The following is a 57,671-nucleotide window of genomic DNA, read 5'->3' on the forward strand; positions in this document are numbered from 1 at the left end:
GGCCTGTGGCCGACCAGCCACGGGAGACGGAGGGCAACCAGGTTGAGCCCGCTGCGCAGGCTCAACCAGAGGGAACGTCGACTGATCAGACTACCGGCGTTGGCGTTGCCCCGCGCGACGCGTCCGAGCGCATGGTCTTTGGTGCCTGGGCGAAGTACGCTGGCGCGGCCGCTGCTGGTGTGACCTCACCGCTGCCAAAGATTGATGAGAAGGTGGCCGGTGAGATCGCCGCACACTTGACGGAGCGTTCTGGCATTGAGGTGACCGCGCAGCAGGTGTTGGACGCGGACACCCTGGAACCGCTGGCCAACGTGGTGCGTGAAGGTTTGGAAACTCCGGTGGAGGGCAATGTCCGCGTGCTGCGCGCACGTACGGATGAGACCACGCCGTCGGTGTTCCTCTTCCACCCGGCCGGTGGGTCGAATGTGGTGTACGAGCCGCTGACGCGCCGTCTGGCGGACAATGTTCCGGTTTACGGCCTGGAGCGCCTGGAGGGAGGCCTCGAGGAGCGTGCGGCGGCGTACATCGATGACATCGTGGAACTTGCCGAGGGTCAGCCGATCGTTCTGGCCGGCTGGTCTTTCGGCGGTGCCCTGGCCTATGAGGTGGCGCACCAGCTGCAGAACCGGACTGGCGCGGACACCCCGGACGTGAAGTTCATCGCGCTGCTGGACACCACGCAGCCGCGGAACCCGACGCCGAACACCCCGGAGAATGTCCGCGCACGCTGGGAGCGCTACGCCGCCTTTGCCAAGGAGACGTACGGCCTCGACTTCGAGGTGCCCTACGAGCTGCTGGACACTGCCGGTGAGGATGCGCTGCTGACCATGCTGGGTGAGTTCCTGGCCACCACGGATGCCTCCGCGCACGGCTTGTCCGCTGGCGTGCTGGAGCACCAGCGTGCCAGCTTCGTGGATAACCAGATTTTGGCCAAGGTGGATCTGACCAAGTGGGCTGACGTTGACGTGCCGGTGTTGCTCTTCCGTGCGGAAGGGATGCACGAGGGTGCGATTATGCTGGAGCCTGCTTACGCAGATATTGCACCGGACGGCGGTTGGGCCGCCATCGTGGAAGATTTGACCATCGTGCAGCTGCCGGGTGATCACTTGGCGGTTGTGGATGAGCCGGCGGTGGGGATCGTCGGTAAGCATATGCAGGAGTGGATTAATGGCAACGACCGCTGAAAAACTCGCTGAACTGCGTGAACGTCTGGAGCGTGCGCAGGACCCGGGCTCGGAGCGCGCGCGGAAGAAGCGTGATGATGCTGGGCAGACCACGCCGCGTCAACGCATCAATGCGCTTCTTGACGAAGGGTCGTTCGTCGAATCCGGTGCCCTTGCCCGCACTCCTGGCGACCCGGACGCTGTCTATTCCGACGGTGTGGTGACTGGTTATGGCCGCATCGATGGCCGTCCGGTGGCTATTTACGCCCACGATAAGACCGTGTACGGCGGCTCCGTCGGTGTCACCTTCGGCCGCAAGGTCGTGGACGTGATGGAGATGGCCATCAAGATTGGCTGCCCCGTCATCGGTATTCAGGATTCAGGTGGTGCGCGTATTCAGGATGCGGTGACCTCCCTGGCTATGTACTCGGAGATCGCCCGCCGTCAGTTGCCGCTGTCTGGCCGTTCCCCACAGATCTCGATCATGTTGGGTAAATCCGCTGGTGGTGCTGTGTATGCGCCGGTGACCACCGACTTCATCGTTGCCGTGGATGGTCAGGCGGAGATGTACGTTACCGGCCCAGCGGTGATCCGTGAGGTGACCGGTGAGGATATTTCCTCAGCTGAACTTGGTGGCGCTTTGCAGCAGGAACAGAACGGCAACGTGTCGGTGACCGTGCAATCCGAGGATGAGGCGTTCGATTTCGTTCGTGACTTGCTTGCGCACCTGCCCACCAGCGCCTTTGATGAGCCACCGGTGGCGTGGGCGCCCGCGGATGAGGACCTGGATGACTCTGCTTTGGATGAGTTCATGCCGGATGACACCAACGCTGGCTACGACATGATGGATCTGCTGGTTCAGCTGGGTGATGATGAGGAGATTTTGGAGATCCAGGAGAACTACGCCCCGAACCTCATCTGTGCCATTGGGCGTATCGACGGTCGCCCGGTCGGCTTCGTAGCCAACAACCCTATGCACTTCGCTGGGTGTATTGATGCGGATGCTGCCGATAAGGGCGCTCGGTTCATTCAGATCTGTGATGCCTATAACCTGCCACTTGTCTTCGTGGTGGATACACCGGGCTATCTGCCGGGCGTGGATCAGGAGAAGGTGGGTCTCATCCACCGCGGTGCCAAGCTGGCGTTTTCCGTGGTGGAGGCAACTGTGCCGAAGATCGCGCTCATTGTGCGCAAGGCTTATGGTGGCGCCTACGCCGTGATGGGGTCCAAGAACTTGACAGGTGACCTGAACTTCGCGTGGCCTACTGCGCAGATCGCCGTGATGGGTTCTGCTGCCGCGGCCGTAATGATTCAGGGCAAGCAGCTGGCGGCCATTGAGGATGAGAGTCAACGTGCGTACATGAAGAAGGTGTTCATGGACTTCTATGAGGAGAACATGACCTCCCCGTATGTGGCTACCGAGCGCGGGTATTTGGACGCGATGATCCAGCCGTCAGAGACCCGCCTGACTCTGCGCCGGGCTTTGCGTCAGCTATCCACTAAGTACGATCAGGATTTGCCGAAGAAGCACGCTATTCACCCGCTGTAAACAGTTGGCTGTAACGGGTGTAGCTTTAGCGGCGATACTCGAAGAGATAAAGGAAAACACTTCTACTTTTGGGAGGACTCAATGCTCAGCAGTGCACTGGACATCGGCGCAGAAATTATCAATTACATCGTCTGGGTCGTTCGGTCGATCGCTTCCGGCAAGTCGCCGTTTTAAAAGACGGCTAACTTACCGTTTGATCAGGCGCGCAATGCCGCGCCACCCCAACATCAGCAGCGCCGACATCACACTGGCCACGAGAATGAAAGACCAGTGCGGCAGCTGCTGATTTCTTATTGCCCAAATAATCAAACCGGTAGCGACGGTGATGAGCCAGATGACCCAACCTTTGGCTTCTTTCAGCGCGAATAGCGTGAACATCCATGCCAGCGCAACGCCGAGCAAGAACGGCCAGAGGGTGTCGAGCCAAGTGATGAAGTTCAGTGGTGTCTCTTCGGTCTGGTGTGCAATGCGCGCAAAAAAAGCGAACAGTGCGATAGCAACAGCGTCGAGCGTGATCGCGGTGGAGTTCTTCATAGCTCCAGAATAACCCCCAGTCTTTTCGTTAATGACATGCAATTCGACGTTGAAAGGAAGTTTTGGGGATCGAACCTGCACACCTTCGCCATTTATTGCAGTGAACCTGAATGCGGAGTAGTGTTATTCTGAACGCTTTTTAAGGTATTTCTCAGATCCTTTGGAGTTATTTGTATGAAGACATCACACCGGGTGAGCCCTCAGTGGTTGCTTGTCGCCATGGTCACAATTCTGGCGCTGGTTGCCAGCGTCCTCGTAGCAACGCCGCGGGCTGTTGCTGATCCAGGGCCGGTCCCAGCCGGCCACCCCATCGCAGAAAATCCGCCGCTTCCTGAGCGTTGCGGTGGCTTGAGTATGGCTCTTGTGTTTGACGTTTCGGGTTCCATTGGCCAGCGAGGCCTGGCTGACTCGAAGAACGCGGCCAAGGCTGTTGTTGAGGCGCTGAAGGATACTGACATCACGATCGGTATGTACAGCTTTGCTAGGCATGCTCCGGCGAAGGGGCAGCAGAACCTGGACAAAACCCCGGCTTCTGAGCAGGAGAAGCTGAACGCTCATATTGATAAGTTGGCCATCCCAAGTGGAAGGGACAACTACACCAACTGGCAGCAGGCTCTGACTCAAGTTGAGGGTATGGGCTACGACGTTGTGTACTTGATCACGGATGGTCAGCCGAATACCTATGGTGACGACGACGGTACGGTTGAGGGCCAACCACCACTGTTGAGTGTCCAGCATGCTGTGAAGGCTGCTAATGATCTCAAGCAGGCAGGCACTCGTGTTGTGCCACTGGCCGTTGGTGGTGGCGTTCAGTCGGATACTGAAGCGGCAACGTACCTGGGGTACATCTCAGGCGAGGATGATTGGATCCCTGTTGCTCAGTACGCCGAGTTGTCCGAGGCACTCGTCGAGCAGACCACGAAGGGCTGCCAGGGTGAAATCAACATCGAGAAGAACTTTGTGAACAAGCGCGGCAAGGTTGTTGAGCCCACTGCGCCGGCCACGAAGTCTGGGTGGAAGTTCTCCATCGCGGACACGAAGGCGAATGACGCGGATAAGAAGATCGTGGCACTCGATGAGGAAGACGTGGTCACCGATGAGAAGGGTGCAGCGACCCTGCGTTACCGCACGTCGAAGCCGGACACTGAAGGCACTGTGACGGTGGCTGAGGCAAACGGTGAACCGAAGAATGTTAAGTGCACCGATTCCAACGGCACTGATGTTGATGTGAAGCTGGAGGGCAATAAGTTCACTGTTCCGGCGAAGACCGGTTCGGAGCTGTCCTGCACCGTGTCCAACCTGGATGAAAACGCTCCTGGTTCTTCGGGTGGCGGTTCGAGTGATGATCCGATTACGGATCGTTGCTTGCCGGCTGTTGGTGGTGTTCTTGGTGCGTTGATTCTGGCGCTCCCGTTGATTGCGCTGGGTAATGCGAAGGCGCCGGGCATCATGGCTTTGCAGGAGAGCATCGGTAAGCAGATTCGGGAGTCGAACTCCAGGATTCAGCAGGGTACGGGGATTTACAACGAGGATTCTTCGCGGTTTGCTGCGCAGATCGATGATCAGCTGAAGGCTCTTGCTTACAACAACCAGGATGCGCTGAAGGTGTTGGGTAGTTTGGCTGCTCTTGCTGGTGCGGCTGGTTTGCTGTGGGCGTTCTGCGCCCCGGGTTCTGGTAGTTCTGGTAACAAGATCACGGTTGGTGAGGCTTTCGAGAACTTGGGTAGCTCGGAGAAGCCTTCCGAGGATACTGAGTCGGAAGGCAACTAGGCCACCAACGAGAAGCAGGTTGCTACAGCGGAGGCGTAGTGCGCTTCGCTCCTGTTAAAAACGAATAGTTCATGCTCGGTGGGCAGCGTTATTGCTGCCGGCCGAGCATGAATCCTTTTCCGGCATAGGCAATGAGATAAATCACCCAACCGATGACGGTGATAAGGGCGAAAGAGACAATGCGGTAGATCAGGGTGGTGGCGGTGGCGTCGACCAGCGTGAGGCCGGTGGCCACCAGCGATGCGGTGGCAACGGGCTCGACGGTGCCAATGCCTCCGGGGGTGATCTGGGCGGCACCAGCTAATTTGGTCATGATGAAGGCCAGGGTCACTCCTTGGATTGTGGTTGCGTCCAGGCTGGGGTGGAAGCCGGGGAGGGAGCCGGTGACGGCGGCGACGCAGAAGTAGAGGGTGGCTACGTCGATAAGCTGATTGAACAGTGAGAAGACTGTGGCGGCGATGAATCCGCGGGGTGACACGCGGATATCACCAAGTTGGGTGATTACGGGCAGGACGCGTTCACGCACGCGCGTGGGTAGATAGCGGGCCCAGCGTGCAAGCACGTTGGGGTTGTACACGGCCCAGAACAGGCCGGCGATGGCGGCGGTGGCCACGGCGAGAGAGCCGGCGAGCGCCCACATGGATAAGTTCGCGCCGAGGAAGATGGCGGCGACGATGCCTATGACTACCATCCACACGGTGGAAAGTGCGCCGGAGATGACAAAGAACCACCCGCACAGGCCAGCGGAAGCGCCCCAGGAGCGGTGGATGCGGTAGGTCAACCACGCTGAGAGGGCGGGGCCACCGGGGATGGTGGTGGACCAGGCGTTGCTGGCCAGGGTGACGGCGGTGCAATTCCCCATGTTCGCGTTCACGTCTTTGGAGGCGAGGAGGATGCGCATCACGGCGGCCATGGACACGATGGCCAGCACCGAGAAGAAAATCGCTGCCGCCACGTACTTGGGGGAGGCCTGGCCGAGTGCTGCGAAGGCCTGCCCGAGGAATGGCAGCTGGTCACGGAAGACCAGCGCCACAATAATGAGGACCGCGATGGGGGCCAGCCACCGCGCCCAAGAGCGAAGATCAGTCATTCAGTCGGCGCATGAGTTCATCGAAGGGAATGAGGTCACGGTTCTGTTCCACGCTCACACCACTGCGGGCGTGCTGCGCGGCCAGGACGGTGGCGCCGATGGGGATCTCACCGGCGCGGGGGTGGGCGGGTTCGGAGTGGCTGGCGGCGCTGGTAGAGCTGCCTTCTCCGAAGCTCTCGTAGGCGCGCTTGACCCAGCGTGGGGCCCACCAGTTGTCCTCGCGTAGTTCGCGCATGACTGCGGGCACGAGCAGCAGGCGGATGAGTGTGGCGTCGAGTGCGAGGGAGAAGATGAGGCCGAAGGAGATGTACTTCATCATCACAATCTCACTCATCGCAAACGCGCCCGCGACCACGATCATGATGAGGGCGGCCGCTGTAATAATCCCGCCAGTGTGCGCAGTGCCGTATTTGATTGCATTGCTTGTCGACGCACCCTTGTGCCGCGCCTCCACCATCCGGGAGACCAAGAACACTTCATAGTCCGTGGACAGGCCGTAGAGAATCGCAATGATGAGCACCAGCACTGGACTCATCAGCGGGCCTGGTGTGAAGCCGAACATGCCGGAGCCGACGCCGTCCACGAAGACGAGGGTGAGGAAGCCGAGCGTGGCGCCGATACCTAGGACGTTCATGATCACGGCCTTGACAGGCAAAATCATCGAACCGAAGAGCACAGCCATGAGCAGGAATGTCGCCACAACCATGTACACCGCCATCCACGGCAGGCGGCCCAGCAGCGCTTCGATGGATTCGACTTCCATGGCCGGTGTGCCGGCGATGTAGAGGTCCACGCCTTCTGGTGCCGCGATGGCACGCAGTTGGTCGATGACTTCCTTACCGCCGTTGCGGTCCGCCAGCGTGCCGGAGAGCACGGTCGTACCGTCCTTGGTGGCCTGCGAGGGCTCCATGGGGGAGGCGAGGCCGGTGACCTGGCGTGTTTGCAAAACTACGTCCACGAGCTGTTGATTGTCGGCGCCGGTAATTACCAACTTCACCGGGTCTGTGCGGAAGGCGGGGAAGGTCTCATTGAAATCGTCCTGTGCCTGACGGACGGTATTGGTGGGTGGCAGGTACGATTCGTTGATACCGCCGAAGGTGATGCCCACGATGGGGATGGTCAGCGCCAACAGTGCGCCGGTCACCCCCACGATGACGCCCTTGGAGTGTCGCATGGCCCACGCCGGGATCCGGAACCAAATCGTGTCCTCAATCCGCTTGGCTGTGCGGCTGGTGTGGCGAACGGACCACTTATCGATGTTGCGCCCCAACATCCCAAACAACGCTGGTAGTACCGCCACCGAGATCACAGCGGCGAAAAGCACCGCGCTGATCGCGCCGTACGCCACTGATTTCAGGAAAGCCTGCGGGAACATGAGCAGCCCGGACAAAGCTACGCCGATCAAGAGTGCAGAGAAAAAGACTGTCTTACCAGCCGTGGTGGTAGTTTCCGCCACGGCATCTTCGACTGTTCTGCCCTTATCCAGCTCCTCCCGGAAACGGGAGACCATGAACAGGCCATAGTCGATGGCCAGGCCCAGCCCCAGCAGCGTGATGATGGACTGGGAGAACACGTTGACCTGATGGAACTTCGCCAGAATCGCCAGGATGGACAGCGACCCGATGATGGAAAGCACACCCACGATCAGTGGCATCGCTGCCGCGATGACACCGCCGAAAACAAATAGCAAGATCACAGCCACAAAAACAAGGCCAATTTTTTCCGCGCGGGCAATGTCATCCGCCATGCCACGGTCCAATGCGTCAGCCACAGCGGTGGCGCCGGCGATTTGCACCTCCGCGCCGGGGATCTCAATGGCTTCGAGTTCTTCCTGCAGCTCCCGGAAATCCTTCAACGTTTGCTCGCCATCACCGGCCAGGCCGATCGCAGCAAAAGCCTTAGTTTTATCCGGGGAGATCAGCTGCGGGTTCGGGGTAGAAAAGTAGCTGGTCAGTTGGGCAACTTCGGGGCGATCTTTGAGTTTGGAGATCTGCCTGTCGGCGGAAGCCATCACCTCTGGGTCCGTAACATTGCCACTGACCAACAGGATCACGTCGCCGGCGTTGTCGCGGCCAAACGTGTCCTCCTCAATCACCGCAGCGGTGGTGGAATCCGCCCGCGGATCCTCCCAACCTTCCTGGGACAGGCGCTCACCGAGTTTGGAGCCCCAGAGCACCTGCATGAGGATGATCAGGGCAATGATCACCACAGGAATGATCTTGCGGTGCCGGTAGGCGGCATGGCCCCACCTATAGAACATGCGTCTCCTAGTTTTTGATCAATGCGCTCAGCGGGCGGAACGGCTGCAGCCACGCACCGCCGTCCGGCAGTTGGTCCAGGTTGACGCGCGGTAGCGGTTCGCGGAATACACCAGGGATGTCCTCTAAGTCTACGAATGTGATGTCCGGTGAGGTGACTGCCCAACTGGCGTGTTCGTGAAAACCTATGGCGGTGACGGGGATGCCATCATGCGCGAGCTCCGTGAGTAAGTCCTGGAAGTTCTGGCCATCGGCGGAAGCAACCACGACCCCGCGCAGCACGCCCTCATCTCGGCGGCGGTTGATGTGGGCAACCATGTCCGCATCCACATCAGATTCATCATCCGCCTTCGGTTTAGCAAAGACGGCGAAACCAACGTTGCGCAGCGCCTCCACCCAGGGCCGCACCACATCGGCGGAACCGGGGGTGACATTGGTAAACACGGTTGCTTCCGGCTCTACCTCACCCGGCATGTCCAGGGCGCGGTGCACAAGCCAGCGGCCAATAGCATCAAAGCGCGGCCGGTACGCGGCGGTGGGACGGCCACCCAGAATGGCGCCTAAGCCCATGTCCAGGTTGGGTGCATCCCACACCAGCAGCAGACTATCCGGGCCCGCATCCGCGCCGGGGGAGTAGGAATGGATCAGGCTATGTACATCTGTCATTTTTTCACCCAGAGATATTCAGAAATCACGTGCTGTTTATCCAGGCCTTTGCCTTCAAACTTGGTGATCACCTGGCGGTCTGTCAGGATGGGGGCATTCTCCCACGGCCAGCCCTTATATTCCAGCATCGGCTCGACCTCAACTAGCTCATTGATCCACTCGGCGTAGTCGGCGTGGTCCGTGGCCACGTGCAATACGCCACCTGGCTTCAGGCGCGTGGCAATGAGGTTGAGCGTTCCCGACTGGATGATCCGCCGCTTGTGGTGCCGGGCCTTCGGCCACGGATCGGGGAAGAAAATGCGCACGCCATCAAGGGATTCTGGTGGGAACATGCGAGCGAGCACCTCCACTCCGTCGCCCCGCACCATGCGGATGTTTTCAATCCCTCCGCGCACAACGGAACCCAGCAACTTGGCCAGCCCCGGCTTGTACAACTCCACGGCGATCACATTCGTGTCTTTTTCCAACGGCGCCATCGCAGCGGTGGACGTGCCTGTGCCTGAGCCAATCTCCACGATGGTTTTATGCCCGCTGCGTCCAAACCACTCATCAACATCAATGGTCTGATCCTCATCGGAGTGGGTGAGGATGCGGCCGAGGCGGGGCCACCATTCGTCGAAAAGCTGCTCCTGATTAGGCGTGAGCGTGCCACGACGAAAAGTGACGGAACCCAGGCGGGGGTAATCCAGGCCCGTGTCAAACTCAGTCTGCGGGGGGCGACCGTGCGGGAGTTCACCAAGAGAATCATTCACGCACGCCATTGTCGCAGCTTTTCGGGCTGTCCCCCGCATAGGGGCAATAAAGGCAAAAACATCCACGCATTATACCCGCAGAACTCACATACCGTCCGCTTGGCAGGTATTGCGGGGATCAAAGCTGCTTATCGACGTTTTATTCCCCGCACCCACCATTCTCCAATGACCCACATTCGGGGGTAGGGATAATGTGACATCGTCGCGCTATCGTGGAGACTTTCGAGCGACAGGCGGGTGACGGTAACACTTCGATATTCTAAAGGAGAAGAATTAACTGGGTAGTCGCCGATTATTGAGGAGAAAGTATGACCGCCGTAGTGAAGGGTCTTCAGGGGCAGGCCCCCACCGAAAACGAACAACTGATTGAGTGGATTAATGACGCTGTGGAGCTGTTTCAGCCGGAGCAGGTCGTTTTCGCCGACGGATCAGACGAAGAGTGGGACCGTCTCGCCGCTGAACTGGTAGAAAAGGGCACGCTGATCAAGCTCAACGAGGACAAGCGTCCGAACAGCTTCCTCGCTCGCTCCCACCCGTCCGACGTGGCGCGTGTGGAGTCCCGCACCTTCATCGCCAGCGAGAAGGAAGAGGATGCCGGCCCGACCAACAACTGGGTCGAGCCGAGCGCGCTCAAGGCTGAGATGACCGAGCACTTCCGTGGCTCCATGAAGGGCCGCACCATGTACGTCGTGCCGTTCTGCATGGGCCCGATTTCCGACCCGGAACCGAAGCTCGGCGTTCAGCTGACGGACTCCCCCTACGTGGTCATGTCTATGCGCATCATGACGCGCATGGGCCAGGAAGCCCTGGACAAGATTGGCAAGGACGGCGACTTTGTCCGCTGCCTCCACTCCATCGGCGCACCGCTTGAGCCAGGCCAGGAAGACGTGGCGTGGCCGTGCAATGACACCAAGTACATCTCCCAGTTCCCGGAGACCAAGGAAATCTGGTCCTACGGTTCCGGCTACGGCGGCAACGCCATCCTGGCTAAGAAGTGCTACGCCCTGCGCATCGCTTCCGTCATGGCCCGCGAAGAGGGCTGGATGGCGGAGCACATGCTCATCCTCAAACTCACCGACCCGAACGGCAAGGCCTACCACATCGCGGCAGCATTCCCGTCTGCCTGCGGTAAGACCAACCTGGCCATGATCACCCCGACCATTGAGGGCTGGACCGCCGAGGTCGTCGGCGATGACATCGCATGGCTGAAGCTGCGCGAGGACGGCCTCTACGCTGTCAACCCGGAGAACGGCTTCTTCGGCGTCGCTCCGGGCACCAACTACGACTCCAACCCGATTGCCATGCGCACCATGGAGCCAGGCAACACCCTGTTCACCAACGTCGCGCTGACTGATGACGGCGATGTCTGGTGGGAGGACATGGACGGCGAGGTGCCGGCGCACCTCATCGACTGGCAGGGCAACGACTGGACCCCTGAGTCCAGCACCCCGGCTGCTCACCCGAACTCCCGCTACTGCGTGGCCATCTCCCAGTGCCCGACCGCTGCACCGGAGTTCGACGACTGGAAGGGCGTCAAGCTCGACGCCATCCTCTTCGGAGGCCGCCGCCCGTCCACCATCCCGCTGGTCACCCAGGCCCGCGACTGGAACCACGGTGCCATGATCGGCTCCCTGCTGGCTTCCGGCCAGACCGCTGCTTCCCTTGAGGCCAAGGTCGGTTCCCTGCGCCACGACCCGTTCGCGATGCTCCCGTTCATCGGCTACAACGTCGGCGATTACATCCAGAACTGGATCGACCGTGGCGCCGAGGGCGGCGACCGCATGCCATCCATCTTCCTGGTTAACTGGTTCCGCCGCGGCGAGGACGGCCGCTTCCTGTGGCCCGGCTTCGGCGACAACTCCCGCGTACTCAAGTGGGTCATCGACCGTATCGAGGGCCGCGTCGACGCCGACGACACCGTCGCGGGTCTGGTAGCTCGCGCTGAGGACCTGGACCTCACCGGCCTGGACACCCCGCTCGAGGACGTCCGCGAAGCACTCACCGTCAACCCGGCCGAGTTCGAAGCCGAGTTCGCCGAGGGTGAGGAGTACCTCAAGACCCTGGGCGACCGCGTCCCGAAGGAAATCTTCGACGAGCTGGAGAAGTCCAAGGCGAAGATTTAAACGCTAGAAGGAGGGTCCCGGTGGTGCTTGTTCACTGCCGGGGTCTTCTTTTTGTTTGTTGAGCGCCCCGAACTCCCGGGAGTTGAGGGCAGTCCTGGGCTTTTAGAGGGGGTTGCGCACGATTCTTGGGAATCGTGCGGGCGAGGCCACGACGAAGTCCCCGGAGTTCGTAGTAAGTCCTGGGAAAACAGTGATTTTATGTAGCGTTTCGGGGAGTTCGTCGTGCGGGGGCGGCGCGGGGACCTGGCGGGGAAGCGGGGTGAGGGAAGCGCGGCCGGGGTTCTGCCCATAAGATCAGCGTATGGCTACTCAGGCTCTTCAGGCACGGGCGCTGACCTACAAGCGTCAGAAGGAACAGTCGGCGGCAGTGCGCCTCCTGCACGCCGACCACGCGCCTGTGGTCTTGGCCTTGATCGCTGATTACTTCCCGCGCGGCGCCGAGCCGAGGCCCGCCAGCGAAGTCTATGAGCGGATGGCCGCCGATTTTGCGCTGCTGCGCAACACCTTTGACCTGCCTAAAACCCCGCAGGCGTACTGCAATGATTGGGTGAAGGCGGGGTGGCTGGTCCGCAAATCGGGCACCCAGGTGACGGGGGAGACGCTGGAGCCAAGCGAGGACGGGCTGCTGGCGCTGCAGATGATGGACCGGGTTGGGGGTCCGTATTCGGCGGTGACGGCGAGTAGGGTGGCGTCGATAAGCAATGCTTTGCAGGACCTCGCGCGGGACACGGACCCGAATATTGCGACGCGTCTGGAACATCTGTATCGGCAGCGTGAGCGCGTGGATGAGCTGATCGCAAGCGTGGAGCGCGGCGAGTTTGAGCTGCCTTCGAATGCGAGCGTGCAGGAGCGGGTGGGCGATATTTTGGGCATGGCGTCGGCGATCCCGAGTGATTTTGCGCGTGTGCGGCATCAGTTGGAGGTGCTGAACCTGGATTTGCGTAGGCAGCTGCTGGATCCGGAGGGTAACCGGGGTGATGTGCTGGCGGAGATTTTCGCTGGGGTGGATGTCATTTCGGAGTCGGATGCGGGGCGCAGCTTTAACGGTTTCTACCGGATGGTTGTGGATGCGGAGCATGGCGCGTGGGTGGAGTCCTGGATTGCGGAGATCTTGGAGCGGGTGGACACTGATGTGATGGATCAGGAGACGCGTTCGCAGTTCAGGAATCTGTTCCGTCACCTGGAAGAAGCAGGTTATGAGGTCAATCGGATGATGACCAGGCTGGCGCGGAACCTGCGCAATTACGTGTCGAGCGAGCAGTTCGCGGAGGACCGCCGGATGATCGAGCTGCTGCGAGACACGCGCAAGCTTGCGGCGGATGCGGCGGAGGCTGAGGAGCTTTCGCCAACGAAGCGGATGGACACACCACTGCAGCGGATCGGCATGGCTGTGAATTCTGTCGCCCAGATCAAGTTGGCGGACCCGGGGGCGGAGGTGATCACGTCGGATGTGGAGCGCTTCGAGGCCTCGGAGGGTGATGCGGAGGCGTTGCTTGAGCTCGTGCGCGAGTCAGAGATCGACCTTGAGGAGCTTTCCGACGCAATCGCTGAGGCCGTCCACAAACAGGGCAAACCCTCTATCGCGGATGTGCTGACGCATCATCCCGCGACGCAGGGCCTGGCATCAGTGGTGGGTTTGGTCTACTTGGCTATGCGGTTCGGCGTTCAGCTGGACGGGCGTGAAACGGTTCGCTTTGAGGAGGAAGACGGGTCTGTGCGCGCGGCGGCGATCACGTTGTGGACCTTTGACACCACATCAGTAGAGGAGATGCGATGACGGAAGCGTTGTGGAGCGGCGACACGGGGACGTTGTCCTATGAATCGCGGCGGGCGTTGGTGGACCTGCTCAAAGGGCCGCTGATCAGTGCGGACCGGAAGAAGGACTCGTGGAACGCCATCTTGAGCGACAAGGAGGCGTTGCGCAGCTGGCTGCACGATGTGTTCTTGGAGTTGGTCATTGATGAGGAGGCCGGCATCGCGTTCACCCGGCACGTGCGCCCGGATAATGATGATGTGCACGTCCCGCCGGTGCTGCGCACGGATGCCCTGACGCACCTGCAAACAGCGATCCTTCTGCAGCTGCGCCATGAGCTGGGCATGAGTACGCCCGGTGAGCGCGTGGTGGTGGGTGAGGATGAGCTGTACACCGCGATTGGGTACGTCCGGGCGGTGGATAACCGCGATGAGGCTGGGTTTAAGCGCCGTTTTGATGCGGCGATCAACACGATCAAGAACAAGTACAGCCTGCTCACGGAGACAGAGACAGACGGCCGCTACGTGGTCTCACCGGTGCTACGCCATATTTTCGACGCGGACACTGTCTACGCGCTGCGCGAAGAGTACCTGCGCCTGGCTGGAGCAGAAGAGGCTGAGGGAGAAGATCAGTGACCGAGCAATTCAGGTTGGCCCGCGTACAGCTGGTGAACTGGGGGACGTTCCACGGGTACTTTGACATTCCCGTGGGCCAGAAGGGCTTCCTCATTACAGGTGCGTCGGGTTCGGGCAAGTCCACGCTTATCGACGCTTTCTCCACCATCCTCGTCCCCCAATCCAAAATCCGTTACAACGCTGCGGCGCAGCAGGATACGAACCGGGATAAGGGCCGCAGCCGCGTGTCCTACGTCCGTGGTGCCTGGCGCAGGAGCGAAGACCCGACCACGGGGGAGATCCGGAGCCAGTACCTGCGGGAAGGTGCTACCGCGACTGTTGTTGCGATGACGTATCGCAGCAAGAGCGAAACATACACGTTGGTGGCAATTTTCCGCCTGAATGCAGGACAGAACTCTGAAGCCCAGGTAAAAACGCTTTACGGGATTTTCCCAAACGAGGTGGACGTGGATACTTTCATGCCACACCTGGTGAACTCGCTGGATAAACGCAAGCTGGAGCAGCATTTCAAAACATCAAGCAACGGCGTGACGTTCACGGACCAATATTCGGTGTTTGCTAACCGTTTCCGCGCGCGCCTGGGCATTGATGGTGAGGATGCGCAGATGCTGCTACACCGCACCCAGTCCGCGAAGTCCTTGAGCAGCATGGATGAGCTGTTCCGGGACTACATGCTGGAGCGGCCGTCAACATTTGAATTAGCGGATGAGGCCGTGGCCACGCACGGTGATTTGCGGTATGCCTACGAGCGCCTGGAGGACCTCAACCGCCAGATTGAGGCCCTGGCCCCGCTTCCGGGTTTGCAGGCCACACTCGAGGGTGCACAAGTTGAGCGCGCCCACGCGGAGGCATTAGCGGCCGCGCTGCCCTCTGTACGCCGTGCGATTGAGGCCGCTGAGCTGCGCGATGCCATCACGGCATATAAGGCCCAACGAGAGGCCGTCAAGGTTGAGGAAAGTGCACTTACCCAGCGTAAAGAGGCGCAGCAGGAAGCGAAGCAACGGGCGTACGCGAAGCTTGGGGGCTTTCAAGGAGAGGGTGTCACGGCCCTCCGTGAACGCATCGACCGTGAGCAGGAGGTGCTTCAGGCGCGCACAACGAAGGCCACGCAGCTGCAGCAGATCCTTGGTGTTGATGAGCTGACCACAGACACGTTCGCGGAGCTGAAGGCGCAGGCGCGCCGCGAGGTTGAGGAAGCTCCTGCGGAGCGCGAAGTTTTAGACGCTGCGTGGTCGGATGCACGCGCCCACAAACAGCAGCTTGAACACCAGGAACACGTAATCGAGCAAGAGCTTATGGGCCTGGGGAAGCGTGAGAACAACATTGACCAAGGCTTCATTGATCTGCGCGCGCAGATGTGTCAAGACACGAACATCGCTGTCCACGAACTGCCCTTCGTGGGCGAATTGATTGATGTAGTGGCGCACGAGGCGGAATGGGAGTCCGTGATTCAGCGGCTGCTGTCCAACTTTGCCATCACACTGCTGGTGCCTGAGGAACATGAGCGGGCAGTGAACAGTTGGGTCAACAGCCGACGTTTGGGCCGCAGGTTGGAGTACCGCACGGTGCCGCCCGGTGCGACGCACCCAAGGCGGCCGAAGAACACCGCCAGTCTCTTCCACAAGATCACTGTGGTGGACGGTCCAATGCAGCCTTGGCTGGAGCAGGTCCTGGCCAGCACGTTTGATTACACGCTCGTTCGTACCGTCGAAGAGCTGGAGCAGCAAACCCAGCGCGCTGCCACCATCGACGGCTTGGAGCGCAACGTGCGCGACCGCACCATGTCCACGCGCTACATCAAGGATGATCGCCGCCCGCTCGGCCAGCGCCGTGATTACCGTCTGGGTTCCTCGAACCACGCCAAGGTGGAATCGCTACGCAGCTCGCTGAAGGAGGCCCACCAAGAAACAACAGCAGCTCAAAACCGAGTCCAGGAACTGCAGCGCAAGCGCGATAGCCTGCAGCATCGCCTCGAGCAGGTGAAACTGATTGCGGAGACGGAGTGGGGGGAGGTGGATAAGGGGAGCGTCGAGAAGCAATTAGTGCTGTTGCGTGAGGAGCTGGAGCTTCTCACATCCTCGCCCGAGGCGCGGCAGTTGAGCGAGGCCTACGAGCTTGCGCGTGCCACCTTGCAGGCCACCGAAGCGGAGCTGCAGGAGGTACAGCGCCAGATCACGGTTGCGGACACGAACATCGCTGTAGCTCAGGCGCGACTTGCGGAAGTTGAGCTCACTGACATCGAGGTCGACCCGGAACTTTTCCACGAGTTGGAGGACAAGCTGAAAAGCCGCAAGCGCCGACTCACACGCGAGAACATCAATTCGCTTTCCGACGAAGTCCAGGCCGAACTCGACTCCACCCTCAAACGCGCCGCCCAAGCCATAACCAGCGCGAACACCAAGATTGGCAATATCTTGACCAGCTACCTCGCCGGGTGGCCCTCCGAATCCGCTGAACTGCGCGCCGAACCGGAGTTTGCGGGCGAGGCCATCAACCGCCTTGAAGCGCTACGTGCAGACCGCCTGCCGGAATTCCGCGGCCGCTTCCTCGAGCTGCTCAACGGTCAGTCCGTCATGCACTTGAGCCACATATCCACCCAGCTAGCGCGGGCGAAGGGCGATATTGAAACGAACCTTGGCCCGATCAACGCGTCCTTGAAACGGTCCCCGTACACCCCCGAAAGCGGCGGCCGTTACCTGCAAATCGAGGTCCGCGATAACCGTGGGCCGGAAGTCCGCGAATTCCAGCAAGACCTACGCGACGCAACCGCCGGCAGTCTGAGCGCAGCGGATGAAAGCGAAGCGATCGAGCGCTACCACCGGCTGGCAAAGATCATGGACCGGCTCGCCTCCTCTGAACGCGCGGATACCCGCTGGCGCAACCTGGTTCTGGATACCCGCCGTCACGTGAAATTCGTGGGCAATGAAATCGATGCGGATGGTGAGGTGTACAACACCCACGTCGACTCCGCTTCTCTGTCCGGTGGGCAGGCACAGAAGCTCGTGTTTTTCTGCCTCGCGGCGGCCCTGCGCTACCGCCTCGCCGGTGTTGACGCTGATCTTCCCACCTACGCCACCGTCGTCCTCGACGAGGCCTTCGACCGCGCTGACCCCACTTTCACCCGCACCGCCATGGACGTGTTCACCAGCTTCGGGTTCCACATGATCCTGGCCACACCGATGAAGCTGATCAAGACCTTGTCGCCGTACGTCGACGGGACCATCGTGGTCAACTACGCCGAAACTCCACAGGCACGGTCCACCTTCGAGTTCATTGACACCCATGGTGGGTAGTGCCTTATGCGTTTACCTGATCAGCTTCCGTTGAGCCTTAACATTGAGCGTGCGCTGTTGGGTGTGGGCTTGCCCGGCTCGATCCCCCTGCATCCGCCGACCGCCAAGCGTGTGCTTGCGGATCCCGCTTCCGCCACCTCGTTTGTCCGCGCGTGGCAAGCCTACGAACCCCAAGCCGAAGTGGAATGGGCTACCCGCCGTTGGGCGCACCTGGGGCAGCAGCGGGTACCGGTTCGCGTGCATATTGGCAGTTGGGAGCGGGTGGCGGAGCTCACCGGGCAGGCTGCCACGTTGTCGCTGGCGGGGAGCGCTTTGCGGCACTCGTGGAGCTTTTCCCGTTTTCGCCGGGCTTGCCTGGTTTTCGGGGGGCCGCCGCACGCACCCACACCGCCTGGCTGCCCATGGATGATGCGGACTTCAACCGCCTGCTTAGTGTCCTGACCTGGCTCTACACCCACCCCGCCTCCGGTCTGCGCCCGCGCGCTGTGCCCGTCGAAGGCGTGGACACCAAATGGATCGACCGCCACCAGGGACTCCTCTTGCGCCTGCTCAAGCCACTCGGTTACGCCAGCTTGGGGCTTTCGCTTACCGACGCCACCCTCCGCCTCCGCTTCCTCGACCCCGCCCTCGCCCCTACCCCCGATCTCCTGGACATTGCCGTGCCGGTTAATGCTTTGCGGCTTCCTCAGGGTCTTACAGTTGTGATCGTGGAAAACAAGGAGACTTTCCTCGCACTGCCGCAGGCTCCTGATGGGTCCAACGCCGTCCTTGTTTTCGGGGCTGGCTACAACGGTACGCAGCTGGCGGAGCTTGACTGGATCCGCGCCGCCAACGTCCTGTACTGGGGTGATGCGGATGCGGACGGCTACGCCATCCTCAACGCGCTACGTAGCCACATGCCGGAGCCGGGGGCTGTGAGGAGTGTGGGGATGGATAGTGCGACCGTCGAAGAATTTCTGCACCTGTCGGTGACGGACCCGGGCGACCCCACCCGCCACCTGCCGCACCTCACCGAGGAAGAGGAGAACGCCCGCCGCCTCCTGGTCACCCGAGGTAACCGCCGGCTGGAGCAGGAGCGGGTATCGCTGGATTGGGCTCTGGCACAGGACGGCTTCGCTTCGATTTGGGGTTAGTGCCCCGAACTCCCGGGAGTTGAGGGCAGTCCTGGGCTTTTAGAGGGGGTTGCGCACGAATCTGGGGAATCGTGCACGCGGGGGAAGCACGGGGCGGGTCAGGAAGACGGCACCCGGAGGACCAGCACCAGGTTCGACACCGCGAACTCGCGCAGGATGGGAACGCGGGTGACCCACCACGCCCAGCGCGGGTGGTAGCGGGGGAAGGCGGCGACGAGTTGGGCGCGGCCGGAGGTCTCAAGGCTGCGGGCCCAGGCGAGACCATCGCGGGCGGAGACGGCGAAGAGGGAAGTACCCCACACGTTCTTAGGCGGATGGCCGTGTTTCTTTTCGTAGTGGCGGCGGGCGAAGTCCCCTCCCAGGTAGTGCTGCCAGAAGCCGGTTTCGTGGCCGCCGAAAGGGCCGAGCCAGACTGTGTAGCTGAGAATGGTCAGGCCACCAGGTTTAGTGACACGGAGCATTTCTTCCCCCATGGCCTGCCAGTTGGGGATGTGTTCGGCAACATTGGAGGAGTACACCACGTCGAAAGAAGAGTCCCGGAAGGGGAGTGCGGTGCCGTCGCCACGCACGGCGCCGTAGCCGGTCAGGCCAGCGGCGGACATTTCGGACACACTGGGTTCCAGACCGATGTACCGTGTGTCCGCAAACGCGTCGGCGAAGTAGCCCGGGCCGCCACCAACGTCCAAGACGGAACGGCCGGGGAGGGGGTGGGGGGTGTTGGTGTCGTGCCAAAGGGCGTCGATAAGCAAGCGCGTGTCCTGCGCGAGGCTGCGGTAGAACTTTTCGGGGGCGGTTTGCTCGTGGCGGAAAGAGGCGAGCAAACGCAGGGAACGCCGCAGGGTGGCAAAACGGCGGGTCCGTGGCAGGGGCATTGGGGGAAGTATAGCGGTGTTACCATCGACAGGCTTTGACTAAACCGGATTGGGAGCACGATGAAAATTCTCCTCCTCTGTTGGCGCGACACCACCCACCCGCAGGGCGGCGGCAGTGAGCGCTACCTGGAGCGAGTGGGCGCGCACCTGGCCGCGCGGGGGCATGAGGTGATTTATCGCAGCGCAGCGCACACCGACGTCCCGCGTCGTGCCGTGCGTGATGGCATCCGTTTTGAGCGCGCCGGTGGCAAATACACCGTCTACCTGCGCGCACTGTTTGCTGTGTGGCGGCATCGGCCCGATGTGGTGGTTGATACACAAAACGGGATTCCGTTCTTCGCGCGGCTGGTCACGCGCGCGCCGGTGGTGCTGCTCACACACCATTGCCATAAGGAGCAATGGCCGGTGGCGGGGCCGATCATTGGGCGGTTCGGCTGGTTCCTGGAATCGCGTGTGGCGCCGCGCGTGTACCGGGGTGCGCCGTATGTGACGGTGTCGCAGGCATCAAAGGCTGATCTGGTGGCGCTCGGTGTGCGGGCCCGTGACATCAGCATCATTGAAAACGGGGTCGATCCGGTGCCCATGCGCTTGCCAATGTTGCTGCCGAGTGGCCGGACCCACATAGCCACACTCTCGCGCCTCGTCCCGCACAAACGCATTGAGCAGGCCATCGACGCGGTACGGGACCTGCCGGGGGTGGTGCTGGACATCATCGGTTCCGGCTGGTGGGAGGACCAGCTGCGTGCGTACGCTGCTGATCTGGGGGACCGGGTGGTGTTCCATGGCCACGTTGGCGATGACCTGAAACACGCGCTTCTGGCTCGCGCCTGCCTGCACCTCATGCCGTCTGCCAAGGAGGGCTGGGGGATTGCGGTGGTGGAAGCCGCCCAACATGGTGTGCCGACTGTGGGGTATCGGTCAGCCGGTGGTCTGCGCGAGTCCATCATTGATGGAGAGACGGGTGTACTGGTTGATTCAGACGCCCAGTTCAAGCAGGTGGTGCGGGAGCTTATTAGTGAGCCGGAGGCTTTGGAGGATCTAGGCGATCGTGCTCGCGCCTGGTCAGCCCGCTTTTCGTGGCGGGAAACTGGCCGGAAGTTCGCGGAGCTGATCGAGGGCCTCGTTGCTGGCTGAAAGCCAGCAACGGCAGCAACGTCAGCAACGCTAGGAGCGGCAGCGCGAACCACAGGCTGAGCAGTGCCAACCCGCTGCGGGGGAGCTCGCGAGCTGGGAGGCCTGTGTCCTCGACGGTGTACCCGCCGCGCTCATCAGGCCGTGCAACCAAGCCAACCTGGGGGTCGGAGAAGTACCACTGGGCTTCTTCCGGGGCTTCAGGGGACAGCGTGCCGTTATTGAACAGCACATCTGCCACCTGCCAGCGTGCCGACGGGTTGTCCACCTGGATGCCATCCACGGTGAGCGCGCCGGATTCCACCACGTTCATGGCCTTGGTCGCTGGATCGACCACGGGCACGCCGTCGGTGCGGGTGAGCAGGGTGGGCCGGTTGGGGAAGAAAACATCACGACCTTCGTGCGCTATCGCGGGCACGGTGACCTCCACAGGTGCGAGCATCGCCAGGGCTCGGGGTGCGTCAGGGACTTGGAGGAGCGCCAAGCCAAGTGCAGCGCCAGCGAGGTCGCTGCGGGACAAGCGAGCCGCCGCGAGAACATACGCCGGCACCGCTAAGGCCAGGAATTTCTGTGCATCCCTGACGAGCCCCCCGCCCGGTACATGGCTGACAATCCAGGCCTGAACGTCTGGCAGAAGCCAGGACACCAACGGCACCGCGAAGCCGAGGCCAGCCAGGATGAGAACGGGGCGGGGTACTCGGCGCAGTGCGGTGGCCAGCACCAGAAACAACATGATCCCAGCAAGAGCGAATCCGGTCGAGCGGGATGCCGGCACCGCCTCGGCGTTCCAGATCCCGCCCAAGCCGAGGAATGCGCCGAGTGTGCCGGCGTATTCCTCTGCGCGCGGGGCGAAAGCAGCAGCAGAAGCCGCAGATGCAGAGCCGCTAACAACCTGCAAGACCGTCGCCCCCACCCACGGCAGGCAGGCTAGCGCGGAGGCACACACGGCGAGCTTCGACCGCCCCACAAGCAGCACCGTGGCCAGCGCGAACAGGCCACCAGTGGGGGTGAGTGAGCAGCCCCAGATAGCCAGAATCCGCCCGGGGCCACGGCAGAAAGCCACCGCGGGCAGCAGCCATGCAACCATGGCTAGGGACCACTGGCCCTGCAGGAGGCGTTCCACCACGAAGGGGTTCCACACGGCCACCGTCATGGCGGCGGCGCGGGTCCAGGGGGATGAGCCAAAGCGCGAACCCACCCACGCCGCCATCCCAGCAGCAGTGGTGACTGCAATGGCAACGAAGAATGTCGCCGGTACCGCCATGCCGATCACCGCCAACACGGCATCCTGCGGCACATTCCGGGCGGCTAAGTCCCCGAAGCCCAGGGACGCATGGGTGAGGTAGGGATGGGGCAGAACCATCATGTCGCGGGCAGCCAACGCCGCGCCGGGGCGTGCGAAGACGAACCAGAACGGCCAGGTGAGCGCTCCAACGAGGAAGGTCCCCCACGCGATGAGCAGCACGCGACTAAGACCGCCGGACAAGAATGATCAATCCCTTGATGGCGGCCAGGACAGCAAGAACACGTCCTGCGAGGGCGAGGAATTGCAGCCACCACAGAATGCGGACGCGGGAAGTGGCTTCGTCGACAAGCTTGTCCTGGGTGCTCGCAGCAAGAGTGACCTCCCCGTCCGCGGTTGTGCGGGTGGCAGCCACAACACGACCGGTGCGGCGCTCCACGTCAAAAGTGCGGGTCACTGGGTCAGGAGAGTCAGCAGAATCAGTCGCGCCGAATTCGCCCGAGAACCTCAGCGCACGCAGCCCGTCGACTTCAACGCGTCCGACGTAATCAAGGGGCGCGGTGGTGCCGGTGGGGACATCGTAAAACGCAAAACTACGATGCTCTGGCTCCCACGGGAAGAAAAACACCAGGCCGTGAGGGGTTTCCATGGAGTAGCGGGAGATCTCCATCTGCTCATCGCCCACCGTCACCATGGCATCCTTCTTCGGGCCGGTGACGTTGAAGACCTCGCGGGTGCCATCGCTCCATTCCACAACATGTTCGCCGTTGGCCAGCGGTTTCATGGAGCCGATCACCGGGGGTGCGACAAAGTTTCCAAGTGCGATGCTGAGCACAAATACCGCTAGGCACCACCACAGTCGCTTCATGGGTCTCCTTTACACTGGGAGTATCTCGAACCCTAGCACGCGCCTACCGGAGCTCGAGGGCCTGCGGGCGGTCGCGGCCCTCGGGATCGTTCTCACGCATGTTTCTTTTCAAACGGCGCTCGGTTCCGCGATTCTGGAACGCTTCGATTTCTTCGTCGCCGTCTTCTTCGCGCTGTCTGCATTTTTGCTCGCGCGTGGCACGCATGGGCCGGGCTATTATCGGCGCCGCCTGGCCCGCATCGCACCTGGTTATCTGGTCTGTGTGAGCGTGGTCATGGTGGCGCTGCCCGCGTTGAGCGGGATCACGCGCACCCAAGTTCTGGCCAACCTTTTCCTCGTGCAGGTCTACGTCCCGGACGGTCTCGTCGCGGGGCTTACCCACATGTGGTCGCTGTGTATCGAGGTCGCGTTTTACCTCATTCTCCCCGCGTATCTCGCCCTGCGCACGCGCGGCCGCATCGTTGCACTCATCGTCGCGGTTGTGTGCAGTGTGCTGTGGCCCTGGCTTATCGACGTCTCCTTTCCCCTCAACCTCCAAACCACCCCACCCTCTTATATCCCCTGGTTCGCCGTGGGTTTGGTGTGCGCGGAGGTGGAACGTTACCGCCTTGTCCGGCCGGTGAGGAACCTGCGGTGGCGGTGGATCGGGCCGATGCTTGGTTTGGCCGTGGCGTGGCTGGCTAGCCGCGAGTGGGTGGGGCCGCGTGGGTTGGTGCATCCGAGCCCGGCGGAGTTCAACGCGCGCATTCTTCTGGGTGCGCTGTTCGCCGCCTGCTTCCTAGTGCCGTTTGCACTCTGGCCAGCGAGGAAAGGGGAACGCAGTGTCCTTTCCAGCGCGGTGTCAATCGCGCTGGGAAGGTGGTCCTATGGGATCTTCCTGTGGCACGTGGCGGTGTTAGATATTGCTTTCCCGGTGCTGGGTGTCCGAATGTTCAGTGGGGGGCCAGTGGACTTTGTTCTTGTGCTCATTTTCACCGTGGCCGTGTCTGTGGCGGTGGCCTACGTCAGTTACGAGCTGGTGGAAAAGCCCGCTTCCCGCCTGATCCGGCAAGGCTGGCCAACACCGCGCACCCAGCCAGCGCAATCGCCAGGGAATCCCCCGCATAATTCACCGCCGGCCACGGTGCCCGGGCAAGCCACAGCCCCATAACCATCGTAGCGCCCCCACCGAGGAGCCACGTGGGGATGAGGGTGAAGCGCCTCATCGCCATCACCCCGGCCCAGATAACCACGCCGAGGGCGCCCGCGCAGATGCCAACGGCGGCGAGTGTGGCGGCGGTGGTGAGGTAGGGGAGTTCGGTAGGGGTGTGTGCGGGTGCTGTTTCCGGGCGGCGCCAAGAAGCAAAAGCGCACAAGATCAACGTCAGTGCGCTGAGTGCGCCACCGCCAAGCAAGCTGGCGCGGTAAAAACCTGAACCCGCGAAGCTCAAGGTGAATTCGCCGGCCACACCCGCCGGGACGATGAAGCCCTGCATGCCGGAATCGACCTTCACGGGTTCCAGCTGCGTGTCGCCGATGGTTCCGCGCAGGCCCTCGTTGAACGCGCGGGTGGTCAGGATGATCTGCTCCTCATCGCTGGCGTTGACAGTGTCGGTGAAGGGGGTCCACTTGTCGGTGGGGACGGGTGTGCGGGTCAGCGTGACCGTCTCTGCATCACTGACCAATTCGTGGCGGCCAGCGGGGAGGGTGAGGGGGCCGGGGTGGTGAGGGGTGCCGTCGATAAGCGAATGCGCACTGAGCTCCCACTGGGAGTCGGCGGCAGTGGTGAATACGCGTTGGAGAACATCCGTTTCGGGCATGAGGCGCTGGAAGAGGTACGTGTCGCCGGTGCCGGGGACCTCGATGATGCGGTGGACGGGCGCGTCGAGGCTTAAGCCCACGGGTTCGTGTGGGAATAAGGTGAGAGGGCTGGGACCGGTGACGGTGACTGGCTTCTTGGCTTTGAGGGCGTGTTCTTCTTCACCGTCGGAGCTGGTCACGGTGAGTTTTGTAGCTTTAGTGGAAGTGACCGTGATGCTTATCGGGCCTGGTTCCGGTGTGGCGACCTCGATCCATGGGTCCGTATCACCCGGCGCGGGGCGCCAGAACGTGTCCTCCAAGTCGTCTACGGCGGCGGTGAGAGATTGCGATGGGATGGCGCCGCCGAAGCTGCCCGCGTCCGCCGCGGAGCTGGACGCACGGACCGTGCCGCCCGTTTCACGCACACCCACCCTTTGGCCGGCAGAAGGGTAATCCACCTGCTTGTTTCGCACACTGCCGCCTTCTAGCGGGCTGGCGGGATCGGGTGGCAAGTGTGCCGAGACCGGGCCGAGCAGCGTGCCGTAATTGCGCTTCACTAGCGCGGGGGTGTCGGTGATGATGTCCGCTTGATCCTTGTTGGTGAGCGTGCGTGGCTGGTAGCCGAACTCCTTGTCCAGCAGGGGCAGGACCTCCCCGCCGCCGTTGACAGTGGTGAGGGTGCTCGCCGGTGCGATCATCATCCCGCGGTTGGGGTCGAGGACGTGGATGTCAATGTCGCCGAAAGTCACCGTTGGCGTGCCGAAGGCCTTAGTGGATTCCGCGCCCCTGTCCGGATACTGCTCCGGGTCGAGGTCATTGCGCACCACCACGGCACCTACCCCGATAGCACGCAAAGCCTCGGGCGAGAGTGCTGTGGCCTGCCCGTCAAGGCCACGGATCGCCTCCGGATCAACCAAAGGCACCGCGTCGCGTACTGCGAAGGGGACGTGCGTGAGCGCCTGGATTGGTTCATCGCGCGTCCACCCCCAGGTCTGCCGCGCGAAGGACGCCTCCGGTACAACGAGCGTCCGTGTGCCCGCCATGTTGTTGTTCAGGTACTCTGCCGCCGCGAGCCAATCCGGGGAGATTTCCTTCCAGGTCCCGGTGGGTGCCAAGCGAAAGGACCACGCTGGGGCCACAGCGATGACCGCTGCGAGTCCAACGGCGACCGCTGCCGGCAGTTTCACGCGCGCGAGCACCGCTGCCACGCCCATGACCAGCGGCAACCGGACCAGCGGGTCGAGCTTGTGCAGGTTCCGGAAGGGCGCGCCGGGTCCGTCGAGAAAGCTCAGCCAAGCCTGGCTGAACGGGCCGTGCGCTGCGCCCATGAGCGCCACGCCGAGGCACAGCAGCACCACGAAGTAGCCGCGCCAGGGGGAGCGCCATGTGGCTAGCCCTGCGATAGCTACTGCTGTAATTGCGGCACTCGCGAGGACGAAGACAGGTTCCGCGACGAGGAGGGAGCCGGCGGTGCGCTCCGTATCCACGAAGGGGGCCCACGAGGTTGTGCCCCGAAGGATCTCCGCCAGGTTGAGCCACCGAGTGGTTACGTAGGAAGACTCAATGAAATCTGTAAACGGCGCCGAATACTTCCCCAGCACCAACAGGGGGCCGATCCACCAGGCGCTCACGAGCGCAGTTCCGGCCAGCCAACCGGCCAGATGCTTCCACGCCCCACGCCACAACAGGAGAATGAAAGCCGGCAGGCACGCCATCATCGTCGCGGTGGCATTCACCGCGCCCATGAAAGCGATGGGTACCACTGCCGCGGCAACATCGCACCAGTTCAACCGCGTTGCCCCGATGAGCGGCAGCACCGTCCACGGCACCAGAGCGACAGGCCACGCCTCCGAAGAAATCGCGGTCAGTGTGGTGAGCATCCGCGGGCTCAACGCGAAGAGCACCCCCGCCGCCCAGGCTGGCCACAGACCAAATCCGACCTTGCGTGCCACCAGGTACGCCCCGGAAAAACCCACCCCCATGACCACGATCCACCACATCCGCTGCGCCACCCAATCCGGCAGCGGATCCGTAAGCAAGAAGAACAATCCGTGGGGGAACAGATACCCGTAGGCCTGGTTCTGAATTTGGCCCAGTGTGAATGTGTCCGTGTACGCATGCCCGGCAGCGGCCAAGAATCCAGCCGGGTTCACCAGCACATCAAACTTGGTATCCGCTGCTGTGCGGCCGGGGGCTTGCAAAAAGGACAGAAGGCCCAGTACAAGCCATGTGAAAAGGTGCGCGCTACTGGCGCGAGCCGTACTCCGGTCCACCAAGAACCGCCTGGTCAGCGGGCACAGCATTGCCGGTGGGTACACGGTTCTGCCCGGAGAAACCCGCGATTCCCACGACCGCCACGATGCCGAGCACCACGCCCGTTACGGCGCTGGCAAGAACCGGGCCGAGGGTGCGGCGCGGCCACGATGCGGTGCGGTTTGTCATGCTCACAGACCATACCAGCCCTTTGGGGCGGAGCGTGTCCACGCGGGACGATAGGATAGGCCCGACACGACTTCTTATAGCTCTAAGGAATCCACTTTCATGCGCGCATCCATCACAGGCTTTCTGGCGTTGTGTGCTGCGCTCATGCTCAGCGCGTGTACACCGACGGATCCAGAATCTACGCCGGAGACATCCCTTGCCACTGTGACCAACACCGTCACGGAAACTCCCGCGAACCCTGCGCAGCAACGCGTGCCGGAGGATCTTCGCATGCGCGTAGCATCGCTCATGGTCGTGGGGGTTACTTCTTATGATGACGCTCGTGCCGCCCTCGACCAAGGCGTCGGCGGCCTGATTATCCCAAGCTGGGCGGACCCGGCCCTGCTTACCGAGGAAGGCCGTAACATCAACGCACTGCGGGAGGAATTCAAGCGCCCCTTTATCGTCGCCATTGATTTCGAAGGTGGCCGCGTTCAACGCCATTCGCAGATCCTCGGATCCTTCCCCAGTCCGCGTGACCTGGCCAAACAGTCTGATGACGTCATTCAGGGCACCGGCTACGACATCGGCACTCGTCTGCGTGAACACGGCATCAACGTGGATTACGCACCGCTGCTGGACCTCGATGTCACGGACCTGGACATCGTGGGCGACCGCGCATTCGGCCCCTCACCCGATCGTGTCGCAGAGGTGGCCACGCTTTTTGCGCAGGGGCTTATCGACGCACGGGTGGCGCCCACCTTCAAACACTTCCCCGGCCATGGTCGCGCCAGCGGGGATACCCACCACACCCTTGCGGTGACCCCGCACGTGGATGAACTGTATGGCTTTGACCTTGCCCCCTACGCTGCCGTGCTGCCGAAATTCCCCAACGCGTCTGTCATGGTCGGCCACATGGCGGTGCCCGGAGTAGGGGAGGATGACATTCCTGCCTCCCTCAACCCCGCCATTTATGAGCTCCTGCGTTCCGGTGACTACCCCGGCGGCTCACCTTTCCATGGTGTCGCAGTGACCGATGATCTCTCCGGTATGCGCGCCATCACTGACCACATGTCCACCCCCGAAGCCGTCCGTCGCGCCATTGCCGCCGGCGCTGATCAAGCACTGTGGTCATCCGGTACAGACCTGCCCGCGGCCATTGACGGAGTGGTCGCCGCCGTTAACAACGGGGACATCCCCGAAGAACGGATCACCACCGCCGCCACCCGCGTCCAACAACAATTCATTGACACAGAATTTTGATCTTGAACTACCCTGTATCAGGTGAGCTCCAAACCTACATCCACGAATCAGCCCGGCGCGTCCCGTGGCAGCAAGATCGCCGCGGGGTTCTTCGCCGGATTCTTCGTGCTTCTGCTTGGCCTGTATCTTGCTGATATTGGGCTCAACCGTGGCACTGTGCCACGCGGCACCACAGTTGGTGGTGTGGAGATTGGGACGATGAAGCCCGCCGCGGCGGTGAGTTTGTTGGAGGGGGAGCTCGGCGACGTGGAAAAGCGTCCCGTGCTCGCGCGTGCCGGCGACGTAGAGGCGACCTTCATCCCTGAAAACGCTGGTCTCGGCGCTGACTGGCAGGCAACCGTCGACGCAGCTGGTGTGGAATCCCTCAACCCACTCTCGCGTCTGCTTGGCTTCTTCCGCACCAAAGAAGTGGACATCACCTCGACGATCGACGCGAACAAGCTTCAACCCGAAATCGACCGCCTAGCTGCGGATCTAGCGCGCGACCCCAAGGATGGGACCGTGGCGCTAGAAGGGGGTAAGGCCAAGGTTGAGGAGCCCGAGGACGGCCAACACGTCATGCGCGACGACCTCGAACGCACAATGACCTTCAACTGGATCAACCCGGATGGCATCAGTGTTGAACCGAAGACCACACCCCCGGCGATTGACGCCGACGTGATCAAACAAACCGTCGACGGGCCTGCCGCCGCCGCACTCAAAGGGCCACTGACCCTGCGTGGCGGCCAAGGTGAGCAAAAGGTCAAGGCTGTCATTGAACCCGAACGCATGGGCGAGATTGCCACCTTCCGTAATGAGCCAGAAAACAAAAAGATCGTCCCCGAAGTCAACCCGGAGAAGGCTGAAGAAATCTTCGGTGAACAGCTCAAAGACACTGTCACGAAAGTCCAAAACGCCACTATCTCTGCCTCCGGCGCCGTGACCCCCTCTCAAGATGGCAACGAGATTGCCTGGGATATCGTCTTGCGTGACCTTGATCGACGTGTGTTTGGCAGCGATCCCCGCGAATGGGACGCCGAATACCGTGACGTCCCCGCCACCTTCACCACCGAACAAGCGAACAATGCCACCTTCAACGAAGAAGTTGGGTCCTTCACCACCGACGGGTACTCCGACGCCTCAGGCACCAACATCAAACTCGTGGCGGAGACTGTCAACGGTGCTGTAGTCAGCCCCGGCCAAACCTTCTCCCTCAACGGCTACACCGGCCCGCGCGGGGCGGCGCAGGGCTACGTGGAATCCGGCATCATCATCAACGGTCACGCTGGCAAGGCTGTCGGCGGTGGCATCTCCCAGTTCGCCACCACCCTCTACAACGCCTCCTACTTCGCCGGCATGACCGATGTCGCCCACACCCCGCATTCCTACTACATCTCCCGCTACCCAGCCGGGCGCGAAGCCACCGTGTACGAAGGTGCCATTGACCTGGTGTTCAAAAACGACACCCCAAACCCAGTAAAGATTGTCACCGATTTCGGTGGCGGCAAGATCACCGTCCGCATGATGGGTGTGAAAGACCGCAACGTGGAATCCGTCAACGGCGGCCGCTGGGCAGAAACCTCCCCATCCCCACAGACCGTGTCCGGTGACGGTTGCGTCCCCTCCAATGGTTCCCCTGGATTCACCACCTCTGACACCCGCATCGTCCGTGACCTTGCAGGCAATGAAATCTCCCGCGAAACCCAAACCACGGTGTACGACCCACAACCAATCGTCCGCTGCGACTAAAAAGGCGGGGTGGTTTCACCCAGCTGCCGCTCCAAACCCCAGCGGGTAAGCCGCGCGATCTCCATATCCCGCGGCATGAGCGGGTGCAGTGGTGCGCCCGGAATCTCAAGATTCACCACATCCGCGCCATCAACTGCTTCCAGCATCGACGTACTCGCCGGCGTCACAATATGGTCCCGCCGCGAATACAAGGACGTATACACCACCCCCGGGTGCGTATCCGGAACCACGCGGGCCAACAACCATTCCGATCCCACCAAATGCTGCTGGGCACTCTCGCCTAAGAAACGGTTCACCACAGCTTTTTGTTTGTTCATCACCTGGGATATCAGTTCCGCCCGCCCATCCACATCTGTGCCATGAAACGGCGAACCCATCGTGACCACCCGGCGCACCTTCTCATACCCACCAGCCGCGATGAACAACTTGGTCACCGTGCCACCCTGCGAATGCGCCACGATGTCCACCTGGTGTGCACCAGTTGCCGCGAGCACCTTGTCCACATTGGCAGCCAATTCCCCCACGAGATCATCTAGATTCCCCGTGCCATACAGCCCCGGCACCCGCATTTGGCCATAATCAAACCCCCACACCCAATAACCATGGGTGGCAAGATACCGGGCCTGACGCGTAAAAGCACTGGTCCTACCCTGGAAACCATGCACAAACAACACCGGCGTGGGATGCTGCGGGGTGAAAGCAGGATTGTTAAACACAGGTTTGGGCAAGCGCACACAGCCACGCTAGCAGTTCGGGCGTGCCGGGAGAGTTCAAGAAATCTAACCAAAGTCACGCAATAACGCGATGAAACCCCGGGCCCAGTAATCTGACGAGCGTCAGATTCCTCAGCCAACGCCCCTTTTTGAACCCCCACTTGGAGCCGGCGACGAGAATCGAACTCGCACTCTCAGCTTGGGAAGCTGATGTTCTACCACTAAACTACGCCGGCGCAGCCACAACGAATGCAGCGGGAACATCGTAACACCGCCACCCCTCGAGCCCCCAAATGCGCGGGGTTAAGATTGTTTTGTGCTTCTTTCAGATCGTGACATTTCCTCCGCCATCGAGTCCGACCGCTTTCAGATCGACCCGTTCGACCCTGATCTGATCCAGCCATCGAGTATCGACGTGCGGATTGACAACCTCTTCCGCGTGTTCAACAACTCGAAATACACGCACATCGACCCCAAGGAAGAAATGCCGGACCTGACCACCGAGGTCCAGGTCCCCGAAGGTGAACCCTTCGTGCTGCACCCCGGCGAATTTGTTCTCGCCGCAACGCTGGAGCACTTCACGCTTCCCGCCGACCTCGCTGGTCGCCTCGAAGGCAAGTCCAGCCTCGGCCGTCTTGGCCTGCTGACTCACTCCACAGCCGGGTTCATCGACCCGGGCTTCTCCGGCCACATCACCCTGGAGCTTTCCAACGTGGCAAACCTTCCCATCACTCTCTGGCCCGGCATGAAGGTTGGCCAGCTGGCGCTGTTCAAGATGAGTTCCCCGGCCCAAACCCCGTACGGCTCCAGCACACTCGGCTCCAAGTACCAAGGCCAGCGTGGCCCGACCCCATCGAAGGCCTACCTGAACTTCCGCTAGACACCTTCCGCTAAAAGCACTCGCGCTGCGCAACTTCACAGTAGGGGTCATAATGGCCGGTATGCGCATGACTGTGATTGGCACTGGTTACCTTGGCGCGACGCACGCCGCTTGCATGGCAGAACTTGGCCACGAGGTGCTGGGAATTGACGTTGACCAGGCAAAAGTCGATGCTTTAAAGGCTGGCAAGGTCCCGTTTTTTGAGCCCGGTTTGCCGGAGGTGCTGGAGCGCAATATTGCGAATGGTCGGCTGCGCTTCACCACGGATTACAAAGAGGCCGCCGAGTTCGCGAATGTCCACTTCATTGGCGTGGGCACCCCGCAGCAGCGTGGCAGTTACGCGGCGGACACTTCCTATGTTGAAGCAGCGGTGGATAGCCTTGTGCCGCATTTGCAGGGGGATCACGTGGTTTTCGGCAAGTCGACGGTGCCGGTTGGCACAGCTCAAGCACTTCAAGAACGAGCCAATAAGCTTATTAGCGCCTCCGCCACCCTCGAGATCGCCTGGAACCCCGAGTTTCTTCGCGAGGGCTACGCGGTCAATGACACGATCACACCGGACCGTATCGTGCTTGGCGTCCGTAGCCCCGAAGAGGGCATAGAAACCCACGCCGAAGAGATTGCACGTGAGGTGTACGCTACTCCGCTGGCAGACGGTACGCCGTTTATTGTGACGGATCTGCAGACCGCTGAGCTGGTCAAAGTTTCCGCCAACGCCTTCCTGGCCACGAAGATTTCCTTCATCAATGCGGTCTCCGAGGTTTGTGAAATTGTTGGCGCCGATGTCACTCAGCTCGCAGACGCCATCGGCCACGACGAACGCATCGGCCGTAAATTTCTCGGCGCCGGCCTCGGTTTCGGCGGTGGCTGCTTGCCTAAGGATATTCGCGCGTTCATGGCCCGCGCGGGCGAGTTGGGAGCCGATCAGGCCTTGACTTTCCTCCGCGAGGTGGACGCGATTAATATGCGCCGCCGCCAGCGAGTTATTGATTTGTCGCGCGAGATCCTAGGATCGCTCATCGGCCGTCGCATCACAGTGCTCGGCGCTGCGTTTAAGCCGAATTCGGATGATGTGCGTGATTCGCCCGCACTCGCAGTCGCGGGTCAGCTCAATCTCGCGGGCGCCGCGGTGCGTGTCTACGATCCGGAGGCGATGGACAATGCACGCAAGGTCTTCCCCACGCTAGATTATGCAGACTCGCTCGATGACGCTCTGACGGACGCTGAACTGGTTATTCTCGCCACGGAATGGGACGAGTTCAAGAACTTAGATCCGGATCGTGCGGGTCAGCTCGTTGCAAGCCACATACTTATCGACGCCCGCAACGTCCTCCCCATCACCCCCTGGCGCGCCGCCGGCTGGGAGCTTCACGCCCTCGGTCGTTCTCTCTAACGCTTTTAACCGTCGCTTCTCGTTTCAGCAGCGTCGCTCCGGCGCTTTGAGAGAGTGGAAGGTATGTCGTCAGAGCATGCGGACAAATCTGTCCCTTTGGTCGTGCTCTCCTGGTCAGAGCCAATATTTGGTATGGACACGTAGTGTGTCCGCATGAAATAGAACTATTTTCCCAGAGTAAGAGGTGTAGTTGGAACGGTCTGGACAGATTTGTCCGCATTTCATTTTGCGCAATCTATCCAGCCCGAGGGGCTGAGCTTGCGTCAGGCCGATTGGGCTCGGCCGAGCAGAGCCGAGCAAGGCAGAGCCGAGCCGAGTGCGCCTAGTGCTGGTGGTAGTCCGAGAGGAAGTTGCCCAGGCGCTCAATGGCGTTCTCTAGCTGAGATGCCCAGGGGAGGGTGACCACGCGGAAGTGATCTGGCTTCGGGTAATTGAAGCCGGAACCACCAACCATGAGGATCTTCTCGCTTTTGAGAAGGTCGAGCATGAAGCGTTCGTCGTCGTGGATCTGGTACATATCCAGGTCGATCTTCGGGAAGGCGTACATGGCGCCCTTAGGTTCAACCACGGACACGCCCGGGATCTCCCGTAACTTCTTCACCGTGATGTCGCGTTGCTCTTTCAAACGGCCACCCTCGCCGGTAAGCGCGTAAATGGACTGACGTCCGCCAAGAGCCACCTGGATAGCGTGTTGGCCTGGGACGTTCGCGCACAGGCGGGTGCCGGCGAGCAAATCCAGGCCTTCGATGAATCCGGTCGCGCGACGTCGCGGTCCGGTAATGACCATCCAGCCAGAGCGGTAACCGCACACACGGTAAGCCTTGGACAGGCCGTTGAAGGTGCAGGTGACCAGGTCGGGGGCGATGGAGGCCATAGAGTGATGGACGGCGCCGTCGTAAAGCACGCGATCATAAATTTCGTCGGCAAGCACCATGAGCTCATGCTCGCGCGCGATATCGGCAATTCCTTCGAGGATTTCCTTCGAATAGACCGCGCCCGTCGGGTTGTTCGGGTTGATCACCACGATGGCTTTGGTGCGCGGGGTGACCTTTGAACGGATGTCCTCGAGAGACGGGTTCCAATTGTCCTCCTCATCGCACACGTAGTGCACTGGCTTGCCGCCGGCGAGTGAGGTGGCTGCGGTCCACAGTGGGTAGTCGGGGGAAGGAATGAGCACTTCATCGCCATTGTTAAGCAGCGCCTGGGTGGTCATGGAAATAAGCTCGGAGACACCGTTGCCGAGGTAGACATCGTCGATATCAAAATCCGGGAAGCCCTCCACCTCCTCGTAGCGTGTCACCACAGCGCGACGAGCCGGGATGATTCCTTTCGAAGTGGTGTAGCCCTGCGACGTTGGCAGCGCGGCGATCATGTCGCGCATGATCACATCGGGAGCGTCGAAACCGAAAATGGCCGGGTTACCTGTGTTCAGCTTCAAAATGGAGTGCCCATCGCGCTCCATCTCCTCCGCCGTCGCCGCAACCGGACCGCGGAGGTCATACGCTACGCCTTTCAGCTTGTCCGCCTGATCAAAGTGGCGATGCTTCTTAATACGGGGGGAAGATTTCGTCTCGGGTTGGTCGGTCATGGAGGCCATCCTACTCATCTGACATGCGAGTCATACGGTATCTGTCGAGCGTCTTTTGTGCGAGGTCCATTGCGGAACCTGTGATTTCGTCGCGTTTCGCGGCGCGCAAAGCTTTTCTACGCTCCTCTTCCATTCGTCGTTCAGCCTGAATCTCGCGAAGACGTTCCCTTTCAAGTTGTCGGGGGCTGGGCGTGTACCAGCTATCAGGCCCGACTTTCATGACGTAGAGGAGGATGAACAGGATGGGGATGAGCGTGAAAATCAGTGCGCCAATCCCAGGAAATCCGGCCTGGCCTGCCATAGCGGTAAGAGCGACCGTGCCAACAGATCCGAGGCTGAAGATGCCCAACCGTGTGCGTTGTCCGCTGGTCCGGGACTGTTCAATTTCCTCACGGGTATATAACTGCATGTTCTTCGATTGCACTGCCGGTTCCACGCTGGTGTTCTTCCCAGGAAGATCCCGGAACAGGGGGATGAGATCCCCGTGGGTGGTGGCCTCCGTTACGGCATCACAACGGCGGTCATATTCGGCCAGATCTAACCGGCCTTCGCCGTAAGCGAATGTGAGACGTGAGAACGCGTCTGCACGGTCGGTGTCCGATAAACGCAGCTGAAGTTTCGCTGCTGACGAGTTTTCTGGCTGATAAGTCACAATTCAAATAGTAGTGAGAAACCCCTGCTCTTTCCTAGTAGAGCAGTGTGTAATGGGTAAATAGTTGCTGCGTACACGAAACTATATGCATGACTCACGGGAGATTTGCGTTACCCTTGTCTACATGACTAATCCGAATGACCCACAAAACGGTTACAACAGCACTGGAGGTGCGGGCGACAACCCGTACGGCGGTAACTACGGCAACCAGCAATTCCCCCAGTACGGCTCCGAAGGGGAGTCCGGCCAGTCAGGCCACGCTGATCAGTCTGGTTACGGCCAAGACCAGACCCAAAACTACGGTCAGACCCAGGGGTACGACCAGACTCAGGGCTACGGCACCTACGAGTCGTACAACACGTACGCTTCGCAGGATGCCTACGGTGCCGGCTACGTGGACCCGAATGCTTCTTCTCAGTCTGGCCAACCGTTGGTGACCAATGCTGGTCCGCTGCCGGTCATGGACGCGCTGGCTTTTGGCTTCAAGCGTGTGTTCACGAGTCAGTGGCACGTGTACTTGGGCTTGGCACTGATCCCGATGTTGGTCGCCTTGGTCGGTTCCATTCTGATTGCTGGCCCATTGGTGGCAGCCGTCATGGAGGACCCGGAGAACTTTGTTCCGGGTGCAGGTACTTTCGTTTCGATCGCTCTGTTCGTGATCATCGCGACTCTTGCGACTATGGCTTTCCAGATTGTGTTGGCCAAGGTGGCGTTGCGAGACACTGCAGGTGAGGCACCTGCGTGGGACAAGGCATTCAAGGATGTTCCGTGGGGTCCTGGTTTCTTGGTGTACATCTTGGTGGGCTTGGCGTTCGGTGTCGTCGCTATCGTGGCAATGATCATTCCGATTCTGCTTGCCGCATTTGTGTCTGCACCGCTGGGTGTGTTCCTGGTACTGCTTGTGGGCATCGGCCTCATCTTCCTGTACCCGTTCACCGCGCTGATCCCGCTGTACGCGATTGACGGTCGTACGTCTGTCACGGGTGCTTTCTCCGCTGCGTACAACGACATCAAGCCGAACTACTGGCGCGTGTTTGGTGCGCTGGCTCTGGTTGGTTTGATCACGGGTGCTGCAAGCTCGATTACAAGTGGCCTGTCCTCCCTCATCATGACGCCGGTGAGCGTACTTGTGGCGGTGTTCGTGTACCGCTGGATCAGTACTCGTCACGAGCAGCCAGTCCAGCAGGATGGCTACATGAGCATGTACTAATCTTCGCAGCTGAACTGCGATTGGTTCAGTTCGAAGTACGTTCCTCGCCGGGCAAGGAGTTTCTCATGGGTTCCTTGCTCGGCGATTTTTCCGTTCTGCATGACGATGATGAGGTCGGCGTCCCGGATCGTCGATAGACGGTGAGCGATGACAAAGCTTGTGCGGTTGTTGCGCAAAGCGTTCATTGCCTTTTGTACGAGGACTTCGGTGCGGGTATCCACGGAGCTCGTGGCTTCGTCGAGGATGAGCAGCGCGGGTTGCGCCAGGAAGGCGCGTGCAATGGTGATCAACTGGCGTTCGCCAGTGGAAATGGATCCGGCGTCTTGGTCGACTTCGGTGTCGTAGCCTTCGGGGAGCGTGCGTACAAAACGGTCGACGTAGGTTGCCTTAGCTGCGGCGATGACTTCTTCATCGGTGGCATCAAGGCGTCCGTAGCGGATGTTGTCCATGATGGTGCCCTTGAACAGTACCGCGTCCTGGAGCACCATGCCCACCTGTGAGCGCAGGGTGGCGCGGGACATGTCGCGGATGTCGGTGCCGTCCAGGCGGATGGCGCCGGAATCAATGTCGTAGAACCGCATGATCAGGTTGACCAGGGTGGTTTTGCCTGCGCCGGTCGGCCCGACGATCGCAGCGGTCTGCCCCGGTTCCACGCGCAGGTTCAGGTTTTCAATGAGAGGCTCGTCAGAAGCGTATGCGAAGTCCACGTGGTCAAATTCGACGAGGCCCTGGGACACTGTGACGCTGTCATCTGATACGTCGGGTTCCTCTTCTTCCGCGTCGAGAAGTTCAAAGATGCGTTCCGCGGAGGCTACACCGGACTGCAGCATTTGCATCATGCCAGCGACCTCCCCGAGGGGTTGGTTGAGCTGGCGCGAGTACTGGATGAACGCGGTGGCTGCGCCAAGCGTCAAATTCCCTGATGCGACTTTGAGTCCACCGAGCACTGCCACAGCGACGTAGGACAGTGACTCAATAAACTGCATGATCGGGTGCATAGCGTTGGCCAGAAATTGGGCTTTGTGTGCTGCGCTGGCCAGCTCCTCGTTGTGCTCGTTGAACTCTGCACGAATGTGATCGGAGCGCCCGAAAATCGTGGTCACGTCATGGCCGCTGAAGGCTTCCTCCACATGGCCGTTGAGCTCGCCGGTGGCTTTCCACTGGGTGACAAATTCCTTTTGGGAGCGGGTACCCACGAGTCCGATCACGGCACCAGTGAGTGGGATAGCAAGAAGAGCAACGAGGGCAAGCTGCCAGGAGATGACTACCATCATCACAACGATGCCCACGATCGTGAGCAGGGCGTTGAAGAGCGACGCAAGGGATTGCTGGAGGGCTTGTTGCACGTTGTCTACGTCATTGGTGGTTCGGCTCATCACGTCTCCGCGTTGCCGTGAATCGAAGTAACTCAGCGGTAAGCGGTTGAGCTTCGTTTCAATTCTTTGGCGGAGAGCATATATGGCCCGCGTGGTCAGACGGTTCAGGATGGAACCTTGGCTCCACCTGAGGAATGAGGCGGCGATGTACAGCGCAAGCACGAAGGTGATGAGCTGGCCGAGTTTGTCAAAGTCTATGCCACGCCCGGGGATCAGTTCCATCGCGGACACCATGTCGGCGAAGCGGTCTTGGCCGGCAGCACGCAACCCCTCAACAGCTTGTTCAGGTGTTGTTCCTGCAGGAAATTGGCGGGAGACAACACCGGAGAAGATCACGTCCATGGCTTTGCCCAAAACGCGTGGTGCCCATACGGCCAGGAGGACCGAAATCGCATTCATGAGGAACACGAAGGTCAGCGCAATTTTATAGGGTGCTAGCAGACCTAGGAGTCGCTTCGCGGACGGCCAGAATTGCTTTGCTTGGCGGGGAGCTTTGCCCGAGTAGTCATCGCCGGCCATGGAGGCTTCGTATTCGGCCAATTGCTCGTCATTAACCTGCTCACTCATGCCGTCACCTCCTGCTGGCTTGCCGCGATCTCGCGGTACGTTTCACTCGTACGTAGCAGTTCATCGTGGGTTCCGCGCGCCACAATATCGCCAGCCTCCATCACGAGGATCTGGTCAGCATTGCTTATCGACGCCACCCTTTGCGCCACCACCAACACCGTCGCCCCCGCGGTGTAGGCATGCATCGCCTCTTGGAGTCGCGCTTCGGTGACGGCGTCGAGGGCCGAAAACGAGTCGTCAAAAAGCAGCACATCCGGCTTGGCCACGAGCATGCGCGCGATACACAAGCGCTGGCGCTGACCACCGGAAACATTAGTGCCACCCTGGGCGATGGGCATGTCCAGGTCTTCCACGAAGTGGGCCTGGGCGACGCGCAGTGCCTCCCAGAGCTCCTCATCGGTGGCCTCTGGATTGCCCACGCGCAAGTTGGTGGCCACAGTGCCGCGGTACAGCCAGGGCTTTTGCGGGACCATCCCGACCTTGCCGCCGACGCGGATGCGGCCAGACGTGGGGTAGTAGAGCTCCGGGAGCAGGCCCATGAGCGTGGATTTTCCGGAGCCGGTTGAGCCGATGATCGCCGTAAAGGTCCCTGGTTGTGTGGTGAATGAGATGTCCCGCAAAACCGGCTCCTCTGCGCCTGGATACTGGTAGGACACGTTGTGGAATTCCACGAACCCAGGTTCCGCATCGGTGTCCACTGCTTGGTCTGGACGATGGGTGTGTTCGTAGTACACAACTTCGCTGATGCGGCGAGCACAGACGAGTGCGCGGGGAAGCATCATGAGCATGAACATGCCCATCATCACAGCCATGAGAATCTGCATGAGGTACTGCATGAACGCGGTCAGCGAACCAACTTCCACGAGCCCCGCGTCCACCCGTTTCCCTCCGAACCACAACACTGCTGCGGTAGCGAGATTCAAGATGAGCATGCTGACAGGAAACATAGCTACAAATACGCGACCGATATTGCGGCTCAGCCTGGTCAGCTCGCCATTCGCCTTCTCAAACCGCGCTTCCTCAAAATCCTCACGCCCAAATGCACGAACAACCTGGATACCGGCAATCTGCTCACGCAACAACCCATTAATAGCGTCTAGTTTGGCCTGCATCTTTTTAAACATTGGCAGCAGCACCGTCAGAATAATCGCCACAACCACGCCAAGTGCAACCACGGCAACCACCACCAACCACGACATTCCAGCATCTTGGCGCAGCGCCATCACCACACCACCAACAGCCATAATCGGTGCGGCGACCATGAAATTAAGACACAGCAAGATGGTCATTTGAACCTGCTGCACGTCGTTCGTGGCACGAGTAGTCAACGTGGCTGCACCAAAATGGCTCATATCCTCGGATGTAAAACGGCTGACTTTGTCATAGATAGTGCGCCGTATATCCCTCCCCGTGCGCATCGCCGCTGCCGAGGAAAACCACACCGCGGCCACTGCCGCTGCAACCTGGACGAAAGATACAGCCAGCATGACTAATCCGACGCGCTGAATGTATGCGACATCCGCCTTGGCGACACCATTGTCGATGATGTCCGCGTTCAAATCCGGCAAGTACAGCAACGCCAATGCAGACACTAATTGCAGCACCACAACCGCAGCAACCAGTGGCGCGTGGGCCTTGCCGTACTTCCCGGTGAGCCGAATGAGCTCCACGAATTGTCTCCTTGTTTCGAAGTTTCGCAGTAATCCTAGCTGGTGGGAGGGACACGCGCGGGAGACGTCGATAAGCAGTGCATATAGACAAAGAGGGGCTCTTAGAAGAACCCCTCAATGCGTGCTTAGTTTAAGGCTGCCAGCGGGCATCCGGACCCGTGGTACGGTCGGCAAAACGCTTCTGCGCGGCCGCGTAATCCTCCTCAGGGAGCTGGTAGAAGTACACCCGCGGCATGACTGCTTCAGCGTGCTCGAGATACGTGGTGACAAAACCATTGATGTCCTCGCGCTCCGCAGCCTTCTTACTCACATAGATGAACAGCGGGCGGTCCAGCGGGTAGCTGCCCTTCTTCGTCTCATCCGCAGTGGGAGCCACGCCGTCCACGTTCACGTTGTCAATGAGCCTCAGGCTGTCCTCTTCTGTGGCAAGGTAGTTGCCAATACCCATGAATGACAGCGCATTCTTATCCTCCGCGACCCACGTGGACAGCTCCTGAATATCGTCCGTGGCACGGTAATCCTCGCGTATCTCATCGCCCTTCAACACCAGATCTTCGAAGACACTGAGCGTGCCCGAACCATCCGGACGACCATAGAGTTTGATCTCCTCATCAGGCCACGCCGGGTCAATGTCAGACCACTTTTTCACCGCGGAATCCTTAGCCCAAATGTCATGCAGCTGCTCGACGGACAGGTCCGTAGCAAAATCATTGTCGCGGTGCTTCACAATCGTGATGGCGTCGAGGCCAATGGGCAGCTCAAGGTACTCAACCTTGTTGTCAGCGCACTGTTGCTGAAATTCGCCCGGAATAGCTATCGACGAATCGTTGATGTCAGCCTCACCACTACAAAACTTCCCGAATCCATCCGTGGAGCCGACTGCCTCAAGGTTGACGTCGAAGTTGTAGCGCTTAGCGATGTAGGAGGTGATCGGCTCCACCGTTGCGGAACCAGTCACCTGGATCGCGTTCTCGCTCGGGGTGGTGTCCGAGGAGCAGCCAGCGGCAAAAACGGCGACCGCTGCCAGGGTGGCAGTGACGAGTGGTAAGCGATTCCTACTCATGGTGCTTGTCTCCCTGCATCTCAGCGCGGAACTCCCGTAGCAGGCGGAAGAGGTTCTTCCAAGAGCCATGCGAGTTGCTCCAGTACTTGGCAAAGTTTTCGTCCAATTCGGCCTGTTGCTCAGGCGTGACATGTGGATTGATCTTCTTGTGCCGATGATGATCATCCTCAGCGCGGCCGGATTCTGCGGCGGAGTCAGACTCCTGATCAGCAGTCAGGCTCTCCTTATTGCGGCCACGTGCACGCAGTTCCACGCGCAACTCATTCGCGGTCTCCTCTAGCTCGTCGAGAAGCGCAACCAAGGCTTCATCCGGCGCCTCATTTTTGATGAGGTCCTGGGCCATCGGGGACAAATCTGGGGTCTCGTTCGGGTTCGTCATTGAAGGCTCCTTTAATCGGGGAGTTACATCAAGGTGTTGGAAATGAACACGGCCAGCAGCGGGAGAACAAAGAACACGGCACCGATGTAGATGAAGATGTACAGCTTGTTTTTCTCGGCCAGGCCCGCAAGCCAATCCGAGCACCTCGGCGGGACGTCTCGCAGGAATGGCAGGCCGAGGATGAGGATGGCGGAGAAGAGGTTGAACATTGTGTGCACCAGCGCACCGGCCATCGCGGCTTCGGCCTCCGCACCAGATGCGGAAAACGCTGCGATGAGGCCGGTGACGGTCGTGCCAATGTTCGCGCCAACCACGAACGGGAACAGGGTGCGCACGGAGAACTTGCCGGACGCTGCCAACGGAACCGTCAGGGCCGTGGTGGTCGAGGAGGACTGGACCAAGGCGGTGATCAGGGCGCCGGAGAGAACACCGAAGAAGGAGTTCTTGCCCAGGGCGGCGTACAGGATCTCCTGCGCCTTACCCACGAGCAACGCGTTCAGCAGCTTGCCAATGAAGCTGATGGACAGCAACACCAAGGTGACACCGATGATGGCGAGGAGGATGCCACCCCAGACGCTGCCAAGCGGAGAGACCAACCCACCTGCGACCCCGACGAGGGGTTCGGTGATGAGATCAATGAAATCACCCAGAGACTCAAAGACCCCCGCGATAACACCATCGCCCGAGCCGGACAGAGATGGCGCAATAGCTGACGCGGTCTTACCCAGGAATCCCGTGAACATCTCCAGAGTGAAGAAGAACGTAATACCGATGAGGTTAAAGAAGTCATGCACGGTTGCCATGGAGAAACCGTTACGGAACTGCTGCTTATTGCCTGCGAGACCCAGAGCGACCAACGTCGAGGTAACGGAGGTACCCATGTTGGCGCCAAAGAGCATCGGGATAGCGATCTCCAGCGGCAAGCCACCGGCGATCATGCCCACCACGATCGACGTGGTTGTCGAGGAGGACTGAATAATCGCTGTGGTCACAATACCGATAGCCAGACCCACGAACGGGTTTTCCGCAAACGAAAACAGCTCCTTGGCCTGATCGCCGGCGGCCAGCTTGAAGCCGTCGCCGATCATGCCCACACCGTTAAGCAACAGCCAAACGCCGACGAACACGGCGATCCAGTTGATCACCTGCTTAGCAGTGCCAGTGAAAGGCAGGAACCCCAACGGGTCCTTCATCTGGCCATCATCCCCGTGGTCAGTGGCAGGGCGCGTTACTGTCGCGGCCCGGCCTTCAACCTCGGCTGATTCAGAATCCACCCGGCTGCGGTCGATGACACCCACGTCTTCTCCTTCTTGAGGATCTTGCTCATCGGCGAGCCCGTGGGAAACCCCCTCGTTGCTCATGAGTTCTCTCTTCTACGGATTGATAAGCCCTGGCAAGGTTAACCACAACTTCTTACCGGTAAGTAAACGAAGGTTGAACTCGATGAGAACCTTTAGGTCAACCAGGGATATTCCCCGGTTTCCCGGACTCTAGAGCACTGACGGGACCGATGTAGCAGCCGCCACTATCGCGGACCACTGAGCGATGCTCACGGTTCTCGTGGCGTGGGTGTTAGATGCGTGGGTGTTAGATGCTTGCCTTTGAGTGCTGTCTTGCTTGAATGCTGGGCGGTGCCAGCCCGTCCAGGTGGTGAAGGGCAGGCTGCGGGCCTCGAGGAATGCAACAATCGCTCCGGGTTGGTCAGCAGGCGAGGGGTCGCTCACCACCGGGGTGCGGCTGACTGTGACGCTGCCGGTTGTACTTAGATGCTCGTACACGGTCACGGTTTCTGGGCTGGTGCCCACGACCGTCAACGCTTTGTCCTCAGCAGCCACGATCACGGTGTCGTAGTAGTTGGTGAGTTCGCCGACAGTGATATCCGAGCCCACCCTCACGTTTCCAAAGAGCCGGAGACGCGGGACCAGGGAGGTGCCGGGCGTGCTGCTTGCCGGTCGGTGTTGGTTGGCAAAGCGCAAGAGCCCGATTGGTGCCGGTGCTGGATCAAAAAGATCGACAAAGAACGTGTGGTCTGCCATGCAGATCAAAGCGTCCGATGCATGAATGCCGGCTGGGCCGGCGCCGACGATGACCACGCGGTGTGCGCGGAACTCGTGCGTCATGATGACTCCTTTGATCAATTGGTGCAGACTGCTTAGTCTGTAAATGTACGCGTCTCAAGTGCTGTGTCAAGAGGTTTAGGGGAATTATATTCAGAATAAATGATGCGCGACGTGCACTGTTGGTCTTCTTGGGCTGGGTGAGTATAGGCATGTCGTGCGCGACAGCTGTGGCCCCTTAAATGTAGAACGGGCGGTCTGGATTGGGGAATATTGAGTTTGCGGGCCTCCATTGTCGGTCACCACCCTTGACGGTTTGTGGAGGGCGGGGTAGCTGGGGCTGGGTGAAGGATTTAACGCCCAAGCGCGAGATAGTTGGTGCATCCCCACTATCTACCAGGGGTTTTAGTGGGCCATGTCCACAGGCCCTTGCAAATCCTTCACCTGGCACGGGTAATATCAACCAAAACCGCAGAGCCGAACATGGCGGGCTACACTTGGCCCAAGTTCATCCGCTAGATCCGTTCGTTGAAAGACAGTTGAAAGACATCCGCCATGCTCGTTAGTGAAGCACTGTTTCTCCTGCTCTCGAACAAATCCGCACACCCGGAGCTGGGAGTAAGTCACCAGCGCGTTGCCTTGAACGGCGCATTGTTGTGTGACCTCGTGGCCACGGGTTTGGTGGAAGTTCATGGAGGGAAGAGCCCTACGTTGACTGCCGTTCCAGGTGCAGCTGCGCGCGCACAGTCTCATCCTGCACTGGCTCACGGCGTTGAAAGGGTGGAGCGAAAAGGGCAGCCGACTTTGTATTCGGCGCTGAATTCACGGAAGTTCGCAGCTAAGGAAGCGATCGCCGAGCGGCTGATTGAGGAGGGCGTGCTCGATGAGGAGCGCGCTGGCTTCCTGGGGCTCACCTGGTCCAGGTTCCCTGAAAAGGACGAAACCATTGAGGCTGCTATGCGCCAGCGCTACCGCGACATTTTCCGTGGTAAGGCCGAGCCCCGCCCGGAGGAAGCAATGCTGATTGTGCTGTTGCGCAACACTGGTGAGCTGCGCCGTCAGTTCCTCGAGGAGATTGAGGGCATCCCGTTTGATGCGCTGCGGGTGCGCGTGCACGAGATTGACAAGAACGTCCTGGACGCAGCCACTTATGAGAACGCCGAGGGGATTAATCTCATCCTCGACGGCGTGGCCAAGGTCGCCGCTATCGAGGAAGAGGCCGCCTCCAGCTAACACCCTTAAGCCTGAAGGCTTAAGGGGGTTAGGGGCCAGTATTAAGGCTCATGGCTTAAGGGGGTTAGGGGCCTTGGTGCCGTTTACGGCACGCGGTAGGTCCACTCGTCAGTGCTGAACTTTTTAGCCACGAGTTTCTCAGCCGCCGCCAGATCCTCATCGGACAAAGACCCCAGATGGGACGGGTAGCGGGCCATGAAGGTACTGATCAGGGTGTCAATAACCTCTGAACGAGATACGCCTGTCTGCCGGCGCAGCGGGTCCACGCGCTTGGCCGCGGACTGCACGCCCTTAGAGGACAGCTTGACCTTGCCCACGCGCAGGACTTCAAGCATCTTGTCGGCGTTGATGTCGTAGCTCATGGTCGTGTGGTGCAGCACTGCACCGGGGATGCGCTTTTGGGCGGCACCACCGATTTTGCCGCCGTCGGAGGTGATGTCGTTAATAGGCACATACCAGGCGTTCACACCCAGTGACTGCAGGCCGGCGATAACCCACGTGTCCAGGTACTGGTAGCTGTCCACGTAGCTGAGTCCCGCCACCACATCATCGGGCAGGTACATGGAGTAGGTGACACAGTTGCCACCCTCCATAAACATGGCGCCGCCACCGGAAATGCGACGCACCGGCACGATGTCATGCTTTTCAATCCCGGCAGGGTCCAGCTCATTTTGGAAGGACTGGTAAGAGCCGAAGACTACGGCCTTGTCATCCCATTCCCAGAAGCGCAGGATCGGCCCTTTGCGCCCAGCCGCGACTTCCTCAAGGAGGTACTGGTCTAGCGCCACATTGATCGGGGTGGGCAGCACCGGGCAGTGGATGACGGTCCACTCGTAATCCGTCATGTCCTTTGCGTCGAGCAGTGCGCGTCGTGCGACCACAGCTACGTCGCGGGTGGAAAAGCCGTGCAAGGAAACGTTTTGGCTTCCGCCAAGGCGGGCCAAGGCGTCGTCGATAAGCGTCTGCAGCTCATCTGTACTTGCGCCAACGGGTGCGCCGATGAGCGCGCCATTGATTGCGTCGAAGGCTTCCTCCGGTTCGAGGAAGAAGTCGCCGGAGATGCGGGCGTCGGTGATGTGCGCGCCGTCATCGTCGATGTCCGCGACGACGAGCTTGCCGCCGGCGACCTTCACTTCAAAGTGGTGCTTCACTTGGCAAATTCCTCCACGATTGCCTCGTTGAATGCCGGCAGGTCATCCGGGGTGCGCGAGGAAATGATTCGCTTATCTGCGACTACTTCTTCATCAACCCATTCAGCCCCTGCATTCTTAAGGTCGGTCTTCAACGAGGGGTAGGAGGTCATGCGCACGCCGCGCAGCGCGTCCGCGTCGGTGAGGATCCAGCCGCCGTGGCAGATAACACCGACGGGCTTGCCTTGCTGAGTCAGCTCGCGGACAAATGTGACAGCGGCCTCGTCCATGCGGATGCTGTCAGCGTTGCCGGTGCCGCCGGGAAGAATTAGCGCATCGAAGTCCGAGGCGTTTGCCTCCGCCGTGGTCAGGTCTACTGAGACGCTGGCGCCCTTCTTACCTTCGATCGTGCCTGCCTTGGGGGCGATGACCAGTACCGATGCGCCCGCGGCCTCGACCGCATCGCGTGGGCTTGTCAGCTCCGAGTCCTCAAAGGCATCGGTGGCCAGGATCGCGATTTTCTTGTTTTCCAATGTGTTGTCACTCATGCGTCCCCAGGGTAGAGAAAAACGCCAGCCCGTGGGCTGACGTTGTCATGGGGGTTAGATGAAGGGGGACTAGGCGTCTTGTTCTTCGTGTTCCTTCTTGCGGCGCATGGGCAGCATACGATCCCGCACTGCTTCGTAGGCTTCGCGCCCATCCAAACCTTGGCTTTTCTGGGTGGCAATCTGGATGTCATCTGCCGTGATTTCCCCGGTACGCAGGGACACCATTTCGGCCCAGTAACGGAACCACACGGCGAAGACAGCCGCGATCGGCACAGCCAAAAACGCGCCCACGATGCCGAAGATCGTGCCACCCACCGCCACGGACAGAAGCACGATCGCGGCGTGCATGTTCATGGAGCGGGACTGCAGGATCGGGGACAAGACGTTGCCTTCGAGTTGCTGCACCAGGATGACCAGGCCGAGAACCAACAGCGCGTTGGTCAGGCCGTTGGACACCAGCGCCACCACCACGGCCAGGGCACCCGCGGTGAATGCACCGATGATCGGGATGAAGCCGCCGAAGAACGTGAACACTGCCAGGACCGGTGCGAGTGGAACACCAAGGATGACAAGGCCGACGCCGATAAAGACGGCGTCGACAAGCGAAACAATTGCCTGCGTCCGAATGAATCCCGCGAGCGTATTCCAGGAACGCATCAGCACCTCAGACAGGTGCCAACCTGCCCTCTGGCCAGCGTACTTACGCAGCCACGGCAAGAAACTGTCGCCGTCTTTGAGGAAGAAGAAAGTGAGAACCAGCATCAGCACGAGCGTCGTGCCCACTGACGTCACAGCCCCTACACCAGTCACTACACCCGAAGCGATATTGGACGCCTGGCCGCGGGCGAAGTCCCCAACTTTCTCAACCGCTTCCTGAATTTGCGCCGTATTCACATCGAAGGGTGCTGATGTCTCAATCCACCCCAGGATCCGCTGCACGCCCTCTTCCGACTGGCGGTACAAATCCACCGACTGCGTCTTAATCATCGGGGCCATCGCCGCGAACAACCCGCCAATCGCCCCGAAGAACGTGATGAGCACCAAGAACACCGCCAACGCTGCCGGCACCTTATGGTTGCGCAGCCACCGCACCGGCGGCCACAGCACCGTGCAGAAGATCAAAGCCAGCAGCAGCGGCAGCACGCCGACCCACACGTAGCCGATGATTTTGAAAAGGAAGAATGTCGCAATTACTACAACGATGAAACGCAGTGCCCATGCTGCAGCCGCCTTGCCGTCCCCGGCGATCACCTTTGCGCGATCGATGGCCTCGCCCCGGTTTACCGGTTCGCTTTCGCGCCCTTCTTTATGAGTCTGCTCATCTTGCTCATCTTGCTTATCTTGCTCATCTTGCTTATCGACGGCGTCGATCGACGTCTCAGCAAAATCCTTCGCATCCTTGTCAGTCACAAGGGTGCATTCTGCCAGACACCAGTGAAAAGCAATACTGCTGTGCAGCAGATATGGGGTTTCGGTGCGGGGTTTTGCTTCTTGCTTTTGGGCACCGGTGAGTCGCACTGGTTAGTCGCGTTTGATTTTAGAGTCACTTCAGCCACATCTGACCTGGCCTTTTCTGGAACGCGTTTCAAACGCGACTAACCCCGTAGGCGGGATTTTGATAGGAACTGAAAGAAACGTGGAAATGTCCTGACAAATAAATGGCCGTTGCGTAGCATTCCTTTGAAGCCGAAGTTTTCTCCCGAAAGGACCCCTGCTATGAAGGTTTCTCGTTTTTCCCGCGCTGCTGCCACGGCGGCGCTCACTGTTGCTGTTGTCACTGGCGTGACCGTCGCTCCTGCAAATGCGTGGGAGAACACCTACCAGACCTATGAAGAGGTTGGGAACAACGAAGGCTTGTGCACCCTGGAGTTCACCAATGACGAGGTAAAGCGCATCAATGGCGCTTACGCGCTGATGTTCGAAACGATGGCGGACCTCTCCGCCAAGAAGCTCCAGAATAGGGAGAGTGCGGACATTTGGTACCCGTGGGCGAAGGAAAATCCGAACAGGGACCCTTTGGCGTGGCACCTTGGTACCAAGTACAACGGCAAGGATGTCGGAACTGCGCAGCGGAAGCTTGCGACAATCCATCCTAGCAAGAACTCTGGCCCGTACTTCATGGCTGGTAAATTCCTGCAGCAGTCCCGCGAGCCGATTCTGACCAACCACACGCTGAAGATCACACCATCTCAGGCCAAGGATATGAAGGGGGCTGGCGCTGTTAAGACGGGTGGCCTCATTGCGCCTGGCCTGTGGGGAATTATTACAGGCAGCCTCAAGGTTGATGATGCTGCCGGTATGGCCGCCGAGGCTCTGAATAAGCTGGGGCCACGCATCCAGCCGACGATCAAAACCTATGAAGGGGCATTGACTGCGTGTGAGGAGCGCCGCACCACCAAGGGCAAGATTAATAAGGGTTCCAGCCTGGACACGGACCAGTTCCTCGGTGTCGTCGCCGGTGGGATCCTCGGCGGTATTGCACTGCTTGGGCTCATTGCTGTTGCTGTTGGACCGCTGGTCAATGACTTCTTTACTAACTTCTGGAAGAACGCCGGCGTCCTGCGGTAATGCTTGTCGACGTATGAGTCTGCCGAACTTGAGCTGTGTGTTGGGATTTGCTGCTTATGAAAGGTCTCTCTATCTTGAAACTTCGTCGTGCGGTTATTGCCGCTGTCACTGCCACTACTGTGGTTAGTTCCACGCTGAGCGTTCCTGCACACGCGTACACCGTCAGTTATGACGAGGGTGCACAAAAGTGCACGATTTCCTTCACGGAGCAGGATCAAACTCGCATCAATGATGCCTATAAGAATGTCTATGGGAAGCTCGCGGATCAGTTGGTGAAGACCCTGGGCGAGAAGGAATCCACGAAAGCGTACTCGCAGGAGCAGCGTAAGCAGGACCTGGATGTGTATGTGGCGTGGGCGAAAACTGTGGATGACCCAAACCCGTACTCCAACGACCCTGAGGTGAAATCGGCGCAACAACGGCTGTGGCGACACGAGCGCCAGAATTACAATGTCTTCGTCGCGCTGAGCAAAGCCTCGAAGAAGGATTTGATCACCGATCCTCATATGGAACTGACCCGCGAAGAAGCCAAGAAGCTCGGGGAGACCCTGGGGTTGGATCTGACTACAGTGCTGGGTGGTGGGTTCGGCGGGATCTTGGGTAGCGTGCTCGGCGGGGTGAGTGACATCAGCCATTCGGTGAAGGTCATGATGCGCGAGGATGCACTGCAGTTCGCCGCCCCGATTGGTGCTTATAACAAGGCGTTGACCTCCTGTGCGGAGGGTGTGAGCGATTCAAGCTCCGTGCCCGCTGGTTCTTCCCTGTCTTTCTCCGGTTTGGTTGGCGTGCTCATTGCCGGAATTGTGGGCCTCGTGCTCGTTGCGGCAGGTATTGGTTTTGTAGTGCGTCCGGCGGTCGACGGCTTCTTCAGTCCGCGGTAAGAGCTCTTGACTATGTCCGCGAATGTCCTTTTGGCCTCGTGCAATCAACAAAGTTGAGCGAAGTGGGAACAACTTTGAATGGAGCGTCGTTGTAAGGATTGAGTCAGTCAGGCTCAACCTTGCGACACTGTGTTCCTTCTCGGTGGTACAGTAGCCCGCAGAAGTTGAGTCGAAGCGACTTAACTTGAAAAACGAAAAACCACAAACACTTAGGAGGACATGAATTATGGGACGCGCAGTAGGTATTGACCTTGGTACGACGAACTCCGTCGTTTCCGTTCTGGAGGGTGGCGAGCCTGTCGTGATCGCTAACGCGGAGGGGTCGCGCACGACTCCATCCGTCGTCGCCTTTGCTAAGAACGGCGAAATTCTTGTTGGTCAGTCTGCAAAGAACCAGGCGGTGACCAATGTTGACCGCACGATCCGGTCTGTGAAGCGCCACATGGGCGATAACAGCTGGAACGTTGACATTGATGGCAAGAAATACACCCCGCAGGAGATTTCCGCCCGCACGCTGATGAAGCTGAAGCGCGACGCGGAGGCCTACCTGGGCACCGACGTCACCGATGCGGTGATCACAGTGCCGGCTTACTTCGAGGACGCACAGCGTCAGGCAACGAAGGAGGCTGGCCAGATCGCAGGCCTGAACGTTCTGCGTATTGTGAACGAGCCGACGGCGGCTGCTCTGGCTTATGGCCTGGACAAGGGCGAGAAGGAACAGACCATTCTGGTCTTCGACCTCGGTGGCGGTACGTTCGACGTCTCCTTGCTGGAGATCGGCGATGGCGTTGTTGAGGTTCTCGCTACCGCTGGTGATAACGAGCTGGGTGGTGATGACTGGGATCAGCGTGTGGTTGATTGGCTCGTCGATAAGTTTAAGAGCCAGCACGGCATTGACCTGACCAAGGATAAGATGGCTCTGCAGCGTCTGCGTGAGGCTGCTGAGAAGGCAAAGATTGAGCTGTCGTCTGCACAGCAAGCTTCTATCAACCTGCCGTACATCACGGTTGATGCGGATAAGAACCCGCTCTTCCTCGATGAGAGCCTGTCTCGCACCGAGTTCCAGAAGATCACTTCTGACCTGCTGGATCGCACGAAGCAGCCGTTCAACCAGGTGATCAAAGACGCTGGCTTGTCCGTCGGCGACATTGATCAGGTTGTGCTGGTTGGTGGTTCCACCCGTATGCCGGCTGTGACTGACCTGGTCAAGGAGCTCACTGGTAAGGACCCGAACAAGTCCGTCAACCCGGATGAGGTCGTGGCTCTCGGTGCTGCACTTCAGGCTGGCGTGCTCACCGGTGATGTAAAGGACGTGTTGCTTCTCGACGTCACGCCGCTCTCCCTCGGCATCGAGACCAAGGGTGGTGTGATGACCAAGCTGATCGAGCGCAACACCACGATCCCGACGAAGCGTTCGGAGACCTTCACCACGGCTGAGGACAACCAGCCAAGCGTGCAGATCCAGGTTTTCCAGGGTGAGCGTGAGATGGCTACGGCGAACAAGCTGCTCGGCTCCTTCGAGCTCGGCGGTATCGCCCCGGCACCGCGCGGTGTCCCGCAGATTGAGGTCACTTTCGACATTGACGCCAACGGCATTGTCAACGTGACCGCAAAGGACAAGGGCACTGGTAAGGAAAACACGATCAAGATCCAGGAAGGCTCCGGCTTGTCCCAGGAGGAGATCGACCGGATGATTAAGGACGCGGAACAGCACGCTGACGAGGACAAGGCTCGCCGCGAGGAGCAGGAGACCCGCAACAACGCGGAATCCATGGCATACCAGACCCGCAAGTTCCTGGACGAGAACTCCGATAAGGTCACCGAGGACATTAAGTCCAAGGTCACCGCTGCAGCCGATGAGGTCGACGAGGCGCTCAAGGGCACTGACATCGATGCCATCAAGACTGCAGTGGAGAAGCTGTCCACCGAGTCCCAGGAGATGGGCAAGGCCATCTATGAGGCTGAGGCCAACGCTGGCGCTGCCCAGGCTGACGCCCCGGCGGATGACAATGTCGTTGATGCCGAGGTCGTTGAGGACGACGCTGACGCTGACAACTCCGAGGACAAGTAAGGAGCTGCCACTATGACCAACCCGAACCAGCCCACGCCTGAGAACCCAGAAGCGCAGGAGGCCCCGGAGAGCCCGGAAGCAGCCGAGGCTACTGAGGCATTCGAGGTCGAAGATCAATCCGACACCGAAGGGCTCGACCCCCAGGTAGACCCTGACGTGGACGGCGATGGGGAGGTTTCCGACCTGGAGCGTCAGCTGGCTGAGCGCACGGAGGACCTCCAGCGCGTCAGCGCAGAGTACGCCAACTACCGTCGTCGCACGGACCGTGAGCGCGCTCAGACCGCTGATCTGGCGAAGGTCAAGATCGTCTCACAGCTGCTCCCGCTTCTCGACGACTTGGAGCTCGCCCGCCAACACGGCGACCTGCAAGAAGGTCCTCTGAAGGCATTCGCGGACAACCTGGCCAGTGTCCTGACCGGCCACGGGGTTGCCCCGTTTGGCGAAGAGGGAGATGCCTTCGACCCGGAGATCCATGAGGCAGTGCAGGATCTGTCCTCCGGTGATAACAAGGTCATCGGAACGGTGCTGCGCCGCGGCTACAAGCTTGGTGACAAGCTAGTCCGCAACGCGATGGTGATCATCGCCGATCCTGCTGGAGCTGAAGCTGCTGGAGCTGGCGCTCCAGCAGGGGAAGCAGGATCAGCTGGATCGTCAGATTCGGAGGAATAGATCGCCCAGGCTGAGCGTGGGGGCGGGACGGGGAACCCCGCCCGCCCCCCTTTTTCTCGGAGTGTTAGATAAATCGAAAATTTCCGCACGTGACCCACTTGAACTACATGAAAGGAGGAGGTGCACATGGCTATGCAACAGGAATGGTCCAACAAGGACTATTACGGTGATTTGGGGTTGACTAAGTCAGCCACCAGCGCCGAAATTAAGAAGGCTTACCGCAAGCTGGCCAGGGAGAACCACCCGGACTCAAACCCCGGCAACAAGGCGGCGGAAGAAAAGTTTAAGCGCGTAGCCGAGGCGTATGACGTGCTCGGTGATGAGGCTAAGCGCAAGGAATACGACGAATTTAAGTCGATGATGGACTCCGGAGGCTTCATGCGCTTCGGGGGGAGGGGAGGCTCGGGTTTCCCGGGCGGGTTTCGCACGACGGGCTCCCAAAACTCCTCGGACTTCAGCGGAGGATTCGAAGACTTCGGGTTTGGACAAGGCGGAGGATTTTCTGCGGAAGGCGGTCTTGGTGACATCTTCGGTGGCCTCTTTAACCGCGGCGGCAATGGTGGCAGGAATGCTCGGCCGACGCGGGGGGCGGACGTCGAAACGCAAATAACGCTTGACTTCCGTGAGGCAGTGAAGGGCACGACGATTCCGGTGGAACTCACTGGTGAGGCGCCGTGTACTGATTGCCATGGTTCCGGCTCGAAGGACGGCAAGACCACGACCTGTCCGGATTGTTCCGGCAGCGGCTTTGTCAGCGAGCAAAGGGGCGCTTTCGGGATGTCGCGGCCGTGCACCCGATGCGGTGGCACCGGGCAGATCGTGGAGCACCCATGTAGCACGTGCCACGGCGGTGGGACGGTGCGGAAGACTCGTTCGATCACGGTGCGCATCCCAGCTGGCGTGATTGATGGGCAGAAGGTCCGTCTGGCTGGCCAGGGTGAAGCGGGCCCGAATGGGACTCCGGCGGGTGATCTGTTTGTGAACGTGACGGTCCGCCCGGACAAGGTGTTCACGCGCGACGGGGATGACCTGGAAGTAACGGTCCCGGTAAGTTTCAGCGAGTTGGCTTTGGGTGGCACAGTGACGGTGCCTACCTTGGATAACCCGGTGAAGGTGAAGGTTCCTGCGGGTACTCCGAATGGTCGGACGCTGCGCGTGAAAGGTCGTGGTGTTCCGCGCCGATCGGGCACGAATGGTGACCTGATGGTCACGGTGTCTATCACGGTGCCAAAGAATCTAGATACGGCGGCGACGAGTGCGCTGCGGACCTACGCCCAAGCAGAGAAGGACTCTGGCTTTAACCCACGTGCGGGTTGGGCTGGGGCGGTCTAGGAGGTGAGCGCAATGGCTGGTTCGGAACAGTATTCGGGCGAGTACTTTGTCATCTCCGTTGCCGCTGAGCTCACAGGCATGCACGCTCAGACTCTGCGCACGTACGACAGGATGGGGTTGGTTAGCCCGGTTCGTACCTCCGGTGGTGGTCGCCGCTATTCGGAGCGCGACATCAAGCGCCTACGCCAAGTCCAACAGCTCTCCCAGGAGGAGGGAGTGAATCTCGCCGGAATCAAGACGATCATTGAGCTCAGCGAGCGGATTGATCAGCTTGAAGGCGAAAATGCCCAGCTCAAGGAGAATCTTGCACAAGCACAACTTGCTTCTCGACGGGGTGGGGAACTCGTCCACGTTCCCCGCTCCACTGCGCTGGTGGCCTGGTCCCGATCGTCCCGTCGTGAGCGCAGCTAGGTGAAGCCGATCCTTCTCGGTTTCGCCCTCGTGTGGTCGCTGTGTTTGCCTCCAGAGTTGTTTCTGGCAAGATTAACTGCAGGTGTGCCCTTGGGGGGCACAAAAGGAGAATAAGGACGCACCGTGTTGAGCTTTGCACAGAACCGGATCATCGTCGTAGCTGCTGCTATGGCGGTGGCAGTGGCGTTGACAGTCCCTGCATTTATGGCCCTGAGGCCGGCGAGTGGATCACAGGTGTTTGGGCCTGCTGTGGCGCATGCGCAGGAAAATGAGCCCCGCGCTGTGTACATCGGGGACCGGGTGGTGCTCAAGCCGATTGACTATACGCCGACGAAGCAGGAGTGGGTTGTCGGCGGGAATGTTGTGAAAACCTGCGAGTTCCCCGACGGTTTTGATGCTTCCTCGTGTGCGCTGCGCGTTGATTTCCCGGCTGGCACCAGAATTGATTTGGTGAGCTATTCGCCCACGCATGAGAGCACTATCCCGCTTGTGGTGAAAGATCCTGCGTCCGGGTTTGGTTTTGCGGGCACGCAGGACACAACGCTGAGCCTCGAGGTGGGGGAAACCGTTACCTTGCGGGCAGACGAGGAGTTGCCACCAGCGGCCAACACGATTGTGTGGCGCAGGGCTGACCAGGTAGTGAAGAAGTGTCAGGTGACCTCCTCTGCTGATGTTGCTGCCTGCACCTACCTTCTGGGAGCGGATGATGAAGGCGCAACGGTGAGCGTGGACCTCCTGTACCGCAACCGTGTTGTGTCCACTCTTTCGGTCAACGTGGGCAAGGTGAAACCGGTGCCGGGCGACGGTGCGCCGGAAGATGTTCCGTTGGCGGATACGCATGAGCCTGTCTACCCGCCGGCTTTTTCCCGTGTGGGCAAGGGCGGCAGCACCCATACACCCTCGTTTAATGTTGCGTATGAAGGCGAGATCTTTGAGCGCCAGCCCACCCCGGAAGACACGACCTTTGAGGTTGTTTCTGGGCCTGCTGCCGTAGATGCGGAGGGTAAGCTGACGGTGCTATCTCCAACGGGCATGCGCGCGGGGGAAAAGTTTCCTGTGACTGTGAAGGTGACCTACTCAGATGGGTCGTCCAACACAGTTAAAGTGGAGTTCTTGCTGGTAGAAGCACTCATGGCGGATACTCATTCTCCTGGGTATGAGATGAACCGAACCGCAGCCAAGGGAAAGTCGATCACCGTGCACCAGATCGGGGAACCCAGCATATCCGACGTGGAGTTCTCAGTGGTTGAGCCAGCAGATGGGTTCCAGGGTTGGCTGGTGAGCATCGATAAAACCACCGGCGAGCTGCGCCTCACCTCGCCGGAAGAAAAGGGTGGTCCACTCACGGTGACGGTGAACGCGGTGTATTCCGATGCGTCAACGGATGAGCTTTCGACCACCATTCACTTCAACGCTGATAGCAGTAATGCCAGCGAGTTCCCTCCGGCGCAACACGACACAATCATTGTTTCTCCGGGTTCCCCAGGAAGTTTCACCCCGCAAGACCTACCTAGCGGCACCACCTTCGATTCTGTCAGTGACGGTGGGTTAGAGGACCTCACCGTGGACCGTGAAACGGGGAAAACCGACTTCATCATGCCGCGCGGCGCCGTTCCGGATTCGTTGTACCTCCCCACCATGGATGTGCTCTACCTGGATGGCTCTGAAAACCGTGTGGCCACACCGGTTCACGTGGCCTCCCTCGCACAGAGTGCGCGGCCACACTGGGACAAAATCGAGGTTACCCCAGGCAGGAAAACCAAGGTTGAACAAACCGGCACGGTTCCTGATGGCACCACTTTCCAGCTTCGGGAGAGCTTCAGGGCAGAAGGATGGAGCGTGCGTATCGACGAAAATACGGGCGCACTCACCGTCACCACCGCCCGCAGTGAAAAGCCGGCGAAACAAATTGAGATTCCGCTCGTGGTCACCTACCGCGATCGTGCCCAGCGGGTAGTGAAGGTCGAGGCGGAGAGGCAGGCTGGGAGCCTGGGGTCGTCGATAAGCTACAAGCTGGGGATCAGCACGATGGACTGGATCGGTCTGGCTGTGACTATCTTCCTGATGCTTCTGACGTCACTCGTGGTGTCTCAACGTACCCTGGAAATTGCTGAGCAAATCAAACGTCAACTGCAAGCGAGGTAAAAATGCGCGGAAAGCTCAAACGTCTGGCAGCTGCAGTCACTGCGGCCACACTGGTGCTCACCGGCGCGGTTTCACCTGCGTATGGCCAAGAGACCACTCGCGATGCGTTACAAGCCGCTACCGCGAACACTGGGTATTTAACTGGCGGAAGGCTTCTCCTGCCCAGAAACGACAATGCCGACCTGACCTGGAACTCCAGCGCAGGCACCCTGCTAACTCGTCTGGAACCCTCCATACGCATCAACGACATCTTGCAGAAAACCACTTCTGTATCCACCCACCATGAAGGCGCAACGGAAGTCAGCGAACTACGCAACATCGACCAAGGAAACGGATCAAATACCGGCATTGAGGTCCTGCGCACCTACCGTTTTGACGGAACTACCGCCACCCTCGAGGTGACGCTGAGCAACACCACCTCCCGCGACCAAAAACTCCAGGTAGACCTGAGCCACTCCGGTGTCCGCCTAGCACCGACCTTCACCGCCATTTCTGGTGATAACACGCTTCTAGCCACCACGAAGAAACCCGACTACACAGTCCGCGTAGAATTTGAAGGCAACCCGCAAGCAACGGGATTTTCCGGCGGAAACTTCTTGCCCGAGGTGCCCTACGGTGCAGAAGGAAAAAAGGGACAGCGCAGCGAAGGAAGCGCGCGCTACCAAACCGGACGCTGGTTCAAACCGCTGAAACCAGGGGAAACCTTCAAGAGCTCCATCAGCGTGACCGCCACGCCCGCGGTTAGCGCAGCAGATTCTGATGGTGATGGCATCCCCGACGAATGGGAACGCCACGGGTTTAGGCCCAGCCCCAACGAATATCTGGACTTCCCGCGCTGGGGCGCGTCCCCCGACAAACCTGACGTGTTCCTCCAGCTCAACTGGATGCAGCCCGAAGTGGATTCTAAAACCTGCGCACCCGGTGGCCGCTACGCACGAACCCCTCGCGGCTATACCGACTTCGTTGCGTGCGCGGAGGCCAACAAGAACGAGTACCGGCCCTCCAAGAAAGCCCTCCGAGATCTGATTGACTTGTTCCAAGACAAAGGGATCAATCTGCATATCGACGCGGGCTCGTGGTTCAACACCTTCACCACCAATCCTGACGAGAT

Annotated in this window: 45 protein-coding genes, 1 tRNA gene and 1 pseudogene (1 of these 47 running past the window's edge); 25 read left to right on the top strand and 22 right to left on the bottom strand. The window is 60.1% G+C overall.

Translation table 11 applies throughout. The features are described 5' to 3' along the window. Positions 1 to 1,184 (top strand): thioesterase domain-containing protein (locus HMPREF2129_RS02435; protein WP_034662694.1); only part of this gene is annotated, 1,184 nt, incomplete at its 5' end. Further along, positions 1,168 to 2,712, top strand: coding sequence for an acyl-CoA carboxylase subunit beta (locus HMPREF2129_RS02440; RefSeq protein ID WP_034662696.1), 1,545 nt, complete (start codon positions 1,168 to 1,170; stop codon positions 2,710 to 2,712). The genes HMPREF2129_RS02435 and HMPREF2129_RS02440, both read left to right, overlap by 17 nt. Positions 2,713 to 2,898: 186 nt before the next feature. Here HMPREF2129_RS02440 and HMPREF2129_RS02445 read toward each other — a convergent pair whose 3' ends face one another. After that, positions 2,899 to 3,246, bottom strand: a complete 348-nt coding sequence (locus HMPREF2129_RS02445; protein WP_034662699.1) for a DUF3054 domain-containing protein — start codon at positions 3,244 to 3,246, stop codon at positions 2,899 to 2,901. A gap of 174 nt (positions 3,247 to 3,420) precedes the next feature. Here HMPREF2129_RS02445 and HMPREF2129_RS02450 point away from each other — a divergent pair, with 174 nt between their 5' ends. Continuing rightward, positions 3,421 to 5,016, top strand: coding sequence for a vWA domain-containing protein (locus HMPREF2129_RS02450; protein WP_084576454.1), 1,596 nt, complete (start codon positions 3,421 to 3,423; stop codon positions 5,014 to 5,016). A gap of 88 nt (positions 5,017 to 5,104) precedes the next feature. On the opposite strand, the gene HMPREF2129_RS02455 is transcribed toward HMPREF2129_RS02450, so the two are convergent. From HMPREF2129_RS02455 to trmB, 4 genes are read right to left on the bottom strand one after another with little or no spacing between them, the layout of a single operon-like run. Then, positions 5,105 to 6,106 (bottom strand): lysylphosphatidylglycerol synthase transmembrane domain-containing protein, encoded by a 1,002-nt coding sequence (locus HMPREF2129_RS02455; protein ID WP_034662704.1) that lies wholly within the window; start codon positions 6,104 to 6,106, stop codon positions 5,105 to 5,107. After that, positions 6,099 to 8,366, bottom strand: a complete 2,268-nt coding sequence (locus tag HMPREF2129_RS02460) for an MMPL family transporter (protein WP_034662706.1) — start codon at positions 8,364 to 8,366, stop codon at positions 6,099 to 6,101. Before HMPREF2129_RS02460 ends, HMPREF2129_RS02455 begins: the two co-directional genes overlap by 8 nt. Before the next feature lie 7 nt (positions 8,367 to 8,373). Then, positions 8,374 to 9,030 carry an NYN domain-containing protein gene (locus HMPREF2129_RS02465; RefSeq protein ID WP_034662708.1) on the bottom strand — a complete coding sequence of 219 codons (657 nt, stop codon included), beginning with the start codon at positions 9,028 to 9,030 and terminating at the stop codon, positions 8,374 to 8,376. Continuing rightward, the gene (gene trmB, locus HMPREF2129_RS02470; protein WP_034662710.1) at positions 9,027 to 9,791 is read right to left on the bottom strand and encodes a tRNA (guanosine(46)-N7)-methyltransferase TrmB; all 765 of its coding nucleotides are present in this window, start codon (positions 9,789 to 9,791) and stop codon (positions 9,027 to 9,029) included. Before trmB ends, HMPREF2129_RS02465 begins: the two co-directional genes overlap by 4 nt. A 299-nt stretch (positions 9,792 to 10,090) precedes the next feature. Between trmB and HMPREF2129_RS02475 the strand changes: the two genes are divergently transcribed. The 6 genes from HMPREF2129_RS02475 (at position 10,091) to HMPREF2129_RS02495 (ending at position 18,719) form a co-directional block, all read left to right on the top strand. Further along, positions 10,091 to 11,905, top strand: a complete 1,815-nt coding sequence (locus HMPREF2129_RS02475; protein ID WP_034662713.1) for a phosphoenolpyruvate carboxykinase (GTP) — start codon at positions 10,091 to 10,093, stop codon at positions 11,903 to 11,905. Between the two features lie 301 nt (positions 11,906 to 12,206). Then, positions 12,207 to 13,682 carry a DUF3375 domain-containing protein gene (locus tag HMPREF2129_RS02480; protein WP_034662715.1) on the top strand — a complete coding sequence of 492 codons (1,476 nt, stop codon included), beginning with the start codon at positions 12,207 to 12,209 and terminating at the stop codon, positions 13,680 to 13,682. Continuing rightward, on the top strand, positions 13,679 to 14,293 hold the full coding sequence (locus tag HMPREF2129_RS02485) for a DUF4194 domain-containing protein (protein WP_034662718.1): 615 nt from the start codon (positions 13,679 to 13,681) through the stop codon (positions 14,291 to 14,293). The genes HMPREF2129_RS02480 and HMPREF2129_RS02485 overlap by 4 nt, the downstream gene beginning before the upstream one ends. Then, positions 14,290 to 17,586 carry an ATP-binding protein gene (locus HMPREF2129_RS02490; protein WP_034662719.1) on the top strand — a complete coding sequence of 1,099 codons (3,297 nt, stop codon included), beginning with the start codon at positions 14,290 to 14,292 and terminating at the stop codon, positions 17,584 to 17,586. The genes HMPREF2129_RS02485 and HMPREF2129_RS02490 overlap by 4 nt, the downstream gene beginning before the upstream one ends. Before the next feature lie 6 nt (positions 17,587 to 17,592). Then, on the top strand, positions 17,593 to 18,027 hold the full coding sequence (locus tag HMPREF2129_RS11340) for a DUF3322 domain-containing protein (RefSeq protein WP_084576465.1): 435 nt from the start codon (positions 17,593 to 17,595) through the stop codon (positions 18,025 to 18,027). Beyond that, positions 17,910 to 18,719: a Wadjet anti-phage system protein JetD domain-containing protein gene (locus HMPREF2129_RS02495; RefSeq protein WP_408605814.1), complete on the top strand. Its 810-nt coding sequence runs from the start codon at positions 17,910 to 17,912 to the stop codon at positions 18,717 to 18,719. The genes HMPREF2129_RS11340 and HMPREF2129_RS02495 overlap by 118 nt, the downstream gene beginning before the upstream one ends. Positions 18,720 to 18,817: 98 nt before the next feature. On the opposite strand, the gene HMPREF2129_RS02500 is transcribed toward HMPREF2129_RS02495, so the two are convergent. Continuing rightward, entirely contained in the window at positions 18,818 to 19,591 is a 774-nt protein-coding gene (locus tag HMPREF2129_RS02500; protein ID WP_084576455.1) for a class I SAM-dependent methyltransferase, read from the bottom strand. A 60-nt stretch (positions 19,592 to 19,651) separates the two neighbouring features. Here HMPREF2129_RS02500 and HMPREF2129_RS02505 point away from each other — a divergent pair, with 60 nt between their 5' ends. Then, on the top strand, positions 19,652 to 20,725 hold the full coding sequence (locus HMPREF2129_RS02505; RefSeq protein WP_034662722.1) for a glycosyltransferase family 4 protein: 1,074 nt from the start codon (positions 19,652 to 19,654) through the stop codon (positions 20,723 to 20,725). 1,466 nt (positions 20,726 to 22,191) lie between these two features. On the opposite strand, the gene HMPREF2129_RS02515 is transcribed toward HMPREF2129_RS02505, so the two are convergent. Further along, positions 22,192 to 22,833 carry a porin PorA family protein gene (locus HMPREF2129_RS02515; RefSeq protein ID WP_034662724.1) on the bottom strand — a complete coding sequence of 214 codons (642 nt, stop codon included), beginning with the start codon at positions 22,831 to 22,833 and terminating at the stop codon, positions 22,192 to 22,194. Between HMPREF2129_RS02515 and HMPREF2129_RS10790 the strand changes: the two genes are divergently transcribed. After that, complete coding sequence (locus HMPREF2129_RS10790; protein WP_232218074.1) at positions 22,832 to 23,983, top strand: acyltransferase family protein; 1,152 nt, start codon at positions 22,832 to 22,834, stop codon at positions 23,981 to 23,983. The two genes, HMPREF2129_RS02515 and HMPREF2129_RS10790, sit on opposite strands and share 2 nt — an antisense overlap. 1,198 nt (positions 23,984 to 25,181) lie before the next feature. Here HMPREF2129_RS10790 and HMPREF2129_RS11215 read toward each other — a convergent pair. Together HMPREF2129_RS11215 and HMPREF2129_RS02525 are read right to left on the bottom strand one after the other, a co-directional pair. Then, positions 25,182 to 26,915: pseudogene (locus tag HMPREF2129_RS11215) on the bottom strand (alpha-(1->3)-arabinofuranosyltransferase domain-containing protein); the annotation flags it as partial. Beyond that, positions 26,857 to 27,054 (bottom strand): DUF2613 domain-containing protein, encoded by a 198-nt coding sequence (locus HMPREF2129_RS02525; protein ID WP_034662727.1) that lies wholly within the window; start codon positions 27,052 to 27,054, stop codon positions 26,857 to 26,859. The gene HMPREF2129_RS02525 and the pseudogene HMPREF2129_RS11215, both read right to left, overlap by 59 nt. A 99-nt stretch (positions 27,055 to 27,153) precedes the next feature. Here HMPREF2129_RS02525 and HMPREF2129_RS02530 point away from each other — a divergent pair, with 99 nt between their 5' ends. Further along, positions 27,154 to 28,296, top strand: a complete 1,143-nt coding sequence (locus tag HMPREF2129_RS02530) for a glycoside hydrolase family 3 N-terminal domain-containing protein (RefSeq protein ID WP_034662729.1) — start codon at positions 27,154 to 27,156, stop codon at positions 28,294 to 28,296. Between the two features lie 21 nt (positions 28,297 to 28,317). Further along, on the top strand, positions 28,318 to 30,024 hold the full coding sequence (locus tag HMPREF2129_RS02535; protein ID WP_084576459.1) for a VanW family protein: 1,707 nt from the start codon (positions 28,318 to 28,320) through the stop codon (positions 30,022 to 30,024). On the opposite strand, the gene HMPREF2129_RS02540 is transcribed toward HMPREF2129_RS02535, so the two are convergent. Both HMPREF2129_RS02540 and HMPREF2129_RS02545 read right to left on the bottom strand, forming a co-directional pair. Further along, the gene (locus HMPREF2129_RS02540) at positions 30,021 to 30,758 is read right to left on the bottom strand and encodes an alpha/beta fold hydrolase (RefSeq protein WP_232218075.1); all 738 of its coding nucleotides are present in this window, start codon (positions 30,756 to 30,758) and stop codon (positions 30,021 to 30,023) included. The genes HMPREF2129_RS02535 and HMPREF2129_RS02540 overlap by 4 nt on opposite strands. 141 nt (positions 30,759 to 30,899) lie before the next feature. Continuing rightward, positions 30,900 to 30,973 (bottom strand) — tRNA-Gly (locus tag HMPREF2129_RS02545). An 80-nt stretch (positions 30,974 to 31,053) separates the two neighbouring features. On the opposite strand from HMPREF2129_RS02545, the gene dcd reads away from it, so the two are divergent. Continuing rightward, on the top strand, positions 31,054 to 31,617 hold the full coding sequence (dcd, locus tag HMPREF2129_RS02550; protein ID WP_034662732.1) for a dCTP deaminase: 564 nt from the start codon (positions 31,054 to 31,056) through the stop codon (positions 31,615 to 31,617). A 61-nt stretch (positions 31,618 to 31,678) separates the two neighbouring features. After that, positions 31,679 to 33,010 (top strand): UDP-glucose dehydrogenase family protein, encoded by a 1,332-nt coding sequence (locus tag HMPREF2129_RS02555; RefSeq protein ID WP_034662826.1) that lies wholly within the window; start codon positions 31,679 to 31,681, stop codon positions 33,008 to 33,010. A gap of 322 nt (positions 33,011 to 33,332) precedes the next feature. Here HMPREF2129_RS02555 and HMPREF2129_RS02560 read toward each other — a convergent pair whose 3' ends face one another. Together HMPREF2129_RS02560 and HMPREF2129_RS02565 are read right to left on the bottom strand one after the other, a co-directional pair. Beyond that, positions 33,333 to 34,598 carry a pyridoxal phosphate-dependent aminotransferase gene (locus tag HMPREF2129_RS02560; RefSeq protein ID WP_034662828.1) on the bottom strand — a complete coding sequence of 422 codons (1,266 nt, stop codon included), beginning with the start codon at positions 34,596 to 34,598 and terminating at the stop codon, positions 33,333 to 33,335. 10 nt (positions 34,599 to 34,608) lie between these two features. Next, a complete protein-coding gene (locus tag HMPREF2129_RS02565; RefSeq protein WP_052092566.1) occupies positions 34,609 to 35,250 on the bottom strand; it encodes a DUF1707 SHOCT-like domain-containing protein in 642 nt (213 codons plus the stop codon). A 124-nt stretch (positions 35,251 to 35,374) separates the two neighbouring features. Here HMPREF2129_RS02565 and HMPREF2129_RS02570 point away from each other — a divergent pair, with 124 nt between their 5' ends. Next, a complete protein-coding gene (locus HMPREF2129_RS02570; RefSeq protein WP_034662734.1) occupies positions 35,375 to 36,460 on the top strand; it encodes a hypothetical protein in 1,086 nt (361 codons plus the stop codon). On the opposite strand, the gene HMPREF2129_RS02575 is transcribed toward HMPREF2129_RS02570, so the two are convergent. From HMPREF2129_RS02575 to HMPREF2129_RS02600, 6 genes are all read right to left on the bottom strand, one after another. Beyond that, entirely contained in the window at positions 36,457 to 38,403 is a 1,947-nt protein-coding gene (locus HMPREF2129_RS02575; RefSeq protein WP_034662737.1) for an ABC transporter ATP-binding protein, read from the bottom strand. The genes HMPREF2129_RS02570 and HMPREF2129_RS02575 overlap by 4 nt on opposite strands. Further along, a complete protein-coding gene (locus HMPREF2129_RS02580; protein ID WP_034662740.1) occupies positions 38,400 to 40,073 on the bottom strand; it encodes an ABC transporter ATP-binding protein in 1,674 nt (557 codons plus the stop codon). The genes HMPREF2129_RS02575 and HMPREF2129_RS02580 overlap by 4 nt, the downstream gene beginning before the upstream one ends. A gap of 130 nt (positions 40,074 to 40,203) precedes the next feature. Then, positions 40,204 to 41,136 carry a substrate-binding domain-containing protein gene (locus tag HMPREF2129_RS02585; protein ID WP_052092568.1) on the bottom strand — a complete coding sequence of 311 codons (933 nt, stop codon included), beginning with the start codon at positions 41,134 to 41,136 and terminating at the stop codon, positions 40,204 to 40,206. Continuing rightward, positions 41,129 to 41,515: a hypothetical protein gene (locus HMPREF2129_RS11120; RefSeq protein ID WP_034662743.1), complete on the bottom strand. Its 387-nt coding sequence runs from the start codon at positions 41,513 to 41,515 to the stop codon at positions 41,129 to 41,131. The genes HMPREF2129_RS02585 and HMPREF2129_RS11120 overlap by 8 nt, the downstream gene beginning before the upstream one ends. Positions 41,516 to 41,538: 23 nt before the next feature. Beyond that, positions 41,539 to 42,876 (bottom strand): Na/Pi symporter, encoded by a 1,338-nt coding sequence (locus tag HMPREF2129_RS02595; RefSeq protein ID WP_084576463.1) that lies wholly within the window; start codon positions 42,874 to 42,876, stop codon positions 41,539 to 41,541. A 129-nt stretch (positions 42,877 to 43,005) separates the two neighbouring features. Next, a complete protein-coding gene (locus HMPREF2129_RS02600) occupies positions 43,006 to 43,635 on the bottom strand; it encodes a hypothetical protein (RefSeq protein ID WP_034662745.1) in 630 nt (209 codons plus the stop codon). A 492-nt stretch (positions 43,636 to 44,127) separates the two neighbouring features. Here HMPREF2129_RS02600 and HMPREF2129_RS02605 point away from each other — a divergent pair, with 492 nt between their 5' ends. Then, positions 44,128 to 44,805 (top strand): GOLPH3/VPS74 family protein, encoded by a 678-nt coding sequence (locus tag HMPREF2129_RS02605; protein WP_034662748.1) that lies wholly within the window; start codon positions 44,128 to 44,130, stop codon positions 44,803 to 44,805. An 83-nt stretch (positions 44,806 to 44,888) separates the two neighbouring features. Here HMPREF2129_RS02605 and HMPREF2129_RS02610 read toward each other — a convergent pair whose 3' ends face one another. The 3 genes from HMPREF2129_RS02610 to HMPREF2129_RS02620 all read right to left on the bottom strand — a co-directional run bounded on the left by HMPREF2129_RS02610 (position 44,889) and on the right by HMPREF2129_RS02620 (position 47,893). Then, a complete protein-coding gene (locus tag HMPREF2129_RS02610) occupies positions 44,889 to 45,956 on the bottom strand; it encodes a lipoate--protein ligase family protein (protein ID WP_198021511.1) in 1,068 nt (355 codons plus the stop codon). Next, entirely contained in the window at positions 45,953 to 46,483 is a 531-nt protein-coding gene (locus HMPREF2129_RS02615) for a type 1 glutamine amidotransferase domain-containing protein (RefSeq protein ID WP_034662754.1), read from the bottom strand. Before HMPREF2129_RS02615 ends, HMPREF2129_RS02610 begins: the two co-directional genes overlap by 4 nt. Before the next feature lie 69 nt (positions 46,484 to 46,552). Continuing rightward, the gene (locus HMPREF2129_RS02620) at positions 46,553 to 47,893 is read right to left on the bottom strand and encodes an AI-2E family transporter (protein ID WP_198021512.1); all 1,341 of its coding nucleotides are present in this window, start codon (positions 47,891 to 47,893) and stop codon (positions 46,553 to 46,555) included. 306 nt (positions 47,894 to 48,199) lie between these two features. Between HMPREF2129_RS02620 and HMPREF2129_RS02625 the strand changes: the two genes are divergently transcribed. From HMPREF2129_RS02625 to HMPREF2129_RS02660, 8 genes are all read left to right on the top strand, one after another. Continuing rightward, positions 48,200 to 49,051 (top strand): hypothetical protein, encoded by an 852-nt coding sequence (locus HMPREF2129_RS02625; RefSeq protein WP_034662755.1) that lies wholly within the window; start codon positions 48,200 to 48,202, stop codon positions 49,049 to 49,051. A 56-nt stretch (positions 49,052 to 49,107) separates the two neighbouring features. Beyond that, complete coding sequence (locus tag HMPREF2129_RS02630; RefSeq protein ID WP_156959220.1) at positions 49,108 to 49,932, top strand: hypothetical protein; 825 nt, start codon at positions 49,108 to 49,110, stop codon at positions 49,930 to 49,932. A 226-nt stretch (positions 49,933 to 50,158) separates the two neighbouring features. Then, on the top strand, positions 50,159 to 52,003 hold the full coding sequence (gene dnaK / locus HMPREF2129_RS02635) for a molecular chaperone DnaK (protein WP_034662760.1): 1,845 nt from the start codon (positions 50,159 to 50,161) through the stop codon (positions 52,001 to 52,003). A gap of 12 nt (positions 52,004 to 52,015) precedes the next feature. Further along, complete coding sequence (grpE, locus tag HMPREF2129_RS02640; RefSeq protein ID WP_034662762.1) at positions 52,016 to 52,672, top strand: nucleotide exchange factor GrpE; 657 nt, start codon at positions 52,016 to 52,018, stop codon at positions 52,670 to 52,672. Between the two features lie 126 nt (positions 52,673 to 52,798). Next, positions 52,799 to 54,004: a molecular chaperone DnaJ gene (gene dnaJ / locus HMPREF2129_RS02645; RefSeq protein ID WP_034662764.1), complete on the top strand. Its 1,206-nt coding sequence runs from the start codon at positions 52,799 to 52,801 to the stop codon at positions 54,002 to 54,004. Positions 54,005 to 54,016: 12 nt separating this feature from the next. Next, positions 54,017 to 54,415 (top strand): heat shock protein transcriptional repressor HspR, encoded by a 399-nt coding sequence (locus tag HMPREF2129_RS02650; protein WP_034662767.1) that lies wholly within the window; start codon positions 54,017 to 54,019, stop codon positions 54,413 to 54,415. Positions 54,416 to 54,541: 126 nt separating this feature from the next. After that, positions 54,542 to 56,560: a Rib/alpha-like domain-containing protein gene (locus tag HMPREF2129_RS02655; protein WP_156959221.1), complete on the top strand. Its 2,019-nt coding sequence runs from the start codon at positions 54,542 to 54,544 to the stop codon at positions 56,558 to 56,560. Between the two features lie 2 nt (positions 56,561 to 56,562). Continuing rightward, on the top strand, positions 56,563 to 57,671 hold the 5' portion of the coding sequence (locus HMPREF2129_RS02660) for a zinc metalloprotease (RefSeq protein WP_034662772.1). It continues 1,315 nt past the right edge of the window; 1,109 of the gene's 2,424 nt are visible here — the first part of the coding sequence; it begins with the start codon at positions 56,563 to 56,565; its stop codon lies off the right edge, out of view.

Source organism: Corynebacterium tuscaniense DNF00037 (genome assembly GCF_000759055.1).
In the GTDB taxonomy this organism is placed as follows: domain Bacteria; phylum Actinomycetota; class Actinomycetes; order Mycobacteriales; family Mycobacteriaceae; genus Corynebacterium; species Corynebacterium tuscaniense.

Coding starts and splice junctions, on each gene's coding strand:
- HMPREF2129_RS02440 (WP_034662696.1), top strand. CDS start 1,168: ATGGCAACGACCGCTGAAAAACTCGCTGAACTGCGTGAACGTCTGGAG.
- HMPREF2129_RS02445 (WP_034662699.1), bottom strand. CDS start 3,246: ATGAAGAACTCCACCGCGATCACGCTCGACGCTGTTGCTATCGCACTG.
- HMPREF2129_RS02450 (WP_084576454.1), top strand. CDS start 3,421: ATGAAGACATCACACCGGGTGAGCCCTCAGTGGTTGCTTGTCGCCATG.
- HMPREF2129_RS02455 (WP_034662704.1), bottom strand. CDS start 6,106: ATGACTGATCTTCGCTCTTGGGCGCGGTGGCTGGCCCCCATCGCGGTC.
- HMPREF2129_RS02460 (WP_034662706.1), bottom strand. CDS start 8,366: ATGTTCTATAGGTGGGGCCATGCCGCCTACCGGCACCGCAAGATCATT.
- HMPREF2129_RS02465 (WP_034662708.1), bottom strand. CDS start 9,030: ATGACAGATGTACATAGCCTGATCCATTCCTACTCCCCCGGCGCGGAT.
- trmB (WP_034662710.1), bottom strand. CDS start 9,791: ATGGCGTGCGTGAATGATTCTCTTGGTGAACTCCCGCACGGTCGCCCC.
- HMPREF2129_RS02475 (WP_034662713.1), top strand. CDS start 10,091: ATGACCGCCGTAGTGAAGGGTCTTCAGGGGCAGGCCCCCACCGAAAAC.
- HMPREF2129_RS02480 (WP_034662715.1), top strand. CDS start 12,207: ATGGCTACTCAGGCTCTTCAGGCACGGGCGCTGACCTACAAGCGTCAG.
- HMPREF2129_RS02485 (WP_034662718.1), top strand. CDS start 13,679: ATGACGGAAGCGTTGTGGAGCGGCGACACGGGGACGTTGTCCTATGAA.
- HMPREF2129_RS11340 (WP_084576465.1), top strand. CDS start 17,593: ATGCGTTTACCTGATCAGCTTCCGTTGAGCCTTAACATTGAGCGTGCG.
- HMPREF2129_RS02500 (WP_084576455.1), bottom strand. CDS start 19,591: ATGCCCCTGCCACGGACCCGCCGTTTTGCCACCCTGCGGCGTTCCCTG.
- HMPREF2129_RS02505 (WP_034662722.1), top strand. CDS start 19,652: ATGAAAATTCTCCTCCTCTGTTGGCGCGACACCACCCACCCGCAGGGC.
- HMPREF2129_RS10790 (WP_232218074.1), top strand. CDS start 22,832: ATGGGTCTCCTTTACACTGGGAGTATCTCGAACCCTAGCACGCGCCTA.
- HMPREF2129_RS02515 (WP_034662724.1), bottom strand. CDS start 22,833: ATGAAGCGACTGTGGTGGTGCCTAGCGGTATTTGTGCTCAGCATCGCA.
- HMPREF2129_RS02525 (WP_034662727.1), bottom strand. CDS start 27,054: ATGACAAACCGCACCGCATCGTGGCCGCGCCGCACCCTCGGCCCGGTT.
- HMPREF2129_RS02530 (WP_034662729.1), top strand. CDS start 27,154: ATGCGCGCATCCATCACAGGCTTTCTGGCGTTGTGTGCTGCGCTCATG.
- HMPREF2129_RS02555 (WP_034662826.1), top strand. CDS start 31,679: ATGCGCATGACTGTGATTGGCACTGGTTACCTTGGCGCGACGCACGCC.
- HMPREF2129_RS02560 (WP_034662828.1), bottom strand. CDS start 34,598: ATGACCGACCAACCCGAGACGAAATCTTCCCCCCGTATTAAGAAGCAT.
- HMPREF2129_RS02570 (WP_034662734.1), top strand. CDS start 35,375: ATGACTAATCCGAATGACCCACAAAACGGTTACAACAGCACTGGAGGT.
- HMPREF2129_RS02575 (WP_034662737.1), bottom strand. CDS start 38,403: ATGAGTGAGCAGGTTAATGACGAGCAATTGGCCGAATACGAAGCCTCC.
- HMPREF2129_RS02585 (WP_052092568.1), bottom strand. CDS start 41,136: ATGAGTAGGAATCGCTTACCACTCGTCACTGCCACCCTGGCAGCGGTC.
- HMPREF2129_RS11120 (WP_034662743.1), bottom strand. CDS start 41,515: ATGACGAACCCGAACGAGACCCCAGATTTGTCCCCGATGGCCCAGGAC.
- HMPREF2129_RS02595 (WP_084576463.1), bottom strand. CDS start 42,876: ATGAGCAACGAGGGGGTTTCCCACGGGCTCGCCGATGAGCAAGATCCT.
- HMPREF2129_RS02600 (WP_034662745.1), bottom strand. CDS start 43,635: ATGACGCACGAGTTCCGCGCACACCGCGTGGTCATCGTCGGCGCCGGC.
- HMPREF2129_RS02605 (WP_034662748.1), top strand. CDS start 44,128: ATGCTCGTTAGTGAAGCACTGTTTCTCCTGCTCTCGAACAAATCCGCA.
- HMPREF2129_RS02615 (WP_034662754.1), bottom strand. CDS start 46,483: ATGAGTGACAACACATTGGAAAACAAGAAAATCGCGATCCTGGCCACC.
- HMPREF2129_RS02625 (WP_034662755.1), top strand. CDS start 48,200: ATGAAGGTTTCTCGTTTTTCCCGCGCTGCTGCCACGGCGGCGCTCACT.
- HMPREF2129_RS02630 (WP_156959220.1), top strand. CDS start 49,108: ATGAAAGGTCTCTCTATCTTGAAACTTCGTCGTGCGGTTATTGCCGCT.
- dnaK (WP_034662760.1), top strand. CDS start 50,159: ATGGGACGCGCAGTAGGTATTGACCTTGGTACGACGAACTCCGTCGTT.
- grpE (WP_034662762.1), top strand. CDS start 52,016: ATGACCAACCCGAACCAGCCCACGCCTGAGAACCCAGAAGCGCAGGAG.
- dnaJ (WP_034662764.1), top strand. CDS start 52,799: ATGGCTATGCAACAGGAATGGTCCAACAAGGACTATTACGGTGATTTG.
- HMPREF2129_RS02650 (WP_034662767.1), top strand. CDS start 54,017: ATGGCTGGTTCGGAACAGTATTCGGGCGAGTACTTTGTCATCTCCGTT.